Source organism: Sphingopyxis sp. BE235, from assembly GCF_031457175.1.
Classification (GTDB): domain Bacteria; phylum Pseudomonadota; class Alphaproteobacteria; order Sphingomonadales; family Sphingomonadaceae; genus Sphingopyxis.
The window spans coordinates 977,977-1,035,647 of record NZ_JAVDWC010000001.1; the positions used below are offsets into that span (position 1 = coordinate 977,977).

49 protein-coding genes and 1 tRNA gene (2 of these 50 only partly in view) are annotated in these 57,671 nt (G+C 66.1%); 25 read left to right on the plus strand and 25 right to left on the minus strand.

Annotated features, from left to right (window positions below):
• The 4 genes in view from J2X38_RS04620 to J2X38_RS04635 are tightly spaced (each overlapping or abutting the next) and all read left to right on the plus strand, a layout consistent with a single transcriptional unit that may run on beyond the window.
• Positions 1-1,812, plus strand: the 3' portion of a protein-coding gene (locus tag J2X38_RS04620; RefSeq protein WP_310251760.1) for a TonB-dependent siderophore receptor. Its footprint begins 279 nt before the window's first position; the window shows 1,812 of its 2,091 coding nt (coding positions 280-2,091); its start codon lies beyond the left edge, outside the window; the stop codon is at positions 1,810-1,812.
• Positions 1,809-3,044, plus strand: a complete 1,236-nt coding sequence (locus tag J2X38_RS04625; protein ID WP_310251761.1) for an ABC transporter substrate-binding protein — start codon at positions 1,809-1,811, stop codon at positions 3,042-3,044. The genes J2X38_RS04620 and J2X38_RS04625 overlap by 4 nt, the downstream gene beginning before the upstream one ends.
• Positions 3,041-4,075, plus strand: a complete 1,035-nt coding sequence (locus J2X38_RS04630; RefSeq protein WP_310251763.1) for an iron ABC transporter permease — start codon at positions 3,041-3,043, stop codon at positions 4,073-4,075. The genes J2X38_RS04625 and J2X38_RS04630 overlap by 4 nt, the downstream gene beginning before the upstream one ends.
• A complete protein-coding gene (locus tag J2X38_RS04635; RefSeq protein ID WP_310251765.1) occupies positions 4,072-5,031 on the plus strand; it encodes an ABC transporter ATP-binding protein in 960 nt (319 codons plus the stop codon). Before J2X38_RS04630 ends, J2X38_RS04635 begins: the two co-directional genes overlap by 4 nt.
• Positions 5,032-5,303: 272 nt before the next feature.
• Here J2X38_RS04635 and J2X38_RS04640 read toward each other — a convergent pair.
• Positions 5,304-5,390 (minus strand) — tRNA-Leu (locus J2X38_RS04640).
• Positions 5,391-5,709: 319 nt separating this feature from the next.
• Here J2X38_RS04640 and J2X38_RS04645 point away from each other — a divergent pair.
• The 15 genes from J2X38_RS04645 to J2X38_RS04715 all read left to right on the plus strand — a co-directional run bounded on the left by J2X38_RS04645 (position 5,710) and on the right by J2X38_RS04715 (position 22,196).
• On the plus strand, positions 5,710-7,278 hold the full coding sequence (locus J2X38_RS04645) for a hypothetical protein (RefSeq protein ID WP_310251767.1): 1,569 nt from the start codon (positions 5,710-5,712) through the stop codon (positions 7,276-7,278).
• An 82-nt stretch (positions 7,279-7,360) separates the two neighbouring features.
• Entirely contained in the window at positions 7,361-10,069 is a 2,709-nt protein-coding gene (locus tag J2X38_RS04650) for a TonB-dependent receptor domain-containing protein (protein ID WP_310251770.1), read from the plus strand.
• A gap of 273 nt (positions 10,070-10,342) precedes the next feature.
• A complete protein-coding gene (locus J2X38_RS04655; protein WP_310251772.1) occupies positions 10,343-11,224 on the plus strand; it encodes a type II secretion system protein N in 882 nt (293 codons plus the stop codon).
• 5 nt (positions 11,225-11,229) lie between these two features.
• Positions 11,230-13,443: a type II secretion system secretin GspD gene (gene gspD, locus J2X38_RS04660; RefSeq protein ID WP_310251773.1), complete on the plus strand. Its 2,214-nt coding sequence runs from the start codon at positions 11,230-11,232 to the stop codon at positions 13,441-13,443.
• On the plus strand, positions 13,440-14,933 hold the full coding sequence (gene gspE / locus J2X38_RS04665) for a type II secretion system ATPase GspE (protein ID WP_310251775.1): 1,494 nt from the start codon (positions 13,440-13,442) through the stop codon (positions 14,931-14,933). The genes gspD and gspE overlap by 4 nt, the downstream gene beginning before the upstream one ends.
• Entirely contained in the window at positions 14,926-16,140 is a 1,215-nt protein-coding gene (gene gspF, locus J2X38_RS04670) for a type II secretion system inner membrane protein GspF (protein WP_310251777.1), read from the plus strand. Before gspE ends, gspF begins: the two co-directional genes overlap by 8 nt.
• Positions 16,141-16,142: 2 nt before the next feature.
• Entirely contained in the window at positions 16,143-16,646 is a 504-nt protein-coding gene (gspG, locus tag J2X38_RS04675; RefSeq protein WP_405053429.1) for a type II secretion system major pseudopilin GspG, read from the plus strand.
• The gene (locus J2X38_RS04680; protein ID WP_310251779.1) at positions 16,621-17,103 is read left to right on the plus strand and encodes a GspH/FimT family pseudopilin; all 483 of its coding nucleotides are present in this window, start codon (positions 16,621-16,623) and stop codon (positions 17,101-17,103) included. The genes gspG and J2X38_RS04680 overlap by 26 nt, the downstream gene beginning before the upstream one ends.
• Positions 17,093-17,470: a type II secretion system minor pseudopilin GspI gene (gspI, locus tag J2X38_RS04685; RefSeq protein WP_310251781.1), complete on the plus strand. Its 378-nt coding sequence runs from the start codon at positions 17,093-17,095 to the stop codon at positions 17,468-17,470. The genes J2X38_RS04680 and gspI overlap by 11 nt, the downstream gene beginning before the upstream one ends.
• A complete protein-coding gene (gspJ, locus tag J2X38_RS04690; protein WP_310251783.1) occupies positions 17,467-18,078 on the plus strand; it encodes a type II secretion system minor pseudopilin GspJ in 612 nt (203 codons plus the stop codon). Before gspI ends, gspJ begins: the two co-directional genes overlap by 4 nt.
• Positions 18,075-19,082: a type II secretion system minor pseudopilin GspK gene (gene gspK / locus J2X38_RS04695; RefSeq protein WP_310251785.1), complete on the plus strand. Its 1,008-nt coding sequence runs from the start codon at positions 18,075-18,077 to the stop codon at positions 19,080-19,082. Before gspJ ends, gspK begins: the two co-directional genes overlap by 4 nt.
• 1 nt (position 19,083) lies before the next feature.
• On the plus strand, positions 19,084-20,229 hold the full coding sequence (gene gspL, locus J2X38_RS04700; protein ID WP_310251787.1) for a type II secretion system protein GspL: 1,146 nt from the start codon (positions 19,084-19,086) through the stop codon (positions 20,227-20,229).
• A complete protein-coding gene (gene gspM, locus J2X38_RS04705) occupies positions 20,226-20,708 on the plus strand; it encodes a type II secretion system protein GspM (RefSeq protein WP_310251789.1) in 483 nt (160 codons plus the stop codon). Before gspL ends, gspM begins: the two co-directional genes overlap by 4 nt.
• Positions 20,705-21,421, plus strand: a complete 717-nt coding sequence (gene gspN, locus J2X38_RS04710) for a type II secretion system protein N (RefSeq protein ID WP_310251791.1) — start codon at positions 20,705-20,707, stop codon at positions 21,419-21,421. The genes gspM and gspN overlap by 4 nt, the downstream gene beginning before the upstream one ends.
• A 1-nt stretch (position 21,422) precedes the next feature.
• Positions 21,423-22,196: an A24 family peptidase gene (locus J2X38_RS04715; protein WP_310251793.1), complete on the plus strand. Its 774-nt coding sequence runs from the start codon at positions 21,423-21,425 to the stop codon at positions 22,194-22,196.
• On the opposite strand, the gene pal is transcribed toward J2X38_RS04715, so the two are convergent.
• The 16 genes from pal to J2X38_RS04795 all read right to left on the minus strand — a co-directional run bounded on the left by pal (position 22,180) and on the right by J2X38_RS04795 (position 32,588).
• The gene (gene pal / locus J2X38_RS04720) at positions 22,180-22,698 is read right to left on the minus strand and encodes a peptidoglycan-associated lipoprotein Pal (RefSeq protein ID WP_197411386.1); all 519 of its coding nucleotides are present in this window, start codon (positions 22,696-22,698) and stop codon (positions 22,180-22,182) included. The two genes, J2X38_RS04715 and pal, sit on opposite strands and share 17 nt — an antisense overlap.
• Positions 22,699-22,798: 100 nt before the next feature.
• Positions 22,799-24,187 (minus strand): Tol-Pal system beta propeller repeat protein TolB, encoded by a 1,389-nt coding sequence (tolB, locus tag J2X38_RS04725; protein ID WP_310251796.1) that lies wholly within the window; start codon positions 24,185-24,187, stop codon positions 22,799-22,801.
• Positions 24,184-25,008 carry a hypothetical protein gene (locus J2X38_RS04730; protein ID WP_310251798.1) on the minus strand — a complete coding sequence of 275 codons (825 nt, stop codon included), beginning with the start codon at positions 25,006-25,008 and terminating at the stop codon, positions 24,184-24,186. The genes tolB and J2X38_RS04730 overlap by 4 nt, the downstream gene beginning before the upstream one ends.
• A gap of 9 nt (positions 25,009-25,017) precedes the next feature.
• On the minus strand, positions 25,018-25,527 hold the full coding sequence (gene tolR, locus J2X38_RS04735; protein WP_058536768.1) for a protein TolR: 510 nt from the start codon (positions 25,525-25,527) through the stop codon (positions 25,018-25,020).
• Positions 25,527-26,225: a protein TolQ gene (gene tolQ / locus J2X38_RS04740; RefSeq protein WP_137890270.1), complete on the minus strand. Its 699-nt coding sequence runs from the start codon at positions 26,223-26,225 to the stop codon at positions 25,527-25,529. The genes tolR and tolQ overlap by 1 nt, the downstream gene beginning before the upstream one ends.
• A complete protein-coding gene (locus J2X38_RS04745) occupies positions 26,219-26,698 on the minus strand; it encodes a YbgC/FadM family acyl-CoA thioesterase (protein WP_310251801.1) in 480 nt (159 codons plus the stop codon). Before J2X38_RS04745 ends, tolQ begins: the two co-directional genes overlap by 7 nt.
• 101 nt (positions 26,699-26,799) lie before the next feature.
• Positions 26,800-27,828 carry a Holliday junction branch migration DNA helicase RuvB gene (gene ruvB, locus J2X38_RS04750; protein WP_310251803.1) on the minus strand — a complete coding sequence of 343 codons (1,029 nt, stop codon included), beginning with the start codon at positions 27,826-27,828 and terminating at the stop codon, positions 26,800-26,802.
• Entirely contained in the window at positions 27,821-28,237 is a 417-nt protein-coding gene (locus J2X38_RS04755; RefSeq protein WP_310251805.1) for a GFA family protein, read from the minus strand. Before J2X38_RS04755 ends, ruvB begins: the two co-directional genes overlap by 8 nt.
• A 2-nt stretch (positions 28,238-28,239) precedes the next feature.
• Positions 28,240-28,875 carry a hypothetical protein gene (locus J2X38_RS04760; protein WP_310251807.1) on the minus strand — a complete coding sequence of 212 codons (636 nt, stop codon included), beginning with the start codon at positions 28,873-28,875 and terminating at the stop codon, positions 28,240-28,242.
• A gap of 77 nt (positions 28,876-28,952) precedes the next feature.
• Positions 28,953-29,555 (minus strand): Holliday junction branch migration protein RuvA, encoded by a 603-nt coding sequence (gene ruvA / locus J2X38_RS04765; protein WP_310251809.1) that lies wholly within the window; start codon positions 29,553-29,555, stop codon positions 28,953-28,955.
• 128 nt (positions 29,556-29,683) lie between these two features.
• Positions 29,684-30,157, minus strand: a complete 474-nt coding sequence (gene ruvC / locus J2X38_RS04770) for a crossover junction endodeoxyribonuclease RuvC (RefSeq protein WP_058536762.1) — start codon at positions 30,155-30,157, stop codon at positions 29,684-29,686.
• Positions 30,158-30,323: 166 nt separating this feature from the next.
• Positions 30,324-31,070, minus strand: coding sequence for a YebC/PmpR family DNA-binding transcriptional regulator (locus J2X38_RS04775; protein WP_310251811.1), 747 nt, complete (start codon positions 31,068-31,070; stop codon positions 30,324-30,326).
• 59 nt (positions 31,071-31,129) lie between these two features.
• Positions 31,130-31,621 carry an arsinothricin resistance N-acetyltransferase ArsN1 family B gene (locus tag J2X38_RS04780; protein WP_310251813.1) on the minus strand — a complete coding sequence of 164 codons (492 nt, stop codon included), beginning with the start codon at positions 31,619-31,621 and terminating at the stop codon, positions 31,130-31,132.
• Positions 31,618-31,938, minus strand: a complete 321-nt coding sequence (locus tag J2X38_RS04785) for a YbjQ family protein (protein WP_058536759.1) — start codon at positions 31,936-31,938, stop codon at positions 31,618-31,620. The genes J2X38_RS04780 and J2X38_RS04785 overlap by 4 nt, the downstream gene beginning before the upstream one ends.
• Positions 31,939-31,961: 23 nt before the next feature.
• Positions 31,962-32,204: a DUF2312 domain-containing protein gene (locus tag J2X38_RS04790; RefSeq protein ID WP_037514655.1), complete on the minus strand. Its 243-nt coding sequence runs from the start codon at positions 32,202-32,204 to the stop codon at positions 31,962-31,964.
• 54 nt (positions 32,205-32,258) lie between these two features.
• Positions 32,259-32,588 (minus strand): DUF1244 domain-containing protein, encoded by a 330-nt coding sequence (locus J2X38_RS04795; RefSeq protein WP_310251817.1) that lies wholly within the window; start codon positions 32,586-32,588, stop codon positions 32,259-32,261.
• Positions 32,589-32,706: 118 nt separating this feature from the next.
• Here J2X38_RS04795 and pyk point away from each other — a divergent pair, with 118 nt between their 5' ends.
• The 6 genes from pyk to J2X38_RS04825 all read left to right on the plus strand — a co-directional run bounded on the left by pyk (position 32,707) and on the right by J2X38_RS04825 (position 41,650).
• On the plus strand, positions 32,707-34,161 hold the full coding sequence (pyk, locus tag J2X38_RS04800; RefSeq protein ID WP_310251819.1) for a pyruvate kinase: 1,455 nt from the start codon (positions 32,707-32,709) through the stop codon (positions 34,159-34,161).
• A gap of 315 nt (positions 34,162-34,476) precedes the next feature.
• A complete protein-coding gene (locus J2X38_RS04805) occupies positions 34,477-35,250 on the plus strand; it encodes an arginyltransferase (protein WP_310251821.1) in 774 nt (257 codons plus the stop codon).
• A gap of 237 nt (positions 35,251-35,487) precedes the next feature.
• A complete protein-coding gene (locus tag J2X38_RS04810; RefSeq protein WP_310251823.1) occupies positions 35,488-37,923 on the plus strand; it encodes an NAD(P)-binding domain-containing protein in 2,436 nt (811 codons plus the stop codon).
• Positions 37,923-38,804, plus strand: coding sequence for a hypothetical protein (locus tag J2X38_RS04815; protein WP_310251825.1), 882 nt, complete (start codon positions 37,923-37,925; stop codon positions 38,802-38,804). The genes J2X38_RS04810 and J2X38_RS04815 overlap by 1 nt, the downstream gene beginning before the upstream one ends.
• Before the next feature lie 16 nt (positions 38,805-38,820).
• Positions 38,821-40,755: a cytochrome c3 family protein gene (locus J2X38_RS04820; RefSeq protein ID WP_310251827.1), complete on the plus strand. Its 1,935-nt coding sequence runs from the start codon at positions 38,821-38,823 to the stop codon at positions 40,753-40,755.
• 43 nt (positions 40,756-40,798) lie between these two features.
• Positions 40,799-41,650 (plus strand): metallophosphoesterase, encoded by an 852-nt coding sequence (locus J2X38_RS04825; RefSeq protein WP_037514665.1) that lies wholly within the window; start codon positions 40,799-40,801, stop codon positions 41,648-41,650.
• Here J2X38_RS04825 and J2X38_RS04830 read toward each other — a convergent pair.
• The 8 genes from J2X38_RS04830 to J2X38_RS04865 all read right to left on the minus strand — a co-directional run.
• Positions 41,644-42,588 carry a D-2-hydroxyacid dehydrogenase gene (locus J2X38_RS04830; RefSeq protein ID WP_310251830.1) on the minus strand — a complete coding sequence of 315 codons (945 nt, stop codon included), beginning with the start codon at positions 42,586-42,588 and terminating at the stop codon, positions 41,644-41,646. The two genes, J2X38_RS04825 and J2X38_RS04830, sit on opposite strands and share 7 nt — an antisense overlap.
• Positions 42,589-42,595: 7 nt before the next feature.
• Entirely contained in the window at positions 42,596-42,952 is a 357-nt protein-coding gene (locus J2X38_RS04835; RefSeq protein WP_058536751.1) for a hypothetical protein, read from the minus strand.
• 38 nt (positions 42,953-42,990) lie between these two features.
• A complete protein-coding gene (gene cysS, locus J2X38_RS04840) occupies positions 42,991-44,433 on the minus strand; it encodes a cysteine--tRNA ligase (RefSeq protein ID WP_310251832.1) in 1,443 nt (480 codons plus the stop codon).
• A gap of 46 nt (positions 44,434-44,479) precedes the next feature.
• Positions 44,480-52,243: a hypothetical protein gene (locus J2X38_RS04845; protein ID WP_310251835.1), complete on the minus strand. Its 7,764-nt coding sequence runs from the start codon at positions 52,241-52,243 to the stop codon at positions 44,480-44,482.
• Between the two features lie 29 nt (positions 52,244-52,272).
• Positions 52,273-54,096 (minus strand): ShlB/FhaC/HecB family hemolysin secretion/activation protein, encoded by a 1,824-nt coding sequence (locus J2X38_RS04850; RefSeq protein ID WP_310251837.1) that lies wholly within the window; start codon positions 54,094-54,096, stop codon positions 52,273-52,275.
• A gap of 183 nt (positions 54,097-54,279) precedes the next feature.
• On the minus strand, positions 54,280-55,038 hold the full coding sequence (locus J2X38_RS04855; RefSeq protein ID WP_058536748.1) for a hypothetical protein: 759 nt from the start codon (positions 55,036-55,038) through the stop codon (positions 54,280-54,282).
• On the minus strand, positions 55,025-57,115 hold the full coding sequence (locus tag J2X38_RS04860; RefSeq protein WP_310251839.1) for an adenylate/guanylate cyclase domain-containing protein: 2,091 nt from the start codon (positions 57,113-57,115) through the stop codon (positions 55,025-55,027). The genes J2X38_RS04855 and J2X38_RS04860 overlap by 14 nt, the downstream gene beginning before the upstream one ends.
• A gap of 4 nt (positions 57,116-57,119) precedes the next feature.
• On the minus strand, positions 57,120-57,671 hold the end of the coding sequence (locus J2X38_RS04865) for a CHAT domain-containing protein (RefSeq protein ID WP_310251841.1). Its footprint extends 2,544 nt past the window's final position; 552 of the gene's 3,096 nt are visible here — the last part of the coding sequence; the start codon falls outside the window, past its right edge; its stop codon occupies positions 57,120-57,122.

Sequence of the window (57,671 nt, forward strand, 5' to 3'; positions counted from 1 at the left end):
GCGACCAACGACCGTTTCTATATTCGCGGCTTCATCACCCCCTATAATCTGAAGAACGGCCTTCGCCGTTCGGCCTATGCGCCCGACGAGCAGTTGCAGAATGTCGAGCAGGTCGAGGTGCTGAAGGGATCCGCCTCGGCGCTTTATGGCCGCTTCGAACCCGGCGGTGTCGTCAATTTCGTGACGAAGAAGCCGCTCGATGAACCCTTTGCCGAGGTGAGCGCGCTCTACGGCTCGTTCGATCAACTGCGGCTGACGGGCGATTTCTCGGTGCCGATTTCCGGGACTGTCGGCCTCCGCGTCAATGTTTCGCACGACGATCGCGATGGCTTTCGCGATTTCACTTTTTCGCGCGACATCTTCATCGCACCCGTTGTGCAGTGGAAGCCTTCGGACGCGACGAGCGTGACGCTCGAAGGCGAATATGCCCGCAAGCGTGGCTATTTCGACCGAGGTTTCGCCAACGACCCGCTGTTCCTCGAGGCTCCGCGCAAACGCCAGTTCGGCGAGGCCGACGCAGGCTACACGAACAGGGGCGGCGTCGCGAGCCTGTTCGTCGATCATCGTTTCTCGGATGATCTCTCGGGGCGCGTTGCCTTCGGCTATTCGGACTTCACCAAGGACAGCTATTATTATGCTTTCGGCTTTCCGCCGGTCAGCCGCGCCGATCCTGCCGGTCCCAAGGTCAATCGCCGCACCAGCCAGGCATATGATCGCCAGACCGATCTGACCGCACAGGCCGAGCTCTATGCGCGCTTCACGACCGGCGCGGTCGAGCACAAGGCGCTTGTCGGTGTGGAATATGGCTATGATCATTGGCGGTTCGACGTCCGTAACCCGCCCTTCGGCGTGAATATCCCGATCGACTTCGACAATCCGGTCTATGGGCAGCGCGCCGACCCGACGGTCCTTGTCTCCGATGGCGCATGGAACAGCGACTCCACCGCCGTCTATGCGCAGGACGAGATGGAACTCGGCAACTGGCGCCTCCTCGTCGGCGGTCGCTATGACTGGAACGAGCTCCGGAATCGCGATTATCTGGCCAGCACAGGGGAAGAGGCAACGAAGCGCGGGGCCTTTTCGCCGCGTGCCGGTCTCACCTGGACCCCGGTGTCGGCGCTTTCGCTCTACGGAAGCTGGGCGCGCTCGTTCCGCGCGCAGGTCGACGTCGGCCGCCTTCGCGATGGTTCGCTGCCCAAGCCGCTCATCGGCGAAAGCTGGGAGGTCGGCGCCAAGGCCGAGCTTTTCGGCGGCAGATTGACACCGACGCTCGCGCTTTTCGACATCACTCGGCGCAATGCCGCGGTATCGGACCCGGTCGACTTCGATCTCGTGATCCAGATCGGCAAGTCGCGTTCGCGCGGGATAGAGGTCGAGGTCCCGGCCGCGCTGACGCCGCAGTGGCGGCTCATCGCCAACTACACCTATCTCGATGCGAAAATCCTCGAGGACAGCTTTGCGGCGCCGGGCGCGCGCCTCGTCAATGCGCCGCGACACTCGGCAAGCCTCTGGACGACATATGATTTCGCCGGATCGCTCAAGGGCGCGAGTGCCGGCTTCGGGGTTCAGCATATCGGGAGCCGCGCGGGCAATACCGACAATTCCATCCTGCTGCCGGCCTACACGCGCGTCGATGCCAATCTCGCTTACGCGTTCGACGCCGGCGTCGGGCCGCTCCGCGCGCAGCTCAATATACTCAACCTCTTCGACAAATTCTATTACGACAGCGGCGGCGCCTTCATCCCGCTCTACCCGGGCGCGCCGCGCACGGTCACGGCGAGCCTTTCTTACCGCTTCGGGGGAAGCCGGTGAGGCTGCTGTTCGCCTTCGGGTCGCTCGCCGCGTTCGCGGCCTGCGCGCCGATCCCGATGCGCGAGCCGCCCGCGCGCAGCACGGTCACGATAGGCGCGCGCCCCGCCGCCAACCTCACCGCGGGCTGCGTCGCCGACTATCGCGAGGACACCGACTATTTTCCCGACAAGGCGGCCTTCCGCCATTCGGCGCAGCTCAAGGTCGAATATCACCGGAACTGGAAGCGCGTGACCTTCACGCCTTCGGTCGACACGCGCGAGGTGCTGCGCCTCGTCCTTGTCCAGTGCGGCACGCCGCCGCCGAAACTTGGTCCGCGCGACACGCTCGTCGAAGTTCCCGTGCGCGACTTCGCGACCGCCAATGTGTCGCTGCTTGGTGCCGCACATCTCCTCGGTATCGACGATCGGCTAAAGGGCGTGCCGACGCGCAACGTCTCGATCCCGGCGATTGCCGGACAGATCGAGCGGGGCGAGACGATTCCCATCCATGCCGCGCAGCACGGCAATGGCGAGCAGGCGGCCGCGCTCGGCGCCGAACTCTTCTTCACTTTCTACTCCGCCTATCCCGACGCCAATATTCATCCCCTCCTGAAACGTCTCGGCGTCGTCTCGGCGCCGCAGTCGGACCATACCGAACCGACCCCGCTCGGGCGCGCCGAGTGGATCAAATATGTCGCGCTCTTCTTCAATCTGGAGGCGCGCGCCAACCAGCTCTTCGACGCGCGCGCGGCACGCTACGCCAAGCTGCGCGCGCTCGCGGCCAATGTCGACGCGCGGCCGCTCGTCCAACTCGGCTATCCCGAGAGCCGTGACGAGTGGAGCCAGGCCGGCGGACGCAACCAGCTCTACCGCATGATCGAGGATGCCGGCGGGCGCCACGCCTGGCATGACAATTCAATAGCGGGGAGCCTCACTTACGCACCGATGGAGACGCTTTTCGACCGGGCCGCGAGCGCGGACGTCTGGCTCGGCAATTTCATGCCGGGGGCGGCCGACATGGCGACGCTGCGCCGCGACCAGCCGCGGCTCGCATGGCTACGTGCGGTAAGAGATGGCCGGGTCTACTGGTTCGACGCCGGCAAGGTCGGGCCGTTCGCGAACAGCTGGTCGGACCAGGGCATGACCGAACCGCAGGATGCGCTCGCCGAGCTGATCGCCATTCTCCATCCCGAACTGCTCCAGCCGCCCGCGCGTCCGCGCTTCATCCGCAAGATCCCGGGAGGTCCGGCATGATCAAGCCCATATCCTTCACCTTCGTCATCGGTGGGGTCATCGCGGCGTTCTTCCTCGCCGAGCTGGCGCTCGGCGTCGTCGATATTCCCCTCGAGGCGATCGCAGCGAGCCTGACCGGCGGTACGATCGCGCAGGAGGGCTGGGGCCATATCGTCCGCGAATATCGGCTTCCGCGTGCGCTTGCCGCGCTCGTCGGCGGCGCCAGCCTCGGCGCGTGCGGCCTGATGCTTCAGACCTTGTTCCGCAACCCGCTCGCCGACCCTTTCGTGCTCGGCATTGCGCACGGCGCCCGCTTCGGGGTCGCGCTGCTCGTCGTCGCGACGGGACTGGCAGGACCCGCCTTCGCCGAAAGTTTCGGACTCGTCGGCGACGTAGGGCTCGCGGTCGCGGCTTCGGGCGGGACGATTGTCGTCATGGGATTGCTGACGCTGCTCGCGCGGCGGGTCGACAATGTCACCCTGCTGCTCTCAGGCCTCATGCTCGGCTATATCGCGGCGGGGCTTATCAGTCTCTCGCTCCATCTCATCGACGAGACGCAGGCGTCGGCCTTCAAGGGATGGGACGATGCGAGCTTCGCAGGGGTGACCTGGGCGCAGCACATCATCCTGCTTCCAGCCTGCGCGCTCGGCCTGCTCCTTCTGATGGCACTCGCAAAACCGCTCAACATTCTGATGCTGGGCGACACCTATGCGCAGAGCCTCGGCGTGCCACTAAAGGCATTGCGCTACGCCTGCTTCGGCGTGGTCGCGCTTCTTGTCGGCACCGTCACTGCCTTCTGCGGCGCAATCAACTTTCTGGGACTGATCGCGGGTCATGCAGCGCGCGGCCTGCTCCAGACCGAGGATCACCGTATCCTGCTCCCGGCAGCGGCGCTAGCGGGAGGCGCGCTTGCGCTTGCGACCGACCTCATCACCCATCTCCCGTGGGCGCGCCACCTCCTTCACCTCAATGCGGTGAACGGGCTGATCGGCGGCCCGATCGTTCTCTGGGTGCTGCTGCGCCGGCATGCCCGGTTCGGAGCCGCGGCATGAGTGGGATCCTTTCAACCGATGATCTTGCGATCGGTTATTCGGGCCGCCTCGTCGCCGAGCATCTCTCGCTCGCTCTTCATCCCGGTGACGTCGTTGCGCTCGTCGGTCCGAACGGGACGGGCAAGACGACACTGCTGCGTACGCTTGCGGGCCTCCTGCCGCCGCTAGCCGGATCGATCGCGCTCGAAGGCGAACCTCTCGCATCCCTGTCGGCGCGCGCGAAGGCGCAAAGGCTGGGCGTGGTTCTCACCGAACGGCCGCAGACGGGTTATCTTACAGGATTCGAGCTCGCCGCCGCGGGGCGATATCCGCACACGGGCTGGCAAGGAAAGCTCGCGCCCGCAGATATTGCGATCGTCGACGAAGCACTGGCGCTCGTGGGCGCCGCGGCGTTTCGTGATCGCCCGGTGGCGAGCCTTTCCGACGGCGAAAGGCAACGCGTCATGGTCGCACGGGCGCTCGCCCAGCAGCCACGCCTGCTGCTCCTCGACGAGGTCACCTCCTTTCTCGACGTGCCGCGGCGCGTCGCCTTCTTCGCGCTGCTCGGCGAGCTCGCGGGGCAAAGGGGCTATGCGATCGTCATCTCGACGCACGAACTCGAGCTCGCCTTGCGCTGTGCGAACCGCCTGTGGCTCTACGACGGCACGAGGCTTCTCGATGGCGCGCCGGAGGACCTGATCCTCTCGGGCGATTTCGCCCGGATCTTCGCGGCCGACGGCGTTCGCTTCGACGAGGAGGCGGGCCATTTCGAACTGCGGCGTCCGGCGAGTCGGCGCATAGCATTGGAGGGGAAGGGCGTTCGCGCCGCATGGACGCGCCGAGCGCTCGAGCGCGCGGGATTCGCGATCGACCCGGCCGCTTCGATCCGCGTGTCGGTGGACGCTACGGGATGGAGGATCGGACCGGAGCGCGCCGACAGCATCGCCGCGATGCTTGGACGGCTTCATAGCTTGTAATGCCAGGCGGCGTCCTTGATGCTGGGGATGTCTGCATCCTGCGATGGCGGGCCGAGAGCCGCCTGTCCGCTATCGGCCATTGCAAACTTAAGGGCCGCTGTGCTCACGAATGCCGACTAGAAAGTCGTTTCACTTCAAGGCCATGGTTAGCAGAAGTGTGAGGCCGGCGGGCCATTCCTCGCCGCAGCCTGTTACGAAGGGGGGTAAAAGGTGGTCCAGAACCTTTCAGGAATCACCTAAGTATTTGAACCTAAATAATAAATCAAAAATGATGGTGCGGTCGAGAAGACTCGAACTTCCACGGCCTTTCGGCCACAACGACCTCAACGTTGCGCGTCTACCAGTTCCGCCACGACCGCACATCATGATGGTCCGGACGGGTCCGGCACCAGGTAGGAGCGGGCGCCTAGCAAAGCTTTCCGGGTGATGCAAGCGAGCTTCGCCGCATTTATTTTCGCAGGTGCGAACAAGCGGCTCCTAGTGCCGCCGTTCTTGTCATCGAACCGACTCAAAAGAGTCACTCAAGTGTCACGGCTCTGGCGTCAGACCGTCATCGAATCACCCTAGTGGCGGCGTCACCGGGGGCGAGTCAGCACATCTCTTCTCGTTCGCCGGTGATTTTTCATCAGGGGCGCCGTTCGACCAATCGGGGGGCGCACACCGGGAACGGAGATTTTCATGGCGGCTTTCGCACGCATTCGTTTGGTCATGCTCAGCGGCGTGGCCTGTTCCATCCTTGCGGCGTGCGGTGCCGACGGCGTCGCGTCGCCGGGTGAAGGTGTGATCGTCATTCCGACCCCGACGCCCACGCCGACGCCGACCCCCACACCGACCCCGACCCCGGGGACCGTGACCCCCGCCGCGAACTGCCCGGCCATCGCCGGCCCCGACCAGCTTACGAACCTCGGCACGATTTCGGGTCCCGGCGGCGAATGGCGCAACTGCGGCTTCCCGACGCGCTTCACCGCGACGACCGCGATTCCGAAGGCTCCGGGCGTCATCTATTCGCTTCCCGGTCGCGTCGACGTCGGCACCGATCAGGGTGCGACGAGCACCAATAATGTCGTCACGCTGACGGTCGATCCGGGCGTCACCATCTTTGGTGCAACGGGCGTTTCCTTCCTTGCCGTCAACCGCGGCAACCGCATCGACGCGGTCGGCACGCCGACGCAGCCGATCATCTTCACCGGCCGCGGCAACGTCGTCGGCTCGGCCGGCGACCAGACCTCGCAGCTGTGGGGCGGTGTCGTCCTGCTCGGCCGCGCGCCGATCACCGACTGCCTTGCACCGGGCGCGACGCCGGGCACCGCGGCTTGCGAACGCGACACCGAAGGCACGTCGAACGCGCTCTATGGCGGCGCGCAGCCGGCCGATAACTCGGGCCGCCTGTCCTATGTCCAGATTCGCTATTCGGGCTTCATCCTGTCGGCGGCAAGCGAACTTCAGGGCCTGACCCCGTCGGGCACCGGCTCGGGCACCCAGATCGACCATGTCCAGATCCACAACAGCTCGGACGACGGCATCGAGGTCTTCGGTGGCCGCGTGAACATGAGGCATCTGGTGATCACCGGCGCCGAAGACGACGGCCTCGACACCGACGTCGGCTACAAGGGCAACATCCAGTACGTCATCGGCGTGCAGCGTGAGGGCGGCGCGGTCGGCGACTCGATGATGGAAATCGACTCGAACGGCAACGAAGACGCGGTTCCGCGTCAGAATGTCGCGATCTCGAACTTCACCTATATCCACCGCAACAATGCCGCGGGTAACGGCGTGTCGATCCTGGTGCGCGGCGGCGCGGACTACACCTTCGCCAACGGTCTGATCGTGGCGCCGGGCTTCCGCTGCCTTGGCCTCAACAGCGCGACGACGATCAACCCGGTGAACCCCGCGCTCGATGAAGCCGGCCCGCCGAAGTTCTTCTCGGTCTCGTTGCAGTGCAACGCCACGCCGTTCCGCGGCACGAGCGGTGTCACCGACGCGCAGGTGCAGACGATCTTCGAAGCCGGCACGAACAACCGTTCGAACTATGTGCCGTCGCTGACCAGCCTGTTCATCAACGGTGCGACCGAAACCGGCTTCACGCCCTTCGACGCGAAGACGCTGAACGCCTTCTTCGACACCACCGCTTATGTCGGCGCCGTCCGCGACGCCAACGACACCTGGTATCAGGGCTGGACCTGCAACTCGTCGACCGCGAACTTCGGCACGACGAGCCGCGCCTGCAGCGCCATTCCGACGACCTGATCGCTCGCGATCCAATTGGGGAGCGGGCACGCCTGACGGGCTGGCCCGCTCCCTTCCTGCATATACTTGGGGACTTTCCATCATGACCAAGCGGCCGATCTTTGCCAGCCTGCTTCTCCTCAGCTCCGCTCTCGTCGCGCCTGCCGTTTTGGCGCAGGACACGGGTGCGCCCGCGCCCGACGCGCCTCCGGTCACGACCGAAGCGCCGGCGACCGACGATGCGGCGGCTCAGGATGATGAGCAAGGCGATGTTTCGATCCCCGGCGGCGCCGATCAGGAAATCGTCGTCACCGGCCGCTTTACCCCCAATATCGTTCGCGCGACCCCCGAAGTTGTCTCGGTCCTCTCATCGGCCGACATTGCGCGTACCGGCGAAGGCGACATCTCGGGCTCGCTGCAGCGCGTCACCGGCCTGTCGGTCGTCGGCGGCGGCTTCGTCTATGTGCGCGGTCTCGGCGACCGTTACTCGCTCGCGCTGCTCAACGGCTCGCCGCTGCCGAGCCCCGAGCCGCTGAAGCGCGTCGTTCCGCTCGACATCTTCCCCTCGAACGTCATCGATTCGACGCTCGTCCAGAAAAGCTATTCGGCGAACTTCCCCGGGGAGTTCGGCGGCGGTGTGATCAACCTCACGACCAAGGCGATCCCGCGCGAACCCTTCATCACCTTCAGTGGCGGCATCGGCTGGGACAGCGAGACGACGAACCAGCTCGGCTATACCTATTATGGCAGCGACACCGACGGCACCGGCTTCGACGACGGCAGCCGCGATGTCCCGTCGCTCCTGAAAGCCGCCTTCGCGAGCGGCAAGCCGATCCTCGAAGGCGCCGATTTCTCCCAGGAAGATCTGGAATTTATCCAGATGGAGCTGGTCAACAGCGACACGACGTTGCTGCAACAGAATGATCATATCCCGGTCAACTGGTCCGCGGGCATCACCGGCGGCACGACGATCCCCCTCGCGAACGGCGAACTCGGCATCATCGCCACCGCAGGGATCAGCAACAAGTGGCGCACGCGCGACACGTTGCAGCAGACGTCGCTCAACCAGGATCTGTCGGGCGATCCGCAGACGAGCTACAACCGCGTGATCACCGACAACCGCATCGTCGTGAACGCACTGCTCGGATTCGGGCTGGAAATCGGCGAGCACAAGCTGCGCTGGACCAACCTATTTATCCGCGACACGTTGAAACAGGCGCGCCTCGGCCTGGGCACCGACGCGAACCAGGTCGGCCGCGACATTATGAAGCAGGACACCGCCTGGTACGAGCGCCAGCTGATCAACACCCAGTTCGTCGGCGAATTCCACTTCGATCAGCTGAAGGTCGATCTGCGCGGCGCCTATGCCAATTCGCAGCGCGAGGCACCCTATGAGCGCGGCTTCACCTATGTGCGTACCAACCTGCCGACCGCGCAGGACCCCACGGGTAACAAGTTCGTCAACGATCTTGGCGGCAACCGCGGCGACGCGACGATCGCCTTCTCTGACCTGAACGAAGACCTGTGGTCGGGCGGCGTCGACCTGTCGTACGAGCTTGCCCCGCAGATTACCGCGACCGTGGGTTACGCCTATACCGACACGAGCCGTACCGCCGTGCGCCGCGCCTTCCAGTTCCGCGCCTCGGGCCTGCCGGTGCCGGTGACGCAGTTACGTCCCGACTATCTGCTCTCCGATGCGTCGATCCAGCTTTATGACATCACGCTGGTCGAAACCTCGGCGCAGGACGGCACCGCGGCGTTCGACGCCGGGCTCACCACCCACGCCGGATATGCCCAGCTTCAGGCCGAGATCGTGTCGGGCATGAACGTCAACGTCGGTGTGCGCTATGAGGATGGCAAGCAGACCGTCGTGCCGATCGACCTGTTCGGCACGGGCGGAAGTGCGATTGCCGCAACCAATATCAAGAACGACTATTGGCTGCCGGCCGTGACGCTGACCTGGGAAGTCGCTCCCGATATGCAGCTGCGCCTCAACGCCGCGAACACGATCGCCCGCCCCCAGTTCCGCGAACTCATCGCGCAAATCTATCAGGATCCTGAATCGAACCGCCAGTTCCGTGGCAACCCGTCGCTGGCCGATAGCGAGCTGTGGAACAGCGAGCTGCGTTACGAATGGTATTTCGCCAAGGACCAACGTTTCACCGCGGCAGGTTTCTTCAAGAAGATCGAGAACCCGATCGAGGCTTACACCTCGCTCAGCACCGATTCGATCGCCAACACCAGCTTCGCCAATGCGCCCAAAGCGTTGCTTTACGGCGGCGAGGTCGAGGTTCAGAAATATTTCGCGCTCGACAAATTGTCGGACTCGGCCTTCTGGGCAAGCCGCCGCTTGGTGCTGATTGGCAACTACACCTACACCAAGTCGGAAATTCAGGTCGGCGCCGGCGACACCACGGTGATCAACGGCGTCGTGCAGGATGCCAGCAACTTCTTCTTCGACGGCTCGCCGCTCACCGGCCAGTCGGACCACCTGGTCAATGTTCAGATCGGGCTCGAAGATCAGGACAATCTGTCGCAGCAGACGCTGCTCCTGACCTATGCCAGCCCGCGCGTCACCAGCCGCGGTCCGTCGGGTCAGCCCGATATTCGCGAAAAGCCGGGCATCTCGCTCGACTTCGTCGCCCGTCAGGGCATCTCGCTGCTGGACAAGGAAATCGAACTGAAGTTCGAGGCACGTAACCTGACCGGGCGTAACTATGAAGAAGTGCAACAAGCGGGCGACAACCGCATCTTCCTCAACCGTTACAAGCTGGGCCGTACCTTCTCGCTCAGCGCGTCGCTCAAGTTCTAAGGTCAAATCCTCCCTGTCGCATAGCGACGGGGAGGGGCCGCCCGCGAAGCGGTATCAGATGGAAGGGTTGCTGGTCGATCCCGACCCTTCCGTCAGCCCCTCCGGGGCGCTCATTTCCTGCCCCCGCGGCAAAGGCAAGATACCTTCGAGCCGTCTCAGCGGACTCGCCCGAATGTCAAAAAACTGTAATCTCCCGGTCAACTGATTGTCACCGTTCGCCCCTAGGCGATTCGCGAGACAGGTTTTTTCAGTCTGGGGGGACAGAGACATTTCATGGCAACGCTGATGTCCGGATCGGCCGTTCGGCTGCCGCGCGCGCTGCCTGCATGGCTCCGCGGCGGGAGGCGCTCGCCGCGCGAGATCTGGCCGATGCTGCTGGCCGGTCTGCTCGGCGCGCTGCTGGTCTGGCAATGCGTCCGCCTGCTCTGGACATTGCTCACGCCGCTGTCGCCGCTCGGCGCGTGGCAGCCGCAGGCCGCGGTGATCGCATCGCCCGCGGAGAGGCGCGCGCTCTTCTCCAGCCTCGATCCCTTTTTCCGCGGCAATGCGCAGGGTCCGGCCTCGGCCACCGTCACCTCGGCGGGCCTGACGCTCTTCGGCATCAATCTCAACGAAGCGACCGGCGGTGGCTCGGCGATCATCGCGGGTGAGGATGGCATCCAGGCCAGCTATGCAGTCGGCGACGAGATCGCGCCGGGGTTGAAGCTGGCCGGCATCGCCTTCGACCATGTCCTTCTCGACCGCGGCGGCGCGCGCGAAAGCCTGTTCCTCGACCAGAGCGGCGAAGCGCCGGCGGCAAATCCCGCGACGCCGCTGCCCACGCCGACACCCGAGATCGGGGCTGCTCCCGGCGGCGCGTCGGCGAGCGGCGAAATGACCCCCGCGGCGATCAAGGCCGGCGTCGGTTTTGCCCCGCGCACCGAAGAGGGCCGCGTGACCGGTATCGTCGTCCAGCCGCAGGGCGATGGCGCGGCGTTCCGTGCCGCGGGCCTGCGCCCGGGCGACGTTATTCGATCGGTCGGCGGCCGGCCGATCGGCTCAGCGAGCGACGCCGCCGCGCTCGCCAACCAACTTACCCCGGGTGCGCGCATCGCGCTCGAAGTCGAGCGCGGCGCCAGCGTCGTTCCCGTCGCCATTTTCCTTTCGAAGCAATAGGTTTTATGCGTCTCAAACTGTCCCTGATGCTCGCCGCCGCGCTGATTTCCGCCACGCCCGGCCCCGCATTCGCCCAATATACGCTGAACGTCCGCGACGCCGATATCCGCGCCTTTATCCAGGATGCGGCGCGGGTCACGGGCCGGACCTTCGTCATCGACGGCCGCGTCAACGGCAAGGTGTCGGTCGTCACCGACCGGCCGCTGTCGCGCAGCGAATATTTCGAGATATTCCTCGCGACCTTGCGCTCGAACGGCCTCGTCGCGGTCCCCGGACCGAACGGCAGCTACCGCGTTCAGCCGATCGACGGCGCCGCGGCGCAGCCCGGCCGGATCGGCAGCCGCGGCGCGGCGCAGAACCAGTTCGTCACCGAAATCATCCGCTTGCGCTATATCGATGCGGTCTCGGCGGTCGAAACATTGCGTCCGCTGGTCAGCGCGCAGGGCTCGCTGACCGCGAACCGCAACGCCAACAGTCTCGTCGTCGCCGATTTTGCCGACAATATTCGCCGCATCCGCGCGCTCGCCTCGAGCATCGACCGCGACAGCTCGACCAGCCAGATCGTGACGCTGAAAAACGCCGGCGCGCGCGAAATAGCCGCCGCGCTGCAGGCGCTCGTCCCGGCGGCGGGCGAGGGCGCGCAAAAGCCCGTCGCGATCGTGCCCATCGACAGCAGCAACGCGATTGCCCTGAGGGGCGATCAGGCGCTCGTCGCGCGCTTCGTATCGATGGCGCACGACCTCGACGCGAAGGCGGCGGGCGGCACCGAACTCCGCGTTTATTGGCTCGAACATGCCAATGCTGAAACCTTGCTGCCGACGCTGCAACAACTGATCGGCGGCGGCAGCGACCCGGTGCAAAAGGCCGGTCTGCCGCCCGCTTCCTCGTCGTCAATGTCTTCATCGAATGGCAACGGCGCGCCCGTGGCCGCCGCCGCCCCGGCGGCTCCGACGGCGGTCGGTGGCGGCGGAACGGGCAGCATCTCGACCCGCGGCCCCGCGATCATCACGCGTTACGAAGGCGCGAACGCGATCATCGTCGCCGCCAATAGCGAAGTGCAGCGCATGCTCGGCGAACTGATCCGCCAGCTCGACAGCCGACGGCAACAGGTGCTGGTCGAGGCGATCGTCGTCGAGATCGGCGACGATGCGGCGAAACGCCTCGGCGTCCAGTTCCTGCTCGGCGGCAAGAATATCCCGTTCGTCGCGACCAGCTACAGCAATGCGCAGCCGAACATCCTGACGCTCGGCGGCGCCTATGCCGCGACCAAGCTGACGCAGGACAAGACGACGGTCGACGGCGAAACCGTCGTCACCCAGACCACCAGCTCGCTCGGCAACAGCCTGCAGGAAGCCGCCGCGGCGTCGCTGCTCGCGGCGACCGGCGGTTTCGCCGGGTTCGCGGGCGACATCGGCAAGAACACGATCTTTGGCGCGATCATCAACGCGGTGAAGTCGGACACGACGTCGAACCTGCTCGCGACCCCGCATATCGTGACGCTCGACAATCAGGCGGCGAAATTCCTCGTCGGGCAGGATGTTCCGATCACCACCGGCGAACAGCTGGGCGACAATTTCGAAAACGCGTTCCGCACCGTCCAGCGCGAAGAGGTCGGGATCAAGCTGGAAGTGACGCCGCAGGTCAATGGCGCCGGCGAAGTGAAGATGTTCCTGCGCCAGGAAGTGTCGAGCGTTGCCGGCCCGGTCTCGTCGCGCAACAGCGACCTCATCCTCAACAAGCGCTCGTTCGAAACCGTGCTGACCGTCGACGATGGCGAGATCCTCGCGATCGGCGGACTGCTCAACGACGACGAGCGCAAGACGATCGAGCGCATCCCGCTGCTCAGCGACATTCCGCTGCTCGGCGAATTGTTCAAATCGCGCAGCCGCACGCGCTCGAAAACCAATTTGATGGTCTTCATCCGCCCGACGATCCTGCGCAATCGCGAGGATAATGCCGCGCTCACCGCGCGCCGTTACGGCTATATCCGCGACTTCCAGCTCCAGCGCAATCCGGGCGAGGAACCGGCGATCGATACGCTGGTGCGCGACTATCTGGGTGCGGTGCCGCCGGCGCCGACCCCGCCGACCGCCGCCGACATCACGGTCGGCCCGGTCAACCTGCCCGAACTCCGCGGACCCGACGGCAGCGTGACAGCGACCGACGTCCCGCCCTCGATTTCGCAGGCGCCCGCACCGCCAACCGGAGACTATCCGTGACCGACATCGAACCGGCGGCGCCTCCCCCGGCGCCGGTTGATATACCCTACGGCTTTGCCCGCACGCACGGAGTCGTCATCGCGCAGGGCGAGGGGGGCGCGTGGCTCGCGACGCTGCGCGAAGGCGCCGACCCCGCGGTGCTGATCGAGGTGAAGCGTTATCTCGCGCAGCCGCTGCGTGTCGCGACCGCGAGCGTCGCCGATTTCGACCGGCTGCTCTCCGACCATTATGCCGTCGACAGCTCGGCCGCCGCGATGGCGGGGTCGCTCGACGGCAGCGACATCGATTTCAGCCTGCCGAGCGCGGAGGATCTGCTCGACAGCGCCGACGATGCCCCCGCGATCCGCCTGATCAACGCGATCATCGCCGAAGCGGTGCGGCAGGGCGTCAGCGATATCCATATCGAGCCTTATGAAAGCGGGCTCGTCGTGCGGATGCGCACCGACGGCGTGCTGCGCGAGCATCTGCGCATGCCGCCGCATGTCGCCCCCGTCGTCGTCAGCCGTATCAAGGTGATGGCGCGCCTCGACATCGCCGAACGCCGCGTGCCGCAGGACGGCCGCATCGGACTGACGCTCGCGGGGAAAGCGGTCGACGTGCGCGTTTCGACGCTGCCGAGCCGCGCCGGCGAGCGCGTCGTGATGCGTATCCTCGACAAGGATGCGGCGGGGATCGACTTCGACATCCTCGGCCTGACCGGCGCCGCCGACCAGATTTTGCGCGAGGCGCTCGCCGAACCCAATGGCATCATCCTCGTCACCGGCCCGACCGGTTCGGGCAAGACGACGACGCTCTATGCGGCGCTCAAGCAATTGAACGACGGCCAGCGCAATATCCTGACCGTCGAGGACCCGGTCGAATATGCCGTCGACGGCGTCGGCCAGACGCAGGTCAACAGCAAGGTCGGGCTCGATTTCGCCGCGGGCCTGCGCGCGATTCTGCGCCAGGACCCCGACGTCGTGATGGTCGGCGAAATCCGCGACCGCGAAACCGCCGACATCGCGGTGCAGGCGTCGCTGACCGGCCATCTCGTGCTCTCGACCGTCCACACAAACGATGCGGTTGGCGCGATCACACGCCTCAAGGATCTGAAGGTTGAGCCCTTCCTGCTCGCCTCGACTTTGCGCGCCGTCATCGCGCAGCGGCTCGTCCGCAAGCTTTGCGATCATTGCCGCGAACCCGTGCAGGCCGACAACAGCGTTGCCGCGATGCTCGGGCTCGACATCGGCACCGTCATCTGGCGCCCGAAGGGCTGCGACCAGTGCGGCCATAGCGGCTACAAGGGCCGCATCGGCGTGTTCGAGGCGATCAAGGTCGACGAGACCGTCCGCCGCTACATTTACAATGGCGGCGACGAGGCGATGATCACGCGTCATGCCTTCCTGAAATCGCCGACGCTGGCGTCGGCGGCGCGGACGATGGTGGCGAAGGGGCTGACCACCGCCGAGGAAGCGATCCGCATCGCGCGGCGCGAGGATGTCGATGCCTGATTATCGCTATGTGGCGATCGATCCGCAGGGCCGCGAGCGCAAGGGACGGCTGACCGCCGCGAACGACGATGCTGCGCGCGCGGATCTGGTTCGCCGCAAATTCCATATCGTCGCGGTCGAGGCGGCGGGCGCGAAGCCCGCGGGCCGTTCGTTGCTCGCTTTCCGCAAGAATAAACTTTCAGCCAAGGAACTCGCGCTCTTCACGCGCCAGCTCGCAACGCTTGCCGAGGTCGCGCCGCTCGAAGAGGCGCTGCGTACCTTGACGCGCCAGAGCGAGGCCGAAAGCGCGCGCAATGTCATCGGCGACGTCCACGCGGGCCTGCTCGAGGGCCGCCGTCTCGCCGACGCCATGGGGCGTCAGCCGCGAAGCTTTCCGCCGCTGTACCGTGCGATGGTCGCGGCGGGCGAAACGACGGGCAGTCTGACGACGATCCTCGCGCGCCTCGCCGACCTGCTCGAACGGCAGGCCGAGGTGCGCGGCAAGCTGATAGCCGCGCTCGCCTATCCGATCGTGCTCGCGGTTGTCGCGATCGGCGTCGTCGCGGCGCTGATGATCTTCGTTGTCCCGCGCGTCGTCGAACAATTCACCGACGTCGGCCAGCAGCTTCCTTTCCTGACCCGCGCGGTGATCGCGATCTCCAGCTTTGCCGCCAACTGGTGGTGGTTGATCGCGTTGCTGCTCGCCGGCGCGGGCTTTGCCTGGGTGAGTGCGATGCGCCGTCCTGCGTTCAAGGCGCGCGTCGATGCGCGGCTGCTCCGCCTGCCGCTCTTCGGCCGCCTGCTCCGCGATCTCTACGCCGCGCGTTTCGCGCGCACGCTGTCGACGATGGTGTCGAGCCGCCTGCCGCTCGTCGAAGGCTTGCGGCTCACGCTGCCGACGATCCGCAATGCCGCGCTCGCCGGCGCGACCGCGACGATCGTCGATCAGGTGCGCGCGGGTGGCAGCCTGTCGGCGGCGCTCCGCGATGCCGGCGTCTTCCCGCCCTTGCTCGTCTACATGACCGCCAGCGGCGAAAGCGCGGGGCGGCTCGAACAGATGCTCGAACGCGCTGCCGATTATCTCGAACGCGAATTCGACCGCTTCACGGCCGCGTCGATGGCGCTTCTCGAACCTGTCATAATTGTCGTTATGGGGTCGTGCGTGGCCCTGATCATCCTCGCCATTCTGCTTCCGATCCTTCAGTTGCAGAACCTAGCCGGACTATGAAAATGTCGCTGATGAAGCTAATCTTTCGCCTGATGCTCGATACCTCCTATTCTGATCGGGGCCGGCCGACGGCCGGGCGCCGCAAGACGGACGAGCGCGGCTTTACGCTGACCGAATTGATGGTCGTGATCTTCATCATCGGACTGCTCGCCACCGTGGTGATGATCAACGTCCTGCCCAGCCAGGACCGCGCGATGGTGACCAAGGCCAGGGCCGACATCGCGACGCTCGAAAATGCGCTCGAGCAGTACCGGCTCGACAATCTGACCTATCCGGCATCGACCGACGGGCTGAACGCGCTGACCGTCGCGCCGCCCGCGCTCGCGCAGCCCGAACGCTATCGCCGCGGCGGCTATATCAAGAAGCTGCCCGCCGATCCGTGGGGCCGCCCTTATAATTATCAGGCGCCGGGGCCGAACGGAAAGGCGTTCGACGTCTGGTCGCTCGGTGCCGACGGCGCCCCCGGCGGGACCGACGACAATGCGGATATTCGCAGCGACGGCTGAGGCGCGCGCGCGGCGCGGGCAGGGCGGTTTTACCCTTGTCGAACTGATGATCGTGCTCGCGATCATGGCGCTCGCCGCGACCGCGGTCGTGCTCACCATTCCCGGCGAAGAACGCACCGTGCGCAGCGAGGCCGACCGGCTCGCGGCGCGGCTCGCCGCTGCGCGCGACGTCGCGGTGATCGAGGGGCGCAGCGTCGCGGTCAATTTCGCGCCGTCGGGCTATGGTTTCGAACGGCGGATTTCGGGCGAATGGCAACCGCTTCCGGGCCGGGCGTTCGAGCAACGGAACTGGCCCGGCGACGTGCGCTTCGCGGCGGGCGACGGGCAGGGGGCGGCGCGCATCCTGTTCGACCGCGTCGGCATCAGCCCGACGCCGCAGGCGGTCGTATTGACCGGCGGCGAAGCGCGCGAGATCGTACGCGTCTCGGCGACCGGGGAGGTCAGCCGTGGACCGTGATTGCGCCAAAGGCCGCGAAAGCGGATTTACGCTGCTCGAAATGCTGGTGGCCTTGAGCGTCATCAGCATTGCCGCGCTCGCGCTCATCCGCCTCGACGCCTATGCGGTGCGCACCGCGGGCGACCTCGACGAAAGCACGATGGCGGGCATCGTCGCGCAAAACCGCGCGGTCGAACTGTGGACCGATCCGGCGCCGCCGACGATCGGCAACAGCGCGGTCGGCGTCGTCAATGCCGGCCGCAACTGGCGCATCGAGCAACGCGTTGCGAAGACCGCCGACGACGCCCTGCTGCGCATCGATCTGCTCGTCCGCCCCGAAAGCGGGCGCGGGCAGGCGGCGCTGACGATCATCCGGCCGTCGCGATGAGGGACGAGCGCGGCTTCACCCTTGTCGAGATGCTCGTTGCACTCTCCATCTTCGCGGCAATCGCGGCGATGGGGGTGGGCCTGCTGCGCAGCAGTATCGATACGCAGGATGCCGTGCAGGAACGGCTGAAAGCGATGGGCGGGATCAACCGGCTGCGCGCGGTGATGGCGAACGATCTGGCGCAAGCGGTGCAGCGTTCGACGCGCGGGCCCGCGGGGGAAGCCGTTCCGGCCTTCATCGGATCGTCGACCGGCTTTGCGTTCGTCCATGGCGGCGCGGGTTCGGCGGGTGGCAGTCCGCGGCCCGCGATCGAGCGCGTTGCCTATGCACGCGTCGGCAACGAGTGGCGGCGCGCGGCGCAGCCGATGCTTGACGGCACCGCGCTCGGCGAGGGCGACCGGCTGATCGCTGACGTCGCCAGCGTCGCGGTGCGATATCGTGACGAGCGGGGCAATTGGAGCGAGGTCTGGAGTTCTGAGCCGGGTGACCGCCTGCCGCGCGCCGTCGAGGTGCAGGTCACCCGCACGGGACGTGAGGCGCTGACGATGCTGTTCCTGACCGCGCCGACCCTACCGCTACCGCCCGCGCAAGGCGTACCCGCACCATGAGGCGCGGCGCGAAAGACGAGCGCGGTGCGGCGCTGCTCACCGTCTTGCTGCTCGTCGCGGTGATGGCGGTGATCGCCGCGACGGCGCTCGACCGGCTGACGCTTGCGACGCGTATCGCGGGCAGCGCGGCGACGGTCGATCAGGGACGCGCTTACGCCTTTGCCGCCGAACAGATCGCGCTGCGCCGCGTCGCCGACCTTGTCGGGCGCGATCCCGCAAAATTGACGTTAGCCGGCAATTGGCTCGGGCGCGATTTTACCCTGCCGCTTCCCGGCGGTGAGGGACGGGCGAAGCTGATCGATGCCAACAATTGCTTCAACCTCAATAGCCTCGTCGCCGAGACCGTGCCGGGGCGGTTCAGCCAGCGGTCGGGTTCGATGCGCCAGTTCGGCGAATTGATGACCCTGCTCGGGATCGAGCCGGGGCAGGCGCAATCGATCGCGGGCGCGGCGGCCGACTGGATCGACAGCGACAGCAACGAAGGGCCGCTCGGCGCCGAAGACAATGCCTATCGCTCGATGCAGGGCGCCTATCTGCCCGCGAACCGCAAGATGGCGGATGTCAGCGAACTGCGCGCAGTGCGCGGCGTGACGCCGAAAATCTATGCGCGGCTCAAACCCTGGATTTGCGTGCTGCCGGTGACCGATCCGGTGAAGCTCAACGTCAACACGCTGGCGCCCGAACAGGCGCCGCTGGTGGCGATGTTGGTGCCCGGTGAAATCGGCGTTGCCAAAGCGCGGGCGGCGCTGGCGGCGCGCCCCGCTGGAGGCTATGGCAGCAGCGTACGATTCTGGGAGGCGGGTCCGTTCGAAGGACGGAAACCGCCGACCGATGTTGCCGAACAGGCGGGCGTGAACAGCCGCTGGCTCGCGCTGACGACGAATGTGACGATGGGGGACGGTTTCTTGACCGCAGTTTCGCTGATCGATGCCAATGGCGGGGCGCCCTCCGCGGGCCTGACGCCGCCGACGATCGTGCGCCGCGATTGGGGCGAGAGCGACTGATATGACGCGCACGCTGGTTCTCTGGCTGCCCCCCGTGGCGGCGCTTGGCGAAGGCGATGACCCGGATGCCGCCTGGCTGCGCGTCGACGACGGCGTGATCGTCGATAGCGGACAGGATGACGGTTGGGTCGGCGCGTGGGAAAAGCCGCGCGACGATAGCGCCGACGACCGTCTGGTCGCGTTGGCGCCGGCCGCCGATGTGCCGCTCCGCTGGCTTCATTATCCCGACGCCGCGCCCGCACAGGCCGCCGCCGCGGCGCGGATCGACGCGCTGAAGAATAGCTTGGGCGACGCTGCGGCGCTCCACGTCGTTGCGGGCCAACCGGCGGGCGACGGGCAGGCGGTCGCCGTCGCGGTGACCACCCACGCCGCGATGACCGCCTGGACCGACTGGCTGAAGGCGCGCGATCTGACGCCGGCGGCGATTATCCCGGCCGCGGTGGCGGTGCCGCCGCCCGAACCCGATACGCTGTGGACGGCGGAGGTGGGCGGCGAGCGGATCGTCCGTACCGCCGACCGCGCCTATGTCTCCGATCCCGAGCTCGATCCGCTGATCGCGGGCGGCCAAGCCGCGCTGCCGCTCGATGCCGACCGGATGCGCGAGGCGCTGCTGCTGACGCTCGCCGCGCCGCCGCTCGACCTGCTCAGCGGCGGATGGAAGCCCAAGCGCAGCTGGTCGGTCGACCCGGCGATGCTGCGGCTGGTGAAGCGCCTCGCCTTCGCACTCGTCGCCGTGAGCCTGCTTGTCCCGATCATCTATGCGGTGCGCCTGTCGTCCGACACCGGCCGCGCCGACGATGCGGTCGTCGCGATGGCAAAGAAGGCCGGGGTGACCGCGCCCGATGCGACCGCGGCCGAAGCCGAGCTCGACCGCCGCCTTGCCGCTGCCGGCGGCGGGCCGCTCGCTTTCTCGGTCCCGGCATCGGCGCTTTATGACGCGATGGGCGATGCGCCCGGCGTGACGCTGAGGACGCTGTCGCATCGCACCGACGGAACGCTGACGACGACGCTCGCGGCACCGCGCGTCGAAGATATCAACAAGGTGCTGCTCGCGCTGCAGGCGCGCGGCTATCGCATCACTGCGCAGCCGATGGCGGGCAGCGACGGGCAGCAAATGGCCAATATTACGATCCGGGCGGTGCCATGACCGAGCGACTGCAAAACTGGTGGATGGGCCTGTCGCTCCGCGAACGCTGGCTTGTCGGTATCGCCGGCGTGCTGGCGCTCGGCGTCATCCTGTGGGGACTCGGCCGTCCGGCGGTCGCGCTGTTCGTCGATCTCGAAAGCCAGCACCGCGCCGCGATTGAGCGCGAGGGGCGCGTGGCGGCCAAGGTGCAATTGCTCGCGCAGCGTCCGGCGAAATCGGTCGCGGCGACGGTCGATGCGGTCGCGATCGATCAATATCTTGCGCAGTCGGCGGGCGAGATCGGGCTGACGCTCGACCGCAACGAGGCGCGCGGCGCAGGGCAGGCGACGATCGCGATCGCGACCGCGCGCGCGACGGTGCTCACCGACTGGCTCGCCTCGCTCGAGGGGCAGGGTTTTGTCGTCGACCAGCTGACGATCACCCCCGCCGCCGACGGCACCGTTGGCCTGACCGCCGAGCTTCGGAAGGGCGGACAATGAGTATGCGCGGGCGTTGGGCGTTTGCGGCGCTGCTGCTCGCGTTGATCCTGATCATCGCGACCCTCCCGATGCGGCTCGCGCTCGGCTGGTCGGGTGCGACCGACGCGGGCATCACCGCGCGCGAAATTCGCGGATCGGTCTGGTCGGGCGAGCTGGTCGATGCACGGCTTGGCGTCTTGCCGCTCGGCACGGTGCGCGCCAGCCTGTCGCCGCTCGCGCTGCTCGGCGCACGTACCGAACTCGCCTTCTCGCGCGCCGACGAACGGCTTGGCGCGCTTGCGGGCCGGCTGCATGGCAGCAACCCGCAGGGCGTCTCCGACGTCAGCGGCACCACGTCGATGTCGGGCGGGCTTGGCATGATCCCCGTCGATACGATCCGCTTCGAAGGCGCCACGATACGCTTCGACGATACGGGAAAATGCGCCGCCGCAAGCGGGCGCGTCCAGCTCGCGGTCTCCGCGCCCATCGCGGGCCTCGACCTTTCGCGCGGCCTGTCGGGTCCGCTGGCGTGCGCGAACGGACGCGCGCAGGCGGCGCTCGCCAGCCAGTCGGGCATGGAGCGGCTGACCCTGTCGTTCGACGGCAGCGGCGCGTACCGCGCGCAGTTCGCGATCAATGTCGACCGCGATCCCGCGATGGCGGGCGCGCTCGCCGCGCTGGGGTTCAAGGCCGGACCCACCGGTTTCGTGCTGGCGACCTCGGGCCGCTTCTGACGTGACGATCCTCGATGCCTTGCCCTTCGGCACGGGCGTCGCCTTTGCCGGGCTGATCGGATTGGTCCTGGGCAGCTTCATCGCGACGCTGGTGCTGCGCTGGCCCGCGGGGCGCTCGGTGCTGGGGCGCTCGCAATGCGACGTCTGTGCGCGGCCGCTTGGCGCTTTGGAACTCGTCCCCTTGTTATCGACCCTTGCGTCGCGCGGGCGCTGCCGGACGTGTGATTCGGCGATCGATCCTTTTCACTGGCGCGTCGAACTGGGCGCGGCACTGATCGGTGCTGGTGCGCTGGCGCTTATGCCCGGAACAGCAGGCTGGCTCTGGGCTTTGTTCGGCTGGCTGCTGTTACCGCTCGCGCTGCTCGATGCGCGTCATTTCTGGTTGCCCGACCGCCTCAACCTGCTGCTGGGGATCGCCGGCCTGCTCGTTGCGGGGCCGATGCTCGGCACATCGCTGATCGACCGCTGGATCGGCGCGTTGGCCGGAGGTCTGATACTGGCGCTGATTGCCTGGACCTATCGGCGCGCGCGGGGTGCCGAGGGCATGGGCGGCGGCGACCCCAAGCTGGTCGCGGCAATCGGTGCCTGGCTCGGCTGGCAGGCGCTGCCGCTGATGTTGCTTCTCGCCAGTGTCGGCGGGATCATCTGGGCGCTCATCGCCCAACGAAAAAGGGACCAGCCGCTCGCCGAGCGACGGGTCCCCTTCGGTGTCTTTGCCTGCACCGCCGCATTCGCGACGGTGCCTTTATGGCCGCTTCTTAGCGCCCGACAATGACCGTGACCGCGCGGCGGTTCTTGGCATAGGCTTCCTCGGTCGAACCCATCTCGGCCGGGCGTTCCTTGCCATAGCTGATGACCTGGATGCGCGACGGATCGACGCCGAGCGACGCGAGGTAATTTTTCGCGGCGTTCGCACGGCGTTCGCCGAGCGCGATATTGTAATCGCGCGTGCCGCGTTCGTCGGCATGGCCTTCCAGCGTGACGCGCACCGCGGGGTTGCGCTGCAACCACTGCGACTGGGTCTGCAACGTCGCCTGATCCTGTGCGTCGACATTATACTGGTCATAGTCGAAGAAAACGCGGTCGCCCATGGCGCCAACGCTGGCAAGGAAATCTTCCTGCGATCCGGGAACCACGCCGGTGCCGGTGCCTGCGCCCGTATCGGTGCCGGTGCCTTCGGGGGCGGGGGGGAGCGTGTCAGGGGCCTTTTTCGCGCAGGCGCCAACAGCAAGCATGGTGATCGCCGCGATCATCGCGGTGCTTTTGCGTATCGTCATGTCTCTGTCCTCTTGTTGTTGAAAATATTCGTGCGGCCGAATTGGCCCGTTCAGGACGCGATAGTTGAACCCGATCGCGCCTTTTTGGTTCCGGTTTTCCTCAGGGAAGTACCGGACCCCAGCTGGGATCCGACCCGTCTTGCGGGGTCGGCAGGCGGCGCAGGTTCACGCCGGTCAGGTCGACCTGCCACAGGCTCGACTTGCCTTCGCGGCCCGGGGTGGTGCGGAAGAACTGGATGACGCGGCCGTTCGGCGACCAGGTCGGGGCCTCGTCCTGCCAACTGTTCGTCAGCATCCGCGCGCCGCCGCCCGATGGCGTCATGACGCCGATGCGGAACTCGCCGCCGCCCATGCGGGTGAAGGCGATCAGGTCGCCACGCGGCGACCATTCGGGGGTCGCGGCGCGTCCACCGCCAAAGCTGATCCGCTGCTGGTTCGACCCGTCGATATTCATCGTATAGATTTGCTGGCCGCCCGACCGGTCGCTTTCGAACACGATCTTCTTGCCATCGGGCGAGAAGCTGCCCCCGACATCGATGCCCGGGGTGCTCGTCAGCCGCACCGGGGTGCCCCCGTTTGCCGAGATGCGATAGATGTCGGTGTTGCCGTTGACGGCCATCGAATAGAGAATCTGGGTGCCGTCGGGTGACCAGCGCGGCGCAAAGGTCGCGTTCGCGCTCTCGGTCACCAGCTTCTGCGAACCCGCCGCGACGTCGTAGATGAAGACGCGGACGCGGTTGTTCAAATAGCTGACGTAGACGATCTTCTTGTAATCGGGTGAGAAACGCGGACTGATCGCGAGTGCCTGACCGTTGGTGATGAAACGGTGGTTGCCGCCATCGCTGTCCATGATCGCGAGGCGCTTGATGCGGTTCCCCTTGGGGCCGGTCTCGGCGATATAGGCGACGCGGCTGTCGAAGAAGGGCGCCTCGCCCGACAGGCGCGAATAGATGGCGTCGGCGCATTTGTGCGCGGCGCGGCGCCAGTCGCCGGGCTGGATTTCGAAGCCCTTGCGGACAAGCTCGCTGCCGAGCGCGGTGTCATAGAGATAGCAGCCGACGACGAGCCCGCCAGTCCCGCTCGCGTCGACGAAGCCGTGGACGACATTTTCGGCGTTGCGCGACTGCCATTCGGCGAAGCGCGGCGCCTGCACCTCGGCGCGGCTGATCGCGGGGATGCCGCTGGGGCCCATCGGATCGTAGAGGCCGCTGCGTTCAAGGTCGGCGGCGATCACTTCGGCGATCTGGCGGCCGAGGCTGTCGGTGCGCAGCCCCGCGACATTTTGCACCGAGGAGGTGGCGAGCGCGGGGATTGCGATGACCGTGCGCTCGTTCGACAATGTCCCCGTTATGGATTCGCGCGGACCCTCGGGCTGCGGCAGCTGGATGGTGGGTTGCGGCTGAGCGGTGCTCTGGTCCTGGGCGATCGCGGGGAGAGACGCTGTCGCCAGAACCCCTGCCATCAAATATCTCACTAGGGTCATGCTCATCTCGCTTTGTCAAAATCCAAGGTATAGTTTTGCCAGTAGCTGTAATTTTCTTCCGGCAAGTCGAAAGGCGCGGCCAGCTCGACCGCACGTTTGGCACATTCCTGGTGCCGCTGGACCTGGAACTTGTTGCTGTCGTTCTGGCCGGTCGTCGAGACGCCGGTGAAGCCCGCGAGCGCGCCCGACTGGGTCAGGCGGAATTTCACGACGGTCTTGAGCTGGTCGACATCGACCCCCGAGATGCGGCAGCCGTTCCAGCGCGGCGCGACCGCCGACTTGATGCTGACGTCGATCGAGCGCCGGACTTCGGCGGCGGTCGCCGCGGCGGGCGCGCCCTTGCTCGCGGGCGATTTGGGCTGCGACTTCGAAAGCCCTTCGGCGATGCCGTCGAGACGGCCGGTCGGGCGCGCCGGGCGATTCTTTGCCGGCGGAGCTTTCGGGGCGGCCTTGGGCTGCGCCTTTTGCGCCGCGGGACGCTGTTTCGGCGGTGCGGCCTTGGGCTTTGCGACCTGCTTGGGTGTCGGCGCGGGCGTCGGCCGCACCACCGGTTCGGGCAGCGGCGGCGCGGGCACTGGCTCGGGCGCCGCGATGTCGACCTGATCCTCTTCGCCGAGCCGCGCGGCGGGGGGCGTCTCGCTGATCACCGGCGCGGTCGATTGCACCGCGCTTTCGGCGATCAGGTCGACTTCCATCGGCGGATTGTCGAACCGGCGTTCGCCCGCGGTCCACTGGACCGAGAGCAGGCCGATGATGACGACATGCGCCGCCACCGCGATGGCGATGCCGCGTCCTTCATTCCCCCTCACTGCCCGTTGTTCGGCCATCGTCTTAACCTAGGGCCGTGTTTCTGAACCGTCGGTGACCGCGGCGGGCTCGCCCTCGGCGGCGCCCTCCGATCCCGTCGTCACCAGCGAAATGCGCGTCAGGCCGGCGCGGTTGAGCTCGCCCATCACGCGCATCACGCGGCCGTAATCGAGCCCCTTGTCGGCGCGCAGCATGATCTGGCGCGGCTTGTCCTTGCCTTCATTCTCGCGCGCGATCGCGTCGAGCCGCGCGGGAAGCTCGGCCTCGGGCACGACCTCTTCGCCGATATAGAGCGTGTCGTCGGCATTGATCGACAGCTGCACCGGCTCCTGATCCTCGGTCTCGACCGGCTTGGCGCGGCTTTCGGGCAGGTCGATCGGCACGGCGGAGGCGAGTAGGGGGGCGGTGATCATGAAGATGATCAACAGCACGAGCATCACGTCGACGAGCGGGGTGACGTTGATCTCGGCCATCGGCGCGCGGCGATGGCCACGGCCGCGCCGTCCGCCGATGCCGCCGGAGGGACCGCTCATCGCCATCAGGCTTCGACCTCGAGTTCGCGGCTGAACGTCGCGTGCAGCCCGTCGGCGAAGCGGCCGAGCCGCGATTCGAGCCGGTTCAGGCGCTGCGAAAAGGCATTGTACGCGATCACCGCGGGGATCGCGGCGAACAGGCCGATCGCGGTCGCGAACAGCGCTTCGGCGATGCCCGGGGCGACGACCGCAAGGCTGCTGTTATTCTCCGCCGCGATTGCGGTGAAGCTGCGCATGATCCCCCACACCGTACCGAACAGCCCGACGAAAGGCGCGACCGAGCCGATCGTTGCCAGCGTGCCGATCTTTTCGGCGAGCCGATCGACTTCGCCCGCGACCGCGCTGTTCATCGCGATGCCGAGCCGTTCGCGCGTGCCGTCGCGGTCGACATTCTTGGTCTTGGTCGAACGGCGCCATTCGCTGATCCCCGCCCCGAGCACCTTGGCGCTCGGCAATTCCTCGCTGCCGTTCTTGTCGAAGAATTTGTCGATATTGTCGGCGCGCCAGAAATCGCGCTCGAAGCGTTCGGAGGCGCTCATCAGCTTGTTGACGCTGCGGCCGTGGGTGAAGATCACCGCCCAGACATAGATCGACGCGAGCAGGAGGCCGATCATCACCGCCTTCACGATGATATCGGCCTGCAGGAACAGCGCGACGGGGGACAAGGTCGCCGCGTCGGCGGCCAGCGAGATATTGTCTAGCAAGGGAAAGTCTCTCCATTCATGATGGCGGTAAATCGATCGGCCCAACCCGCGGGCTGGCGGCGCGGCCGGCCCTCGGGCGACAGGAATGCGGCGGTGACTTGCCCGTCGGTCAATGTCTCGCCGCTTAACGTGTCAGTTCCGCGAAGGATGCGCTGCGAAATAATCACGCTCGCGCCGCGTACCGCCTCGACCGTGCTGACGACGAGCAGATCGTCGTCGAGCCGGGCGGGGCGGCGGTATTTGATCGCGAGGTCGGTCACCGCCCAACTGCCTTCACCCGCCTCCATCGCCCCGCGCTGGTCGATGCCCGCGATGCGCAGCATGTCCGAGCGTGCGCGCTCCATATAGCGCAGGTAATTGGCGTGATAGACGATGCCCGACAGGTCGGTGTCCTCGAAGTAGACGCGCGCCCGGAAATGATGCTCAGCCCCGACGAAGGCGCCGGGGATGAAGGGGGGCGGGGCGTTTACCATTGTCCCAACCGATAGCGGCCCTTCGACTCGTCGCAAACCCCTAACCAACGGTTCGTCGCAGATCGGGGCCGGTTGGTGGAATGAAATTGGCGGAAATCCGCCTATTTTCCTTGATCGAAAAGTCCGTCCTGCGATCCCGCGGGCGGGTTGAGTCCCAGATGCTTCCACGCGCTCGCGTTGAGCATGCGTCCGCGCGCGGTGCGCGCGATCAACCCGACCTGCAGCAGATAGGGCTCGATCACATCCTCGATCGTGTCGCGCGGTTCGGACAGCCCCGCCGCCATGGTCTCGACCCCGACCGGGCCGCCGCGATAAATATCGGCGATCATCGTCAAATACCGCCGGTCCATCGCGTCGAGCCCGAGCGCGTCGACCTCGAGCCGGTTGAGCGCGGCGTCGGCCGCCTTGGCGTCGACAATCTTATGCCCTGCAACGGTCGCGAAATCGCGCACACGGCGCAGCAGCCGCCCGGCGATGCGCGGCGTTCCGCGCGACCGCTTGGCGATCTCGAGCGCGCCGTCGGACGCGATCGGCAGCGCCAGCAGCCGCGCAGCGCGCGTGATCACCTGCTCCAGCTCGCCATGCGTGTAGAAATTGAGCCGCACCGGAATGCCGAAGCGGTCGCGCAGCGGGGTCGTGAGCAGCCCCTGCCGCGTCGTCGCACCGACCAGGGTGAACTTTGGCAGGTCGATCCGCACCGAGCGCGCCGAGGGGCCTTCGCCGATCATGATGTCGAGCGCGCGGTCCTCCATCGCGGGATAGAGGATTTCCTCGACCGCGGGTGACAGGCGGTGGATCTCGTCGATGAACAGCACATCGCCGTCCTCGAGATTGGTGAGCAGCGCGGCAAGGTCGCCCGCCTTGGCGATCACCGGGCCGCTGGTCGAGCGGAAGCCGACGCCGAGCTCGCGCGCAACGATCTGCGCCAGCGTCGTCTTGCCGAGCCCCGGCGGGCCGTAGAAAAGCACATGGTCGAGCGCATCCGCCCGCGCCTTCGCCGCCTCGATGAAAATGCGCAGATTCTCGCGGGCCGCCGCCTGCCCGACGAACTCGGCGAGCGTCTTCGGCCGCAACGCGGCATCGGCATCCTCGGGGGTACGGCTCGGCGTGGTGAGGGCGGGCTCAGTCATAATGCTCTATTGCATCGCCAATGATCGAAACCCAAGGTTCCTTCCGCTCCTCATAGACAGAATAGTCGGGCACAAAGCCGTGGCCGGGCTCGAAATTGCCGAGCGGGATCGCATAGGCCTCATGATAGGGCCGCGCCCGATACCAGACGCCTGAACCGCAGGTGCCGCAAAAGAAAAAGTCGGCGGTGTTGCCGCTGTCGCCGGTATATTGCCACATCTTCGCGTTGGCTTCGCCCTTGATGCGGACTTGCTCGGCGGGGAAGCGCACCTGCGCGGCAAAGGCGCTCCCGCTCCGCGCCTTGCACTCGCGGCAGTGGCAAACCGACACGCGGATCGGCTCACCGGTGCAGGCGATACGTATTTGGCCGCAGCGGCAAGATGCGTGGTGGACTGAGACGGTATCGCGCATAGTCACCCGGTTTCGCTCAATGCGAAAGGGAGAGCTATTGAACGCTCTGATTTGTCTCGAATAATTGTGAGAATTCTCTCTCGTGGCCCTGCAGATTTTACCAGCGAGCGAGCAGAGGACGCAATGTTATCCCAGCCAACTTTGGACACCGCCTTGGATTCGCGGCGGCCGTAGGTCAACAGCTCCATCGCTAGCGCGTGCATAATGATCGGCTGAAAATAATAGTAATCGATAGACAGCGTGTGAGCACGAGGACTGACGTGTACATCCTCCATGCGAGCAGCCAAGACTTGCTGCTCGGCATAAATCGCAGCAACGGAAAAAAGAGCATTTTCATCGCGGGTTGCGGCTAAAAATGCATCAAATGTCCGTTCAGCGATTTCTGGAAATGGGGGCATCTGCACCGGGGAAGCTGTCCGCGCACGGCCGGTAATGGCCGGTTCAATCGCATCTAGAGCGTCAATGCACCGCTTTGCGTGTGCAGCGGTCGCGGAACTTGCCATCGGAAGCTTGGCTCGTGCCACTTGTAATTGTGCTTCTCGCAGAGAATTTGCGGTATCTTCAGCCTGTTGAATTTGACTTCGGATAAGAAAGATTGTGGCCGCCCCAATGGCCACGGCGGTAAGGCTGCCGACCAAGGTTTGCCATTCGTACCAGCATCCACTTGGGTCTCCAAGCCAATCGCTTGGCACGCGGCAGAGGGGTGGAGAGTAAATCACTTCGCAGCCTTCTTGAGCGCCACTCGAACCAGCGCGTCGAGGCTTGCGCCCGCGCCCAGTTCCTCGTTGGCAGCCGCAACGGCGGTGCTCGCTTCGCCGGGTTTAAACCCGAGGCCGGTGAGGGCGGTGACGGCGTCGCCGAGCGGGCCGGGGGCGACGGACAGCGATGACGATCCGCCGCCCGTAATTCCGCCAAGTGCGCCCGCCTTGTCCTTCAATTCATGCGTAATCCGCTGCGCAAGTTTCGGCCCGACGCCGTTCGCGCGCGCGATCATTGCGCTGTCGCCGCTCGCCAGCGCGCGTTGAAGGTCGCCGATCTCGAGCGCCGAGAGGATCGCGAGTGCGACCTTGGCGCCGACGCCCTGCACGCTGGTGAGCAGGCGGAACCAGTCGCGCTCCTCGGCCTTGGCAAAGCCGAGCAGGCGCAGGAAATCCTCGCCGACGAGCATTTCGGTGTGGATGGTGACGTCGCCGCCGACCGGGCCAAGTGTGTCGAGCGTACGCGCCGACGCCTCGACCAGATAACCGACGCCGCCGACGTCGATCACCGCATGGCCTGCGCCGCTCGAATCCAGCCGCCCTGTCAGTTTCGCGATCATGTCCCGTGCCTAACGCGGGGAGAACGAAAAGGGAATCAATTTCCCTTCTTCGTCATGCCGGACTTGATCCGGCATCCGTTACAACGTCCGTTACATGGACCCCGGATCAAGTCCGGGGTGACGAAATATCAGTGTCGCGGCCTATGGTTCGCATGGCAGATCGCGACCGCCAGCGCATCCGCCGCATCGGCGCCCGCGACCTTCGCGCCGGGGAGCAGCACGCGCAGCATCGCCTGTACCTGTTCCTTCGCCGCGCCGCCGGTGCCGACGATCGCCTTCTTGACGAGGCGCGGGGCATATTCGGTGACCGCCAGCCCGCCGCGCGCGCAGCCGAGTAGCACGACGCCGCGCGCATGCGCGAGCTTCAGCGTCGATTGCGGGTTGTCGTTGACGAACACTTCCTCGACCGCGGCGCACCCTGGCGCATGATCGGCGATCACCGCAGCAAGCACGGTGTCGAGATGCGCGAGCCGGTCGGGGAGGGGCGCCTTCGCGTCGGTCTTCACCTGTCCGTTGGCGACATGGCTGATCCGGCTGCCCTCGACGCGGATGACGCCCCATCCGGTGCAGCTGAGCGAGGGATCGAGACCGAGGATGATCATGATATTTCCTCTCCCCTTGGGGGAGAGGGATGCGCAGACTTGCGGGCTTTGCCCGCTAGTCGCAGCTGGGCGAGGGTAGGGCCACGCCGCATTCCCTCACCAAGTCCGGCTAGCCAGACAAGCTGGCAAGCCTTCCTATCCTCTCCCCCAAGGGGAGAGGATTCTATCAACCCAATTTCTCCATCACCGCGTCGGGGATCTCGTAATTGCCCCAGACGGTCTGGACATCGTCGTCGTCGTCGAGCGTGTCGATCAGCTTGAACAGGGTCTGCGCGGTCGCTTCGTCGGCGACTTCGCTCTTCAGCGTCGGGCGCCAGGCGAGCTTCACGCCTTCGGCTTCGCCAAGTTTGGCTTCGAGTGCTTTTGCGACTTCGTGCAGGCTGTCGACGCTGGTCCAGATGTCGTGGCCGTCCTCGGACGATTCGACATCATCGGCGCCGGCGTCGAGCGCGGCTTCGAACACCGTGTCGGCGTCGCCCGCCTTGGCGGCATAGCTGATCATGCCGAGCCGGTCGAAACCGTGGCTGACGCTGCCGCTGGTGCCGAGGTTGCCGCCGTTTTTCGAGAAGGCGGTGCGGACGTTGGTCGCGGTGCGGTTGCGGTTGTCGGTCAGTGCCTCGACGATCAGCGATACGCCGCCGGGGCCATAGCCTTCGTAGCGGATTTCCTCGTAATTATCGCCTTCGCCGCCCGCGGCCTTGTCGATCGAGCGCTGGATATTGTCCTTAGGCACTGACTGCGCCTTGGCGGCGTTGATCGCAGCGCGCAGACGCGCATTCGCGTCGGGATCGGGCAGGCCCATCTTCGCCGCGACGGTGATTTCGCGCGAAAGCTTCGAAAACAGCGAGCTGCGTTTTTTGTCCTGCGCACCCTTGCGGTGCATGATGTTTTTAAATTTGCTATGGCCGGCCATGGCTCTCTTCTTTTCGGCTGGAAGGAACTGGAAGCGCGCGCTTACATCAGGACCGAATGTCAAAGCAACCGCTGCCACCACCCAACATCGCGCCAGCCGCCCATTTTCCAGCCGACCTCGCGGTAGATGCCGACCGGCGTGAAGCCCATCGCCTCATGCAAGCCGATGCTGGCGTCATTCGGCAAGGCAATCCCGGCAAAGATGGCGTGGATATTGCGATGGGCCAAAATCGGAAACAGCGCCTCATAAAGCTGCCGCCCAATTCCGGCACGCGCAAAAGCCGCATCAAGGTAGACTGCGACATCTGCCGAAGCCGCATAGGCTTCGCGCGTACGGTGAGGGGAGCCATAGGCATATCCCGCAATTCTGCCCTCGACCTCCGCAACCAGCCAGCCATGACTCGCGCCATAATTCTCTATCCGCTGCGCCATTTCCACCGCATCGGGCGGATCGCATTCGAAACTGACCCAATTGTCCGTGACGTAGGGCGCGTAAATCTCGGCACATCGCGCCGCGTCGGCTGACGTGGCTGGGCGGATGTCGACGCTCACCCCAGAGTGACCGCCGTCCCCGACGCGCTGACCATCAGCATCGAGCCATTCTGCCCGAGCACTTCATAGTCGAGGTCGACGCCGATCACCGCATTGCCGCCAAGGCGCGCGGCCTCGGCTTCCATTTCGCCGATCGCCTCTTTGCGCGCGCGGGCGAGGACGTCCTCATATTTGCCCGAGCGGCCGCCGACGATGTCGGTGATGCTGGCGAACAGGTCGCGGAACAGATTGGCGCCGACGATCACCTCGCCGGTGACGATGCCCAGATACTCGCGGACCGGACGGCCCTCGACATTATTGGTGGTGGTGCTGAACATCGTCACTCTCCTGGCTGGGGGCGTCAGTCGATTCCGAGCGCTGACTTATAGACGTCGAGGATCGCTTCCATTTCCTTGCGGTCGTGGACCGGCAATTTGCGCAGGCGAACGATCTGGCGCATGATTTTCGGGTCGTAACCCTGCGATTTCGATTCATTATAGGTGTCGCGGATGTCGTCGGCGATGCCCTTTTTCTCTTCTTCCAGACGCTCGATGCGCTCGATGAAAAGGCGCAGTTGTTCGTCGGATACGGTGGCTTCGCTCATTTTGGGCTCCGGTGATTGGGATGATGCGGCGCGAGAATCGCGCCTGGCGCGTCCCTAATGGCCCTGAGGATTTTTGGCCATGCTTTCTTCCATCCGCGCGAGCTGTTCGGGCGTCGCGGCGGTGTGATGCTGGGCTTTCCACTCTACGGTCGGCATGCCGTGGACGATCGCGCGGCCGGCCTCCTTGTCCATGTCGCCCGCCTCGGCGATCCAGTCGCCGAGACAGTTGCGGCAAAACCCGGCGAGGCCCATCAAATCGATGTTCGCCGCGTCGCTGCGATGCTGGAGCAGGCGGACGAGGCGGCGAAACGCCGCGGCGGCGACCGCATCGTCGAGGCTGTCGAGCGCGTCGTTGCCGGTCGTCTGATCGTCGCTGCAGGACATGGTTCCTCCGTTGAATGATTGAATAGCTATACGGCGGTTGCCTTCGTATCATCAAGGCGGCATTGCCATCGTCAGCAAGTCGGCATTGCCCTAGCGTCCCCCTGTTATCGGAGCTTTTGTGGTCCAGAATTTTATCCCCCGCCAGCGCAAGGTGCGCATCCTGGCGACCCTTGGCCCCGCAAGCGCCAACCCCGAGATGATTGCCGCGCTGCATCGCGCCGGCGCCGACGCGTTTCGCGTCAATATGAGCCATGGCGACCATGCCGGCCATGCCAAGGTGATCGCGGCGATCCGCGCGCTGGAAAAGGACACCGGCCGCCCGACGACGATCCTCGTTGACCTGCAGGGGCCGAAACTGCGCGTCGGCACCTTCAGGGATGGTCCCGCCGAGCTGGTGAACGGCAAGAGTTTCACGCTTGATACCGACAAGACGCCCGGCGACGCGACGCGCGTTTACCTGCCGCACCCCGAATTGTTCGCCGCGCTCGAAGCCGGCACGCGGCTGCTGATCGACGACGGCAAGCTGGTGCTGCGCGTGAAGAGCGTTGCGCCGGACAAGATCGAGACGGTGGTTGAGGTCGGCGGCAAGATTTCGGACCGCAAGGGCGTCAACGTCCCCGACGTCGTCGTCCCGCTCGCGGCGCTCACCGAAAAGGACCGCAAGGACCTGACCTTCGCGCTCGAACAGCATGTCGACTGGATCGCGCTGTCGTTCGTCCAGCGGCCCGAGGACGTCGCCGAGGCGCGCACGCTGATTGGCGGCAAGGCGGCCTTGCTCGTGAAGTTTGAAAAACCGTCGGGTGTGCAGCGGATCGAGGAAATCCTCGAACTCGCCGACGCGGCGATGGTCGCGCGCGGCGACCTCGGCGTCGAACTGCCCCCCGAGGCGGTGCCGCCGCTCCAGAAAAAGATCGTTGCGACCGCGCGCCGTATGGGCAAGCCCGTCGTCGTCGCGACGCAGATGCTCGAATCGATGATCGTCTCGCCATCGCCGACGCGCGCCGAAGTATCCGACGTCGCGACCGCGGTTTACGATGGCGCCGACGCGATCATGCTCTCGGCCGAAACCGCGGCGGGCGCTTTCCCGGTCGAGGCGGTGACGATGATGGATTCGATCGCACGCTCGGTCGAAAGCGACCCCGATTATTTCCGCCGCCTGCATTTTACCGAGACCGCGCCCGACGCGACGACCGCCGACGCGCTCGCCGAGGCGGCGGGTAGCATCATCACGACGATCGCCGCCGATGCGATCATCTGCTTCACCGCGTCGGGTTCGACCGCCCGCCGCGTCGCGCGCGAGCGGCCGGGCGCGCCGCTGCTGGTGCTGACGCCCAAGCGCGAGGCGGCGCGGCGCATGGGCCTGCTGTGGGGTGCGCATGCCGTGCCGACCAAGGACATCGGCAGCTTCGAAGAGATGATCGCCAAAGGCAAGCGCATGGCGCTGCGTCACGGCATCTGCAAGGCGGGCGCGAAGCTGGTTATGATGGCGGGGGTTCCGTTCGGCACCCCGGGGTCGACCAACGTGCTGCATGTGGCGACGCTCACGGGTGACGAGCTGCGCGGGTACAGCTGACTGAAACACGAGATCCCGACCATCAGCAATAACCCGTCGCCCCGCGAAGGCGGGGGCCGTCGTCGTCATTGCGCTTAGTCGCTTCGTAAACCCCAGCGGCCCCCGGCCTTCGCGGGGGCGACGACATCTCTCTGATTCAAATCGGCACATAAGTTACCGGCTGATTCACAAAATTTTCGGCGTGATTCAGATCGGGACGTTTAAAAATGGTAAATGGACTTTGCACCATTGACGCCGCTTGGCATAGTTGGTGGATGTAGCGCGTCGGACCCGCGTCGGGGGGCTCCGCATTCGCCAGTCCGGAGGTTTTCCCGCGTGTCCGCACCGTTCCGTTTTCCGCGCTTTTTTGTCACCAGTCCGGCGCCCTGTCCCTATCTGGCGGGCAAGACCGAGCGCAAGGTGTTCACCGAACTCAGCGGCAACTCGGCGAACGAGCTGAACGACGCGCTGGGCCGCATCGGCTTCCGCCGCAGCCAGTCGGTCGCCTATCGCCCGAGCTGCGCCGATTGCTCGGCCTGCGTGTCGGTACGCGTCTGTGCGGGCGAATATACGCCGAGCAGCTCGCAGAAGCGCAACCTGCGCCGCAACGGCGATCTCGTCGCGACCGCATGCAAGCCGTGGGCGACCGAAGAGCAATATGCGCTGCTGCGTTCCTATCTGGGGTCGCGCCATCCCGATGGCGGCATGGCCGACATGGACGAGCAGGATTTCGCCGACATGGTCGAGCAGACCCCGGTCGACAGCTATATGATCGAATATCGCGAGCCGGCGGTGGATGGCAGCAAGGGCCGCCTTGTCGGCTGCTGCCTGACCGACCGGCAGGGCGACGGGCTGTCGATGATCTACAGCTTCTTCGATGCAGCGCATCCGATGCGCGAGGGACTCGGCACCTATATCATCGCCGACCATGTCCAGCGCGCGGCGCAGGCGGGGCTGCCGTACGTCTATCTCGGCTACTGGATCGAAGGGTCGGCGCGCATGGCGTACAAGGCGCGCTTCCGCCCGCTCGAAAAGCTCGGCCCCGACGGTTGGTCGCGCTTCGAGCCCACCCAGTCCGAGCGTATCGCCGCGATGTTCGAGCTCGCCTGAACCCGCCCGCAGGGCGCTGTTGAGAATGGCTCGCAACGGCCAGAATCTCGCGTCGGCCGGTTGACCTTTCCTCGCTTTCAAGGGCATAGCTTTGCGTCCAGGACATAAGTCCGGGTCGCATCCGTTATGAATTCGCCGGGGGGCTGGCGACAGGGGGAAGAGGATGCCCGTGCGCGACTTCGTCAGCATCACGGCCAGCGACGGCAAGGGCGGCTTCCGCCGCGCGATGGTGCGTGCATGAGCGATCCGGTCAAGGTTGCGATCATCGGGTCGGGTCCCGCGGGACTCAGCGCCGCATCGCGCGCCGCGCAGCTCGGGCTCAGCCACATCCTGCTCGAAAAGACCGACCATCTGTCGGATACGATTTTCAAATATCAAAAGGGCAAGCGTGTGCTTGCGACGCCCGAGCGGCTCGACCTGCGTTCCGACTGCCGCTTTGCCGAGGGCGCGCGCGAATATATCCTCGGCAATTGGGACGAGGACGCCGCGACCAACAAGGTGAATGTCGCCTATCACGCCGAGGTCGCCGAAGTGACCGGCGCTAAGGGCGCATTCGCTATCAAGACCGCCAAGGGCGATATCTATACGGCAGAGAATATCGTGCTCGCGATCGGGACGCAGGGTAATCCGAACCGCATGCGCTGCGAGGGCGCCGACCTGCCGCACATCATCTATCAGGTCGACGATCCCGAGGATTTCAAGGACAAGCATATCACCGTCGTCGGGTCGGGCGACGCAGGGATCGAAAATGCGCTCGGCGTCGCCGAGGAAGCGCTCGAAAATACCGTCACGATCCTCAACCGCTCGAAGGATTTCGCGCGCGCCAAGGCGAAGAATGTCGCCGACATGACCGAGGCGGGCGAGAATGGCTTCATGTCGATCCGCACCGAGACGCAGCCGAAGAAGGTCGAGCCGGGCTGGCTGACGCTCGAAACCCCGACCGGCGAGGAACGGATCGAATGCGACGTGATCGTCGCGCGCCTGGGATCGGTCGCGCCGCGCGGGTTTGTCGAATCGATGGGGATCGAGTTCACCGGCCCCGACCGCGAGGCTTTTCCGAAACTGTCGCCGACGTTCGAGACGACGGTCCCCGGCCTCTATGTCATCGGCGCGCTCGCGGGCTATCCGCTGATCAAGCATTGCATGAACCAGGGCTATGACGTCGTCGAATTCCTGAACGGCAACAAGGCGCTGACCCCCGCCGACGAAAAGGACCTCGCGGCGATCTTCGAAAAGCTGCCGCAGCAGAAATCGGTCAGCGAATGGCTCGAGTTCCTGCGCACGCGCATCCGCATCTTCGCCGATGTCTCGCCGCTCCAGATGCGCGAATTCATGCTCGATTCGAAGGTCGCCTTCTATTCCAAGGGCGATGTCGTGTTCGAAAAGGGCGAGCCGGGTTCGTCGCTGTTCGCGATCGCCGACGGCCATGCGCTCGTCGAGGTTGGCCCCGACTTCACGGTCCCCATCGAAGAGGGATCGATTTTTGGCGAGGTCGGGCTGATCTCGGGCCGCAAGCGCGGCGCGACGATCCGCGCGGGCGAGGACAGCATCTTCGTCGAAGTATCGCGCACCGCCGCGCTCAAGCTGATGGCCGCGGTGCCGGGCGCCAAGCGCGTGATCAATCGCATCTCGCTCGAACGCCAGCTGCTCCAGATCTTCAAGGGCGGGCTGACGGTCGAGGATCTCGAACCGATCGTCGAGGACCCCGCGATCGAACGCGTTCCCGCGGGCAAGGTCGTGCTTGCCGAGGGCGACGAGGGCGACGACGTCTATGTCATCCGCTCGGGGTCGATGGTCGTCGAAAAGGACATCGGCGGCAAACCGATCTTCCTCCGCTATCTGCCCGCGGGCAGCTTCTTCGGCGAAATGGCGGTGCTCAGTGGCGAGCGGCGTAATGCGACCGTCAAGGCCGCGGTCGCGAGCGAAGTGATCCGGCTGAAGGGCGAGCAGTTCAAGGCGATGCTCGCCAAGCGGCCGCAGGTGCGCGAGGCGACCGAGGCCGCGGTCGCCGAACGCGCGGCGATGAACAGCTTCATCGAATCGCGCAAGGCCAGCTATTCGAGCGCGGTCGACCTCTATTCGGACACCGCGAGCTTCATCATGAAGGAAGGGCTGGGCGAGGCGACCGATGCGCTGCTGATCGACGAGAATCTGTGCGTCGGCTGCGACAATTGCGAGAAAGCGTGCGCTGACAGCCATGAAGGCCTGTCGCGGCTCGATCGCGAGGCGGGCAAGACCTTCGCGCATCTGCATGTCCCGACGAGCTGCCGCCACTGCGAGCATCCGCACTGCATGGCCGACTGCCCGCCGAACGTGATCCACCGCGGCCCCGACGGCGAGGTGTTCATGGAGCCCGGCTGCATCGGCTGCGGCAACTGCATGCGCAACTGCCCCTATGGCGTGATCCGCATGGAGGCCGCGCCGCCCGAGAAGCCGAGCCTGCTGCGCTGGCTGCTCACGGGTTTCGGCCCCGGCCCGGGCGAACCGTCGCCCAAATGGACGAAGAAGCAACTGGGCGACGAGAAGCCCAAGAAGATCGCTGTCAAATGCGACATGTGCAAAGGCATATCGGGCGGCCCCGCGTGCGTGCGTGCGTGCCCGACCGGCGCTGCGATCCGCGTCTCGCCCGAGGAATTCCTGTCGATCGCCCGGCTCGAAGAGGACGCGGGCTGATGGCGAGCCTGTTCCAGCGCCGCCGGTCGAAAGCGACCCAGACCGAGCGCGTGCGCGAGCGGAAGCATGAGGGCTTCCTGCGCTACGCGGGCTTCCGCTGGGCCAAGATTTCGGGCGCGCTCTGCCTGCTGATCATCGTCAGCTATGCGCTGGTCGACGTGACGCCGCGGCACAATGGCGGCAGCTGGTATGGCTATACGCTCGGGACCAGCGGCGCGGCGCTGATCCTCTGGCTTACCGCCTTGGGCTATCGCAAGCGCAAGATGACGAGCACCGCCTGGTCGCTGAAGGCGTGGACCTCGGCGCATGTCTATCTCGGGCTCAGCCTGATCGTCATCGGCACTTGGCACACCGGGTTCCAGCTTGGCTGGAACGTCCACACGCTCGCTTGGGCGCTGATGATGCTCGTCATCCTGTCGGGGCTTTACGGCGTGATCGTCTATGCGACGCTGCCCGCAGCATTGTCGAACAACCGTGACGAGATGACGCAGATGCAGATGCTCGAGGCGATCCGCGCCTTCGACCGCCAGCTGCACAGCGCCGCGCAGCCGCTGACCCCCGCCGACACCGCGCCGGTGCTGGCGGCGCTCGATGAGGATCCGTTCGCGGGCGGCGTCATGGCACGGCTGTCGGGTCGCTATCCCAATTGCGCGACCGCGGCGGCGCTGCGCACGCTGTCGCTCTCGAATGGCAGCGACCGTGAAGCGCGCGAGAAAGTGGTCGGGCTGCTCAAGCAGAAGGAGGCGGCGCTGACGCGGTTGCGCCGGCATCTCAAGATCCGCGCGCTGCTCGAAATCTGGCTCTACGTGCATGTGCCGCTGACCTTTGCGCTGATCGCGGCGCTGTCGGCGCACATCATCAGCGTCTTCTTCTACTGGTAAGGCGGGGAGGGGGACCATGAGCTTCATCCTGCGCCGTATTTCGACGACGAAGACCGGCAAACAGATCATCCGCGATACGCCGCTGCCGGGCGACACGATCACGTTGGGCCGCGAGGGCAGCAACACCATCCACGTCGCCGATTTGGCGGTGAACCCGCATCACGCGACGATCAGCAGCGCCGATGGCCGGACCGTCCGCGTCGCGGCGAGCGAGGGGCTGGGCTTCGACCTCAACGGACGCAGCGAAACCATCGCCGATATCGACAGCGGCGCGGGCGGCGAGCTGCGCTTCGGCGGCCACCGGCTGACCATCGCGCGCGAGGGCGAGAATATCATCCTGCTCGTCGAGCGCATCGACGAGCTGTCGCAGTCGTCGAAGGATGTCGACGAGGCAAAGGCCTTTTCACTGCAGGGCGTGATGCTCGGCAAGCGCATGGGGGCGTGGTTGTTCGGGCTGCTGATGCTGCTCGCCTTCCTGATCGGGCCGATCTGGGCGTGGTACAGCTACAAGAATGTTAACGAGCGCCCCGACGGTTACCATGCCGACAGCGCGTGGCTGTCGGGGCCGCTGTCGAGCGCGCACGCGAGCCTGAAGAACGACTGCCAGTCGTGCCATGTCGAACCGTTCGTCGCGGTGACCGACAAGGCGTGCGTCGGCTGCCACACCGGCGAGCACAAGGCGATGAGCATGGCGCATGCGGGTGCGCCGGCAGCGATGCTCCTCGCCGCGCGTCACCCGCCGGGGATCGGCGAAAAGGTGCTGGCGGGCTTTGCCAAGACCTTCAACAAGCCGCAGGGCCGCTGTGTCGAGTGCCATACCGAGCATGAGGGCGCGGGGCCGATGCCCGCGACGCCGCAGAAATTCTGCGCCGATTGCCACGACGGCATGTCGGCGCGATTGAAGATTGCCGGGCATCCGACATCGATCGCCGATGCCGCCGATTTCGGCACGAGCCACCCCGAATTCCGCCCGCTCGTCCGCGCCGCGCCCGGCGCGAAGCTGGTGCGCACGATGCTGAGCAAGGGGACGGTCGACTACAACGGCCTCAAATTCCCGCACGACATGCATTTGCAGGCGACCGGCGGGGTCGCGCGCATGGCGGCGAGTTTCCGCGGCCGCTACGATTTCGGCAAGAAGTTGGAGTGCGCGAACTGCCACCGCGTCGAGGCCGACGGGGTGCGCGTCAAGCCGGTCGAAATGGAACGCGACTGCGCGATGTGCCACAGCCTCGCCTTCGAGACCGTCGGCGGGGTGACGCGGACTTTGCGCCATGGCGAGCCCGACCAGGTCGTCGCCGATCTCACCGCTTATTATCGTTCGACCCCGCCCGGGCGACCGCTCCAGCTTGGCGGCATGCAGCGGCGGCGTCCGGGCGCCTATGCCGAGGGGCAGGTCTACAACATCTATTTCAACGAAGTCGCGACACGGCCCAGCCGTGCGCAGGATGCGGTGCGCGCGGTCTTCTCAAAGGGCGGCGCGTGCTACGACTGCCACACGATCTTTGCGCCGCAGACCGGCAACAGCTGGCGGGTTGCGGCGGTCAGCCAGACGCCGCGCTACCTGCAAAAAGGCTGGTTCGACCATGACGCGCACAAGGAAACCGAATGCGCTGACTGCCACACCGCCGCGCCGGGATCGAAAACCTCGAGCGACCTGCTCGTGCCGGGGCTGCGTCAGTGCCGCGATTGCCATGTCGGCGAGGGCGGGGCGCGCGCCGTAAAGGTCGAAACCGCGACCGAATCGCCCTGCGCGATGTGCCACGAATATCATTCGGACGGCGGGAAACCGTGGTTGCCGCCGCGCAGAGCCAAGAAAAACACCGCCGCAATCGCAAATAAACCTCTTGCTGCTACCTATAGTGTGAGCATGATCACAGGAACCGGGGGGCGGGGCCTTTACGATGTGACGTGGCGCACACCTCCCTTGCACGGGGCAAGGCGGGGCGGGTGAGGTTTTATGGGTCGGGACCAGCCGACCGGAACGGGGGACGGATATGCTGATCGCGCAGATCACAGATATCCATATCGGGTTCGATCCGGACAATCCGGCCGAATATAACCGCAAGCGCCTCGATGAGGTGCTCGACGTGTTGATCGAGGGGCCGAACCGGCCTGATCTGCTGCTCGCGACCGGCGATCTTTCCGATCGCGGCGACGACGACAGCTATCGCCGCCTCGCCACCGCCTTTTCGCGCTGTCCCTTTCCGGTGTGGCCGAGCGTCGGCAATCATGATTTGCGTGACAATTTTCACGCCCGCTTTCCGGGTCTCGACGACGGCAACGGTTTCGTTCAGTACACGATCGAACTCCCCGAACTACGGCTGGTGACGATCGATACGCTGGAGGAAGGGCGCCACGGCGGCGCATTTTGCGACCGGCGCGCCGCCTGGCTCGACGCCGAACTGGCGAAGGATAGTGCGAAGCCCACCTATATCGTCATGCACCATCCGCCGATCGAAAGCGGGATCGAGTGGATGAACACCGACCCCGACGAGCCGTGGGTCGCGGTCTTCACCGACGTGGTACGCCGCCACCCGCAGGTTCGCGGGCTGATCTGCGGCCATCTCCACCGGAGCGTCACCGTCGCATGGGAAGGCCGCACGATCGCGATCTGTTCGTCGACGGCACCGCAGGTCTCGCTCGACCTCAGGCCCATCGACGAGAACAAGCCCGACGACCGGCCGATGATCGTCGCCGAAGATCCCGCCTATGCGCTCCACCGCTGGAACGGGCGCGAGCTTGTGAGCTTCTACGACCATGCCGGCGCGCACACCATGCTCGCCAAATATGACGAACGGCTGCAACCGCTGGTGCGCGAGTTGAAGGCCGAGCGGCCGCGTCAGTAGCCGAGCGTCAGATCGACCCGCGGCTCGACGGCCTCACCCTGCTTCCAGCGGTCCAGATTTTCGAGGAAACGCTGCGCCGAGCGGACGAACATCTTGTCCTGTGCGCGGCCCGACAGGTGCATCGTGATGTGGGCATTGTCGAGGCTCCACAGCGGATCGTCCGAGGGCAGCGGTTCGGGGGTCGTGACGTCGAGGAAGGCCGACGCGATCTGCTGTTCGTTCAGCGCCGTGACCAAGGCGTCCTGATCGACGACGCTGCCGCGCGCGATGTTGATCAGCGTCGCGGTCGGCTTCATTGCAGCGAGTTCCGCTGCGCCGATCATGCCGTCGGTCTCGGGGGTCGCGGGGACTGCGAGGATCACCCAGTCGAAAGCGCCGAGCTGCGCGCGCCATTGGTCGGGGGTCAGCGTATTGGGGCCGGGCGAGCGACGAACCACCGTCACATCGACGGCAAAGGCTTTCAGCCGTTCTTCGATCAGCTTGCCGATCGCACCATAGCCGAGCAGCAGCGCCTTCGATCCGAACAGTTCGACCTTGCCCGGTGAGTCCATCAGCCACTCGCGGCGTTCCTGCGCGCGCACGACATCGCGGTACCCCTTGGCGACGGTGAGCATGCCCATCACGACATATTCGGCGATGGTGATCGCGTTGATACCGGCACCATTGGTCACAATCGTACCGCGCTCATGGAGCAGATCCAGCGGCATGCCGTCCACCCCGGCATAGATGGAATTGAGCCATTTGAGATTCGTCGCGGCGGTGATGACTGCGGCCATATCCTTCTTGTCGTACATGTCGAACCAGCCGATCTCGGCCTGCGGCGCGAGTTCGAGCGCCTCTTCCTTCGACGCGAAGAATTTGGGTGCGATCCAGTCGGGCAGCCGGTTTTCGACAAGCGGACGGATCAGGCCCGAAAGGACGGTCACGGTCTTGGTCATGATTTTCCTACTGCTGAAATGCGTGCCAGCCCGCCCAGGCCAGCGGGACGAGGCCGATGAGATCGACCAGCGCGATGGTGCCGAGCGCCGCGGGGCGCCCGTAGGACTGATAGAGAAACAGGAAGCTGAGCATCGAGATTGCGGCGAGCAAGGTCGCGAGCTTGCGCCCGCCGGGATCGAACGCCGCCCACACGCAGGCAACGAGCACCGCAAAGAACAGCGCGGCGCGGTGATGCATCAGCAGGAAGAGCGGGCTGTCCGGCGGGATGCGATAGAGCCGCGTGATCAACGCCGGCCGGAACAGCGCCAGCGCCGGGATCAGGTGGACAAGGCCGACGAGCAGCCAGCAGATCAGTTGCGACATGCAACGAGGCTAGCAGCCCGCGGGCCTGCGACAAGCCTCTAATTGGCGCTGGGTTGCCAGTCCCATCCGAGCGGATCGCCGTCCATCACCTCGACCCCGGCCGCGACGAGTTCGTCGCGCAGCGCATCGGATGCGGCAAAATCCTTGGCGGCGCGGGCCTCCTTGCGGCGCGCGAGCGTCGCTTTGATTTCGTCTTCGCCGATCGTCGCGGTCTTTGGGCGGACGCGCAGGTCGGCGCGCGCGGTCGTCAGCAGGTTAAGGCCGAGGACGGCATCCATCGCGGCGAGTGCCGCATGCTTCTGGCCGGCGTCGATCTTTTTCATCGCCGCCGTTTCTTCGAGCAGCGTGAGCGCGACCGGCGTGTTGAGGTCGTCCGACATCGCCGCGTCGAACTTTACCAGCAGATCCATGAGGCGGCGGTCGGTCGGCTCGGCCGGCTCTGCATCGCGCGCCGTGGCGGCCGCCATCACCAGTCGTTTGAGCCGTGTTAGCGCCGCGCCAAGACCATCCCAGCTGAACTCCAGCTCGCTGCGATAGTGCGCTTGCAGGCACATGAGGCGATAGGCGAGGGGGTGATAACCCTTGTCGATCAGCAGTTGCAGACGCAAAAATTCGCCGCTCGATTTCGACATCTTGCCGCTACGGTCGACGAGAAAATTATTATGCATCCATATCCGCGCGCCGCTGTCTGGCGAGCAGCTGTGCGCCTGGTTCTGCGCAATCTCGTTCGGATGGTGGATCTCGCGATGGTCGATCCCGCCGGTGTGAATATCGAACGGAAAGCCGAGCAGCGCTTCCGACATCACCGAGCATTCGAGGTGCCAGCCCGGCGCGCCGCGGCCCCACGGTGAATCCCATTCCATCTGGCGCGTCTCGCCCGCGGGCGTCTTGCGCCAGATCGCGAAGTCGGCGAGCGCACGTTTGCCATCGACGGGATCGATGCGGCTCTCGCCCTCATCGGTGCCGTGACGCGCGAGGCGGCCATAGTCGGGGACGGTGGCGGTATCGAAATAGAGGCCGCCATCGAGTTCGTAGCAATGTTTGTCGGCGATGCTTTTGCCCCATTGGATCATCGCTTCGACATATTCGGTGGCGCGCGGGTGCTGCTTGTCCCGGATATTTAGACGCGCAAGATCGGTCTCAAAATCCGCCTGATAGAAAGCCGCGATGTCCCAGGCGCTTTTCCCTTGCGCGGCGGCCGCCTTCTCCATCTTGTCGTCGCCGGCGTCGGCGTCGGATGTCAGATGCCCGACATCGGTGATGTTGATGACGTGGGTGAGCTTATAACCCTTGTACGACAGCGTTCGCCCTAGCGTGTCGCCAAAGACATAGGCGCGCATATTGCCGATATGCTGATAATTATAGACCGTCGGTCCGCAGCTATAGACGCGCGCCTCGCCGGGGTGGACGGGCTCGAACGGTTCGAGGCTGCGCGTCAGGCTGTTGAACAGCTTGAGCGGGGAGGCAGGGGCGTCGGTCATAACCGCGCCCATGCCTTGCTCCGCCCGCCGGCGTCAACCGAAAGCCTTATTGCTGCGGCGGCGTCCACAGATCGTCGTTGCCCGCGCCGGTCACCGGATCGTCGAGCAGCGGCTCGCCGGTCATCGGATCGATATCGCGCATCGTGATCAGCGCTTGCGGGAAATTATTGCCTTCGCCCACGCCGTCGTCATCGTCGACCTCCTCGTCGATAATATCCTGCACCGGGAAATTATTCTCGAAATCGAAGGTCACGGTGGCGCAGGCGCTCGGGCTGGCGATAAGGCAGCCGTTGAAGGTCGACCGGCGATCATAGCTGCCGACCACCGGCGCCGCGCCGCCTATCGTCAGCAGCGGGACCGTGTCGATGCCGGTGATCTGGCCGCCCGCGCCAAGCTGCACCCCGTTGATGACGATGCGCGACGTCCCTTGCGTCCGCACATCGAGTCCGCCGGCGCCGAAGGTCAGCCCGCGGCGCTGCGCGAAGTCGGTGCCCGCCCCGCTGTTCTGGACATAGAAGCCGACCGCGACGTCGGCGCGGATGCCGCGCGCGAACAGCGCGCCCTCGTCGAGCGTGACGCCGTCATTCTGGCCGAGACGCGTGTTGATCGCGTCGGTCGTCGTCGCCGCGCCAACCGCGGTAATGGCGGCCTCGGTCGCGACGATGATGTCGTCCGATGCCATGTTGAGCTGCCCGCCCGGCGCATTATTTGCCCCGAGCAACCGGATGCTGCCCCGGCCGAGGATGACTTCGAGCGCATCGCCCGCGGCGAGGTTGAGCGCGTTGGCGTCGGTGAGGCCCGTCAGCTGGACATTGCCGATCACGCGCATCTTGCCCGGGGTGCGGATCGTCAGCGCGCCATTGGCGCCGAGGTTGGCGTTCGATGCGCCACCGGTCATCGTGAAGGTGTCGACGACGACGTCGGGCGGCGTTGCCGACCCGACCGAAACGGGCCCCGCGCTCTGCACCTCGGGCGCGAAGATTTCGATCTGTGTGCCATAGAGGCGCGTCAGCTCGTCGGCGTCGATATGATAGCCGTTGGGGCCGTTGGGTCCGGCAGTGCCACCGACGAAGGTCTGGTTGGCGGTGTTGTTGTTGGCGACCGACAGCTGCCGGGTCACGCCCGCGGTGCCGACGCGGCCCGTCGGCGCAATGCTGATTCCCGCCGAGGCGAGCGAGATCGACTGGCCGGTGACGACGCCGTTGATCCCGAGCGATGCGCGCGCCGCGGCGGTGAGGTTGCCGGCAACGGTAACGGTGTCGAGATTGAGGAAACCGACCGAATTTTCGATGATCGCGTTGGCGGCGGTGAGGTTGCCGATGGTCATCGCCTCGCCCTGCGTGCGCAGGTCGGCGGTGCCGGCGACAGTGCCGGTGGCGACCGAGAAGTCGCCGCCGCCGCGGACATAGGCGTCGCCGACGTCGGTGGTCAGCGTGGTAAAATGCAGATCGCCGCCGCCTTCGATGCGGATCGCATTGGCGCTGGCGTTGATCGTACCCCCCGCGATGAGGCTGCCGAGCTGGATATTGCCGTCGCTGCTGTCGAGGCTGGTCGTGCCGAGGACATTGGCCTGGTTCGCAGCGACCCCGGTCGCGCCGGTGAGCGTCACATCCTGTCCCTCGATCGACGTGATGCCGATCGCGGTCCCCGCGGTCAGCGTCGCATTGCCCAGCGCGCGGACGCCGCCGCCCGATATGCCCGCGGACGAATTGACGACGACATCGCCGTCGGCGCTCAGCGTCGGAAGCGCGGAGCCGCCGGGGCTGGTGAGCGCCGCAAGCGTCACGTCCTGCGCGGTGATCGTCGCATTGCGTCCCGCCGCCACGGTGCCGGTCAGATTGGCGATACCCGCCGCATCGACCACAACGTCGCTGAACGCATCGAGGCCCGCGAGCGTCGTTGCGCCGCCCTGCGTGCGGATGCTGCTGTCGCCGCCGGTGGTGCCGAGACCGAGCGTTGTGGCGCCATTGACCGCGATATTGTTCGCGGCGTTGAGCAGGATGTCGTCGCCGGCGGACAGCGTCGCCGCGCCGATCGCGCCGGCGGTCGACGCCATCACGATGTCGGCGCCGTTGATGCCTTGCGACCCTTCGCCCGTGCCGATGGTGAAGTTCGGGCTGCCCGAGGCTGTCGAGAAATCGAGGATATGCGTGTCGGCGCCGGCGCCGGTGGTGCGGACGTTAAGCGCGTCGATATTGCCCGCGGCGCGGACGGTGATGTCGTCGCCGCCCGTGACATCGGTCAGGCTGGCGGTCGTTCCCGCGATGACGAGAACGTCCTCGCCCGCCGTGCCGCCATCGATCGACGCCGCGACCCCGGCGTTGACACCGAACATGCGCGCCGCCGAGCTGTCGGTGAGCGTCGCATTGCCCGCGGCGATGACGAACAGATTGCCCTCCGCCGCGATACCGTTGCGGTCGACATAACCGCCGTTCGCCTGCGCCGAAGCGTTGATATTGGCATCTGAATTCAGGAAGATATTGCCGCCCGCCACATAGGTGCCGGAAAGGTCGGCGGCCGAGAAGATCGAGATGTTCCCATCGACGTCGGCATTGGTCACCGCAACCGCGCCGCCGGTGCCGAAGGCGAAGAAGGACGCCGCGCCCGTGACATTGCCGGTGAGCGCGATGCTGTTGGCGAAGAGGTTGATATCTTCGCCCGCGGCGATCGACCCGCCGCGAATGCCTTCGGCGCCCGCCGCCGTACCGTCCGCCGAAAGCCCGACCGACAGGCCGGCGGTGATCGAGTTAAAGGCGATCGACTGGCCCTGGACCTGGACGAAACCGCCCGCGGTCGAGTTGCCGAGGTCGACGGCGCCGGGCGAGGTGATCGAGATATCGCCGCCGGTGATGATCGAGTTGAGCCCGGTGCGGAAGCTGGCGGCGCTCGCGGTGAAATCATTGACCGCTTCGGCATGCTCGATGCTCGCGGCACCGCTGCTGCTGATCGTGATGTCGGCGCCATCGAGCCGATCGACACCGATCGTCGCGGCGGCGCCTTCGCCGGTCAGCGAGAGCGTGGCCCCTGCGGCGAGCAAGCTGCCCGGCGCGCCGCTGATGCTGGTTCCCGCGACGATGAACAGATCGTCGGTGGCCTCGATCGTCGGTGCCGCATTGGCGCCGCGCAAATCATGGCGGATATCGATCTGGTCGCCCGCCTGCAGCTGCGCCGTTTCGCCGACGGTCACGCGTCCGGCGCCCGCTGCATAAAGGCCGATCGAGCCGTCGGTGCCGAGCGTCAGGCTTCCGGCTTCGATTGTCCCGCCGGCCGCGCCAAGGAAGATGCCCGCGGGGGCTGTGCCGGTGTCGTTGTTGGTCGGATTGGCCAGGCCGCGCACCTCGACGTCGAGGCTGGTGAAGTTGACTCGGCTGTCGCTACGAATTTCGACGCGGCCTGCAGTATCGCCGCTGGCAAAGATATTGGTGTTGCCAAGGTCGATCAGGCCGGGGCCGGCGTTGGTCGTCAGCGCATCGATATTGACGCGCCCACCGGCGGTGCCGGAAAAACCGCCGTTTGTGCCGGGCAGACTGCCGCCGCCGCCGGCAAGGCCGCCGTTGCCGCCGGTTCCCGACTGACCGCTGACATCGATTTCCAGAGACTCGCCGGCGGTCGTGATCGTGCCGCCGTCGGCGATCAGCCGGACCGATCCGCCGACCCCGCCGCCGCCGAGCCCGCCATCGCCGCCAATATTGCCGGCGCCGAAATCGGCGGTGCTGCCGTTGCCGCCGTTGCCGCCCGTGCCCGTGCTGCCGAGTTCCACGACGTCGCCGGCGGCAAGGCCGAGCGTCATCGTCGCGGCATCGCGCGAAATGACCTCGATCGCGCCACCCTGCGCCCCGCCGCCGTCGCCGCCCGAAGGCGCGACCGCCGCCGACGAAGCGAAGCCCAGGTTGCCGTTGCCGCCATTGCCGCCGGTCGCACCGGTGACGAAATTGGCCTGCGTCACCCTGACGCTCGCATTGGGGCCGTCGGCGAGGACGCTCGACGTCCCGCCAAAGGCATTGCCGCCGTTGCCGCCGCGTCCGTCGTCGGCATCGCCGCCGTCGCCGCCTTCCGCCGTCGAATCGAGACTGATCGCAAGCGTGCCGGCGTCGAAATCGTCGACGATCGCCTGCGCGATGCCGCCATAGCCATCGCCACCCGCGCCGCCGACATTGTACGCGCCGCCAAGGCCGCCGGTGCCCTGCGCAACGGCACCGACATCGGTGATCGTGCCCGACGTCGCCGCCAGTCCGATCGTCGCGCGCCCGCCCCGGCCGATGCCGCCCCGGCCGCCGACGCCGACGCCGGTCGCGCTGCCCGAACTGCTCGAGAAGAAGGAGGAGCCGCCTTGGCCGCCGATACCCGATGCATCGGCGGTCACGCTGCTCGCCGTGACCGAGCCGCCGGTCAGGTTGACGCTGGCGGTGCCGCCGGACCCGTTTCCGCCATTGCCGGGCGTTCCGGGTGGGGACCCGAACCCCGCGTTGAAGCCGCCGCCGGTGCCGCCGGTGCCATTGGCATAGGCCTCGATCACGCTCGCATCGACGACGGCGGTGCCGCCGATGTTGATGACCGCATTACCGCCGACACCCGCACCGCCGGTGCCGCCCGCGATGATGTTGGCCGGATCGTCATCATTCCCGTCCGTCCCCGGACGGCCTTCGCCGTTCGCCGATGCGATGATGTCGGCGGCGGTGATCGTCCCGCCCGACAGGTCGATCGTCGCGACACCGCCGGTGCCCGTGCCCGACACGCCCTGCGCGATCCCGCCCAAGCCATCGGCGCTGATGCTCATGTCGCTGATCGAGATGTCGCCGCCGGTCTGGGTGAAGGTCGCGGTGCCGCCGGTGCCGTTGGCGCTGCCGCCGCTGGCGCCGCGGCCGGAACCGTTCGCCGACAGCTCGATGAGGCCGCCCGACACGGTGCCGCCCCGGACATCGAGCGTGACCGTGCCGCCACGTCCGTTTCCGCTGCTATCGATCGGCCCACCCGGAACCTCGATCTCCACCGCTGTGCGGCCGTCGGCCGCGGCAGAAAGCTGGCCATAGTCGATTGCGCTGCCGGAACTGGCGGCGGTCTGGATCAGGATGGTTCCGCCGGTGCCCGTCGGGGCGGCTCCTGCCGTTGTCGCACCGCCCGATGTGCCGCCCGCGATCAGGTCGGCGCCGACGCCAAGGTCGAGGCGGCCGCCATCGGCGATCAGCTGGATCGTCCCGCCCGTCGCCACGGTGCCGGCGGCGCTGCTGCCGGAAGTCGCGCTGGCGTTGAGCTCGTTCGTCGAGTCGAGAGTCGCCCGGATTTCCCCGCCATTGCGGGCAAACAGGTCGATCGTCCCGCCCTGCGCGGAGCCGCCCGTGCCAACGACATGGGCCGTGCTGCTGCTGGCATCGACCCGATAGATCTCGGCCACGATCGTTCCGCCGTCGGCGAGGAAGTCGACATTGCCGCCAACGCCGTTTCCGGCGCTTTGCGTGACGGCGTTGGACATGTTTCCGCCCATCGCCTGGACGATGAGGCTATTGCCCGTGGTGATCGTGCCCCCTGCGGTCGCATTGACGGCGACATTTCCGCCCGTACCCGATCCGAAATTCTCGCCGGCCGGGTTGGATGGAAAGGGATTCATGCCAACCGCGAAAAGATTGATGCCGCCGCTGCTGCTGATGGTCGATCCGTTGGTCGCCGCCAACGTCACATTATTCCCGCGCGCGTTGCCCGATTGCCCCGTGGTGCCGCTGGGGCTGAGCGCGATTCCGGCCTCGGCCGATGCGGCGAGGGCGATCGACGCAAATTGCGCGGTGGCGCCGCCGTCGGCCGTCAGGCTCGCCGTGCCGCCCAGCGCATCGCCGCCGGCCGAATTTTCTCCGCCCGCATCGCCGCCCCGTCCGCTGGCATCGAGCGAGAGTGTGCCGAGCGATTTGATTCCGCCATTGTCGCTGTTTATGACGAGAGCGGCGCTACCGCCCGTTCCGTCGCCGCCGTTTAAGGTGTCATCCGGGCCGGAGAAACTTCCGCCGGTGCCCAGCGCCTCGATCGATGTGTCCGAAGATTCGAACGCGGTGTTCGATCCGAGGATTTCGATGCGCGCGGTGCCGCCCGTTCCGTTGCCCGCCTGAGCCGGGCCGAATCCCCCGCTGCCATTTGCGTCGATCGACACATTGTTGGTCGCGCGGAAGCTTGCGCCATCGGAAACCGTCAGCGTCGCGGTGCCGCCTTGCGCATCGCCGCCGGTCGGGATGGAAATATTGGTGGGGCCGAACGCCGACGCGCTGATGAGGACGGTGCCAGTGTCCAGCAATGTGCCGGAATTGCTGACAGAAATGCTGGCAGTGCCGCCCCGTGCGTTTCCTGCCAGGCCATTTGTCCCGATGTCGGCAGAAGCGATTGCGGATAGGGAGAGGACCGGGGTTGTTACGGTGCCCCCGGTAATCGTCAGGCTGGCGGTCCCGCCCTGACTGTCGCCGGTTGCCGTGGCGGGCAGGCTCAGCGACGTGATCTGCAACAGATTGCCCGTCGACAGCGTCCCGCCGGTCACATTCACTGCAACATTGCCTGCGGCGCCGGCGGCGCCATCCGATCGGACCGTCAGATTACCCGTCGCGCCGCCCTGCTGACCCGCGCCGATGGTCAGCGACGCACCGGCGTCGCCGCTGAAAACCCCGTTGCCTTCGACGAAGATTTGTCCCGCTGACGATAGAGGGGGCGGCGATCCCGGGATCTGTTGCAGCGCCTCGCCGACAAAGGTGCCGCTTGCACGCGCGACGGTGCTGCTACGGAACAGCGTATCGTTGACGATGATATTTGCCGTTGTGGTGTTCACGGGGTTCAAATTCTGTTCGCCGCTCGTGATATTATAGCCGGCGGACAGGCGTACCGCGCCATCTTCTTCTGTTGCCGAGACGGCGTCGTCATAACCGATCGCCCCCGACACCAGCATCGTCACCGCGTCATTCTTGGGAATGGCGACCATATAGATGCGGCTTTGGTCGGTATCGCCGTCCTGATGCGCGGGGCCGGTGGTCGTGCCGGTGTGGGTGATCGCGTTGCCGCCCTCGACCCCCCGGGTGACGTTGATGTCGAAGAGGCCGCCGTTGATGCGGATATCGGCCTGTTCGGCGGCGACATAAGCGGCCGACCCGTCGACGCGGACGGTCCCAGCCTGGACGACGCGCGGCGCGACGAGCGCGATATAGCTGCTGCCGGGATTGCCGACATTGTTCGCGTTGATCGCGCCGTTGACGGTGATTGCCGACGTGCTGCCCGCCGTCCCGTTGAACCGGATCGTTCCGCCGGGACCGAACAGGCCGCCGGTCGTGACGATGTCGTTGGTGGTGAGGACAAGGCTGCCGACGTTGATCACGCCCGACGCGCCGATCAGGATGCCGCCGGCGTTATAGAACCAGATATTGCCGCCGCGCGGGCCGCTGGTCGATCCGACATAGCTGTTCACAATGCCGTTCAGCGCGATCTGGTCGGTAATCGAGGTGCCCGCCCCGTCGACGAACCGGTTGAGAACGACATAGCCTGTGGTGTCGCCGACATAGTCCAGCGTGTTGCCTGTGGGCAGGAAGTCGATCACGCCCGCGACTGGCGTGTTGGAGGGTGTCCAGTCGACAATGCTTTGCGGCCCGTTGACGTTGACCGTCGATGGATTCACGCCCGTCCCCACGGTCGTACCCGAAGGGAGGGTCGTGATCGTGCCCGACCCCGCGACCTGTGCGAGCGTGGGGCCGCCATAGGCGAGCGCCATCATCCCGGCGGCGATCGCGCAGCTTGTCAGCAGTCGCTGCTTGCCGGGGCCGCTGGGCGAGAGGGAGGCGATGGCACGCATATCCGTTGTCCTCGATGCAAAATTCATGGTCAGCGCGCCCTCACGCCGAATAAGGTTGTCAGCGATATCAGCAGCCGCGGATCGGGCCGCTCGGCGAGGAAGCCGCCGCGGTTGAGCGGTACGGCGAGTGTCATGTCGAGCCGCGCGAGATCGCCGTAAGCGACGCGTATGCCGCCGCCCGCCGAATAGAGCTTCTGCGGATCGAGCCCGTCGAAGGCGGTGTCCTTGTTCCACACCCATGCGGCGTCGAAAAAGACGAAGGGCTGGAAGGCGAAGCTTTCGGTATTGGCGGGAACGAATGATCCGTAGCGCGCCTCCAAAGCCACCGCGACGCCGCTGTCGCCGATCACCGTGCCGGGGTCGAAGCCGCGTCCGACGGTGAAATTGCCACCCGAAAACTCCTCATAGGCGAGCAAAGGATCGTTCGCCCACTGCGCGCGCGGCGCCGCCGACAGCGTGAACAGCTTTGCCGGCCGCCATTCGGCGAGCGCATTGGCGCGGACGAGGAAGGCGTCGGGCTGTCCCTCGACACGCGTCAGCGGGATCGCGCCGGGCAGGAAACACGCCGTGCCGCCGGGACCGCAATCGTCGCTGGCGCCGAGGAAGGAGGCGCCCTTGCGCGCTTCGAACGAAGTGGAGAGCGACCAGCGCGGTTCGCTGGGGCTGTAACCGCCGCGTCCCGCGATCGAGCCGGGATCGATCCAGCTCGCGTCCGCACGCACATTGAAGACGCGCAGCCGGTCGCGGTTGATCGGAAGGCTGGCCAGGCCGATGTCCTGGTCGATGAAATCGAGTCCGCCGCCGAGGGTCACGCGCCGCGCCTGCGTCAGCACGAGCGGATAGGCGGTGAACAGGCTTACGATCTGGGTGTTCGACTTGACCGGAAAGCCGGTGATGTCGGGGCGCGTCCAGGCGTAGGTATAGCTGGCGCCGAAGCGCAGCCCTTCGCCGCCGACGCGGAACTCGTGCGACGCCTGCACGACCTTTTGCTCGTCCAAATCGGGGGTCGCATAGAAGCTGACCGTCGTGAGGTCGCCCATGCCGGTGAGGCCGGCGAAGCGCGCGCGTGCGATGCCGCCCCAGCGGCCGACGTCGCGCGAGCCGAAATTCTGCGCGTTGAAATCAAAGGTGAAGGGGGTGCGCGCGACGGTGACTTCGCCGACGACCTCTCCTGGAACCGCGCCGGGGCGCAGCGTCAGGCGCGCATCCATCCCCGGAATGTCGCGCGCGAGCAGCAGGTAACGCTCGGCGTCGACGATGTTGAACACCGGCTGGTCGTCGAGCCGCGACAGATAGCGTTGCAGCAGACGTTCGTTCGCGCCCGCGTCGCCGCGCACCTCGATCCGCGACATGCGCGCCGACAATATGTCGAGCCGGACGACGCCATCGCCGATCGTCTGCGGTGGCACGCGGACCGCCGCCAGATAGCCCTTTGACCGCAAGATCGTCGCGGCGCGGTCGCGAATGTCGCACACCGCGGAGATCGGCAATTCCTGTCCGACGCGGTCGGACCAGCTCGGCGCCAGCACCGCATTGTCGATGCCTTCGACGCTCGAAAATTCGACCCCGCGCAAGGTGAAGCGGACGTTGGCGAATTCGGGGTTGGCGAGCGGGCAGGGCGCGCGCTCGATGCCGTCGTCGACCGCGACGACCTGTTCGTTGGGCTGGACCGCGGGCACCGGCGGCGGGCGCTGGATTTCCTCGCGCGTCGGGATTTGCGGGGTCGCCTGCGCCCACGCCGCGGCGGGCAGGACCGCGGCGATTACCGCCGCCGAACCGGCCAGCGCGCTGCGGATCGCGGCGCGCCCCGGCCGTTCGATCGCATGTATTCCGAAGTCCCCCGACACGGTCATCACCACCCCTTGCGTATGGGCGCGCCGCGACGATCGCGATGCGCCAACTCCACTGCGCTGCCACAAGGCGGCAGCGCAAATTTCGACCCAAGGAAATGTTCCGTCACGCGACCGGCGGAATTTCCTTAGAAGATTATCAGACAGATAGGGCGGGGACAATCGCCGCCGCCCCATCCATTTACCTTATCCCGCTTCGGCTTCCGACATCGTGTCGACGAGGCGGTTGAGCTGCGGCGAGCAGCCCTTCGCCATCAGCATGTCGACCGATCCTTCGACCGTGTCGGGCGCGTTTTCCATCGCGGCGAAGCGCACTGTTACCGGCTTGGCGAGGCCGCCGCCCGACAGGCGATAGTCGGTGCCATATTGCACCGGCAGCACATCGGTCGGCCATTTGCGGAAATTCGCGCCGTCGACGATCGCGACGGTCGTCTTTTTGCCGGCGCTTTCGATCTCGAGCGCGGTGTCGCCTTCCATGTTGGGGCGCCACAGCATCAGCACGGCGGGATCGAGGACGCAAAAGGTCCCGGCCTCGCGATAATCGAGCAGCCAGAGGTTCGGCGCGCGGACATTGGCGGGGGTTTCATCGCCCGGACCGCGCGAGAACCCACCGCGCGACCGCATCGTCGGCCCCTTGGCGAGCATGCGCGTGACGTTGCCGCCGAGCGACTGGCTCGCCTGCACGGTGCCGGTGGCGCCAAAGGTGCCTGGCCCCGACAGCGTGCGCGTCTTGCCCGCCTGCATCAGCACGATCTTGTCGCCCGCGACGAGGGTCAGCTTGTCGACGGACTTGAGCTTGGCACCGGCGGGATATTTGCTCGCCGACGGGCCGGTCGAGCGGACGACCATCGATTGGGCAGCAGCGGTGCCGACGCAGGCGATGGCGGCGATGGCCGCGGCGGCGGTGAGGCCGAGGCGGCGCATCCGGAAATCAGGAAAGGACATAGCTTTCTCCCTCTTTTGTCTCGTTAAGGCGTTCTATCAGAAACATGATGGCTGCATCCTGACCGAAATCCGCCTGTATTGCTGTGGCACAGGTCACATAGGTTTTTTTGTCGCCCGCAGTGTGTGCGGCGACCAGCGCGGCGATGCGCGCGCGCTGGTCGGGGGCAAGGTCGGGGCGCGGGGTGAAGACATCGACGGGTTGCGCGCGGCCGCGCAGCGTGACGCGGCCCATCGGCACAAGGTCGTCGCGGCCCGAGCGCGCGCCGGCCTCGGCGGAGATCAGCACGCCGGTTTTCAGCCCCTTGTTCGCGGCCTCGAGCCGTGACGCGGTGTTCATGCTGTCGCCGAGCGCGGTGTATTGGATGCGTCCTTCGCCGCCGAAATTGCCGACGATCGCGTCGCCGACGTGGAGGCCCACGCGCGTCATCCCGATCGGCGGGACGTCCTCGCCGGACAGGTCGACGCGATATTTCTCGCCCGCCTGATACATGGCGAGCGCGGCGGCGGCGGCCCGCGGGCCATCGTCGGGGCGGCTGAGCGGCGCGCCCCAGAAGGCGACAATCGCATCGCCGACGAATTTGTCGATCGTCCCGCCATGTTCGAGCACGATGTCGGACAGGCGATCGAGATATTCGTTGAGCAGCCGCGCGACGGTTTCCGGCGTCACCGCGTGGCTGAGCTTCGTAAAGCCTTCGAGATCGGTGAAGACACAGAAAATATTGCGCCGCTCGCCGTGGAGCGAGAGCTGGTCGGGGTCGCGCATGATCTGCGCCGCGACGTCGGCGGGCAGATATTTACCAAGCGCCGACTGCGCAAAGGCGCGCTGGCGCGACCCGATCGTGCGTGCGGCGGTGCCGACCGCGGCGTAACCGAACAGCCAGCCGACCGCCCAGCCGAAGGTCGGCAGCGTCGTCGTGTCGATGCCGCGTCCCTGCAGCCAGAAAGGGAAGGCGATGAAAAAGGCCATTTGCCCGAGGAAGGCGAGCGCGACCCAGCGTGCGCGCAGGTCGATGAGGCTCGTCAGCCCGCCCGCAAGAACGATCAGCACCGCGAGCACCCAAAGCGCCGGCGCGGCGATCGGCCGCGTCCATGCCTTGTCGAGCTGCTGCGCCAGCATATGCGCGTGGACCTCGAGCCCGATCATCGTTTCATGCTGGCCGGTGATCGCGTCGGGAAAGCGGCTGAGCGGCGTGTTGAACTGGTCGTTGTCGATGATGTCGCCGCCGATCAGGATATAGCGCCCTTTGACCAGCTCCGAAAAACCGGCGCGCATCTCGGCATCCATCGGCAGCGCGAAAGTATCGATCGGGATATTGGCGAAGACCGGTTCTTCCTGCCCGGCGGCGGCGCGCGCGGGGACGAGGAAGCGGATATTACCCTGAAAATTCGCATGCGCCGCATCGACCGGCGCCAGCGCGTTCGACATCAAGGGCGGCAAATTCTTCGGCCGGTCGGGCCAGTTGCGGATCACGCTGTCGTCATCGGTGCGAAACAGCACGCTTGTCGGCTTCGTCTTCGCGGTCGTGACGTCGGCGATATAGGATTGGAGGAATTTCTGCTGTTCGTAGAAGATCGTGTTCGGGTTGCTCGCCTGTTCGGCATAGGCGAGCCAGGTCGGGGTCTTCATCGCGCGCAGCTGCGCCTTCAGCAGATCGTCGTCGGGGCGCGGCGAGTCGAAGGCAATATCGATGCCGATCGCTTTCGCGCCCATCTGGTCGAGATTGCCGAGCGCATTGGCGAGCAAGGTGCGGTCGAGCGGCGAGCGGATGCCCGTGTTGAACAAGGTCTCGTCATTATAGGTGACGAGCGTGATGCGTTTATCCTGTTCGACATGCGGCGCCATCAGCGTCGCGCGCGCGTCGTAAAGCGCGCGCTCGGCTGCGTCGATCAGCGGCATCTGCCAGCTGAAACGGGCGATCAGTATTGCGACCAAGAGGAAGACGATTGTCGCCGCCATCCGCGACGGGCCGAGCTGCATGATCAGCCGGCGGACGCGCTTGCGCAGCGGCACCGCGGCTTGCCGGCCATCCTGCGCGGGCGCGTCGGCCGCGGGAATAAGGACGTCGGGTGCGTTCATCGATTTAGCGGGCGGCGCGCCCGGCAGCCTCGCCGTTTCGGGCGGTCGTCGCGCCGTTGTGAAGCAGCGCCTGGCCGCCGTCGCCGATGATCGCAAAGCCCGCCCAATAATAGGGATGCGACGTCTGCTGGTCGTCCATCAGGCGCAGCTGCGTTCCCCATAGGGCGTCGGCGACGCTCGTGCCCTGATTGGCGGCAAACAGCCCGCCGATCAGCCGCTGGGTCGCATCGAAATCGTCGGGCGCGGGCCAGTGGCTTGCGATCACCGACCGGCCGCCCGCGCCGATGAAGCTGCGCACCAGCCCGTCGAGCGCATTGCCGCCGCCCGAAAGGCCGGCTTCGCGCGTCGCCGCGACGCTCGCCGCGCCGGCGGTGTCGCACGCCGACAGGATGACGAGGTCGGCGTCGATCTTGAGGTCGAAGATTTCCTGGAAGGTCAGCAGCCCGTCCGAATCCTGCCCGCCGAACGAGGTGACGAGCGCGGGGCGCGCGGGGCAGGCGGGGCGCGGCGCGGTGACGAGGCCGTGCGTCGCGAAATGGATGATGCGATAGTCGCC

Bases quoted from the DNA above. Each gene is read 5' to 3' on its own strand.
- J2X38_RS04635 (WP_310251765.1), top strand. From the start codon at position 4,072: ATGAGTGGGATCCTTTCAACCGATGATCTTGCGATCGGTTATTCGGGC.
- J2X38_RS04820 (WP_310251827.1), top strand. From the start codon at position 38,821: ATGAGCTTCATCCTGCGCCGTATTTCGACGACGAAGACCGGCAAACAG.
- J2X38_RS04630 (WP_310251763.1), top strand. From the start codon at position 3,041: ATGATCAAGCCCATATCCTTCACCTTCGTCATCGGTGGGGTCATCGCG.
- J2X38_RS04850 (WP_310251837.1), bottom strand. From the start codon at position 54,096: ATGACCGTGTCGGGGGACTTCGGAATACATGCGATCGAACGGCCGGGG.
- gspG (WP_405053429.1), top strand. From the start codon at position 16,143: ATGTCGCTGATGAAGCTAATCTTTCGCCTGATGCTCGATACCTCCTAT.
- J2X38_RS04645 (WP_310251767.1), top strand. From the start codon at position 5,710: ATGGCGGCTTTCGCACGCATTCGTTTGGTCATGCTCAGCGGCGTGGCC.
- J2X38_RS04810 (WP_310251823.1), top strand. From the start codon at position 35,488: ATGAGCGATCCGGTCAAGGTTGCGATCATCGGGTCGGGTCCCGCGGGA.
- J2X38_RS04730 (WP_310251798.1), bottom strand. From the start codon at position 25,008: ATGGCCGAACAACGGGCAGTGAGGGGGAATGAAGGACGCGGCATCGCC.
- ruvB (WP_310251803.1), bottom strand. From the start codon at position 27,828: ATGACTGAGCCCGCCCTCACCACGCCGAGCCGTACCCCCGAGGATGCC.
- gspJ (WP_310251783.1), top strand. From the start codon at position 17,467: ATGAGGGACGAGCGCGGCTTCACCCTTGTCGAGATGCTCGTTGCACTC.
- J2X38_RS04860 (WP_310251839.1), bottom strand. From the start codon at position 57,115: ATGAACGCACCCGACGTCCTTATTCCCGCGGCCGACGCGCCCGCGCAG.
- gspL (WP_310251787.1), top strand. From the start codon at position 19,084: ATGACGCGCACGCTGGTTCTCTGGCTGCCCCCCGTGGCGGCGCTTGGC.
- J2X38_RS04755 (WP_310251805.1), bottom strand. From the start codon at position 28,237: ATGCGCGATACCGTCTCAGTCCACCACGCATCTTGCCGCTGCGGCCAA.
- J2X38_RS04790 (WP_037514655.1), bottom strand. From the start codon at position 32,204: ATGAGCGAAGCCACCGTATCCGACGAACAACTGCGCCTTTTCATCGAG.
- tolR (WP_058536768.1), bottom strand. From the start codon at position 25,527: ATGGCGATGAGCGGTCCCTCCGGCGGCATCGGCGGACGGCGCGGCCGT.
- J2X38_RS04815 (WP_310251825.1), top strand. From the start codon at position 37,923: ATGGCGAGCCTGTTCCAGCGCCGCCGGTCGAAAGCGACCCAGACCGAG.
- J2X38_RS04650 (WP_310251770.1), top strand. From the start codon at position 7,361: ATGACCAAGCGGCCGATCTTTGCCAGCCTGCTTCTCCTCAGCTCCGCT.
- J2X38_RS04775 (WP_310251811.1), bottom strand. From the start codon at position 31,070: ATGGCCGGCCATAGCAAATTTAAAAACATCATGCACCGCAAGGGTGCG.
- J2X38_RS04680 (WP_310251779.1), top strand. From the start codon at position 16,621: ATGCGGATATTCGCAGCGACGGCTGAGGCGCGCGCGCGGCGCGGGCAG.
- ruvC (WP_058536762.1), bottom strand. From the start codon at position 30,157: ATGATCATCCTCGGTCTCGATCCCTCGCTCAGCTGCACCGGATGGGGC.
- gspD (WP_310251773.1), top strand. From the start codon at position 11,230: ATGCGTCTCAAACTGTCCCTGATGCTCGCCGCCGCGCTGATTTCCGCC.
- J2X38_RS04830 (WP_310251830.1), bottom strand. From the start codon at position 42,588: ATGACCAAGACCGTGACCGTCCTTTCGGGCCTGATCCGTCCGCTTGTC.
- gspN (WP_310251791.1), top strand. From the start codon at position 20,705: ATGAGTATGCGCGGGCGTTGGGCGTTTGCGGCGCTGCTGCTCGCGTTG.
- J2X38_RS04795 (WP_310251817.1), bottom strand. From the start codon at position 32,588: ATGTCCTGCAGCGACGATCAGACGACCGGCAACGACGCGCTCGACAGC.
- gspM (WP_310251789.1), top strand. From the start codon at position 20,226: ATGACCGAGCGACTGCAAAACTGGTGGATGGGCCTGTCGCTCCGCGAA.
- gspF (WP_310251777.1), top strand. From the start codon at position 14,926: ATGCCTGATTATCGCTATGTGGCGATCGATCCGCAGGGCCGCGAGCGC.
- J2X38_RS04845 (WP_310251835.1), bottom strand. From the start codon at position 52,243: ATGCGTGCCATCGCCTCCCTCTCGCCCAGCGGCCCCGGCAAGCAGCGA.
- J2X38_RS04745 (WP_310251801.1), bottom strand. From the start codon at position 26,698: ATGGTAAACGCCCCGCCCCCCTTCATCCCCGGCGCCTTCGTCGGGGCT.
- J2X38_RS04855 (WP_058536748.1), bottom strand. From the start codon at position 55,038: ATGTCCTTTCCTGATTTCCGGATGCGCCGCCTCGGCCTCACCGCCGCC.
- pal (WP_197411386.1), bottom strand. From the start codon at position 22,698: ATGACGATACGCAAAAGCACCGCGATGATCGCGGCGATCACCATGCTT.
- ruvA (WP_310251809.1), bottom strand. From the start codon at position 29,555: ATGATCGCGAAACTGACAGGGCGGCTGGATTCGAGCGGCGCAGGCCAT.
- J2X38_RS04785 (WP_058536759.1), bottom strand. From the start codon at position 31,938: ATGTTCAGCACCACCACCAATAATGTCGAGGGCCGTCCGGTCCGCGAG.
- J2X38_RS04825 (WP_037514665.1), top strand. From the start codon at position 40,799: ATGCTGATCGCGCAGATCACAGATATCCATATCGGGTTCGATCCGGAC.
- J2X38_RS04655 (WP_310251772.1), top strand. From the start codon at position 10,343: ATGGCAACGCTGATGTCCGGATCGGCCGTTCGGCTGCCGCGCGCGCTG.
- gspK (WP_310251785.1), top strand. From the start codon at position 18,075: ATGAGGCGCGGCGCGAAAGACGAGCGCGGTGCGGCGCTGCTCACCGTC.
- J2X38_RS04835 (WP_058536751.1), bottom strand. From the start codon at position 42,952: ATGTCGCAACTGATCTGCTGGCTGCTCGTCGGCCTTGTCCACCTGATC.
- tolB (WP_310251796.1), bottom strand. From the start codon at position 24,187: ATGAGCATGACCCTAGTGAGATATTTGATGGCAGGGGTTCTGGCGACA.
- cysS (WP_310251832.1), bottom strand. From the start codon at position 44,433: ATGACCGACGCCCCTGCCTCCCCGCTCAAGCTGTTCAACAGCCTGACG.